We start from the raw sequence: 56,166 nt of genomic DNA, 5'->3' as shown, positions 1-56,166 counted from the left end.
CACGAACGACTCCAGCAATTGCGCATAGCCTTCCGCGCACAGCGCCCGCGCGATCTCGTCGCGGCTTGCGAAGTGAAGGTACAGCGTGGCCGGTGAATATTCGATGGCGTCGGCGATCTTGCGCATGGACAGCGCGGCGAAGCCTTCGCGCATGACGATGCGCCGCGCGGCATCGAGGATGCGTTCGCGCAGTGCCTGCTTCTGGCGGTTCTTTCGTTCAGCGATTCCCATGTCCTTCATTTTCGGGTTGACAAACTGAAAAGTCAAATTAAACTGAACACTGTTCACTGAACGGCGTTCATTAAATTTCAGTCAATCATTTTATTTGTCCGGGCGCGCTCGGGCCCCACGTCGAGGAGTCGTCATGCAAGCCACAGGGAAAGTAGGTTTATTCGGCGCCGCGGGCGCCGCGGGTCAAAGCATCGCCGCGGCGCTCAGCGCGGTGGGCCGCGCTTACCGGGTGGTCGGCGGCTCGCGCGCGCCGCTTGAGGCGGCCTTCGGCCACGATCCGCTGGCGGAAATCGTCACGTGGAATCCGGACGATCCCGCCTCGATCCGCGTCGCGGCTGACGGCTTGCAAACCGTGATCTATCTGGTCGGCGTGCCCTACGACCGGTTCGCCGAGCACCCGCCGCTCATGGAGCGCACCCTCGCGGGCGTGACGGCGGCCGGCGTCGAACGCTTCATTCTGATCGGCACGGTGTACCCGTACGGCCGCGCACGCGGCAATCCAATCGACGAAACCCAGCCGCGCGAGCCGCACACGTTCAAGGGCCGGATGCGGCTCGCCCAGGAAAATCTGGTGCTGGCCGCGCACGGCAGCAACGGCCTGTCGACGCTGGTGCTGCGCCTGCCGGACTTCTACGGCCCAGGTATCGAGCGCAGTCTGCTCAATGGCGTGTTCGAGGGCGCCGCCAATGCGAAGCGCGCGCAAGTGATCGGCCCCGTGGACGTGCCGCATGAATTCATCTACCTGCCCGATGCCGGGCCGGTGGTCGAGAAGCTCACGCGCACGCCCGAAGCCTATGGGCGCTGGTGGCACCTCGCCGGCGCTGGCACGATCACACAACGCGAAGTGGCGCGCCAGGCCTACGCCCTCGCGGGACGCGAACCCAGCCTGATGGTGGCCGGCAAAACCTTGCTGCGCCTCTTGGGCCTGTTCAATCCGATGATGCGGGAACTGGTGGAGATGAACTATCTGATGACGGAGCCGGTTGTGCTCGACGATTCAGCGTTGACGAAGCTGATTGGTCCGATCGCCAGAACGCCGTATGAGGAAGGTATCCGGCGCTCCTTCGATGCGGCGCGCGCAGCGGCAGCGGCGCGGGCTGTGGCGCACGGGAGCGCCGCCAGGGCGGCCTGAGCAAACCGGGACTGAACGGGAATCCGAACGCGGCTGACTCCGTGCCGGCGGCGTTCGCGGGTGCCACTGTTTGCGCCCTCGCCCGATCAGGCCGCCACATTGCCCGGCGGAAAGTGGCCGCTTCTGAGCAGCACGGGCGTGCCGTTGCTGATCTGCAAGTGCTCGCGCGCCACCGCTTCGATATGCGAACGCCCGGCGTCGAACGCTCGCATGCAGCCTTCCAGATCCTCGGAGTAAGCCCCGAAGTGGTCTTCGAGCGCTTCGACCGAGATCGCGCACGGCACCGGCTCGCCATCCACCAGCGCGGGAAACACAACAGTCAGATTTGAATCGCGGTAAGCGGGCGCGTCTGCGGGAAAGCGAATTTCCATGGTCGCCTCATCAGAGATATCCGGCAGAAGACGGACACCGGCCAGAACCGGCCGGCTCCAGACAACGTCGCTATGGTACTCGCGGGGCCGGACGGCGGTCCAGCCACCCGATCGGCAGAGTCGATCGCACTTGTTCGGCTCGCGCCGGTCGAACCGGATCACCGGCACGGTCCGTGCTGCCGAATCAGCGCCTTTTCGAGTTCAGCGAGCGCAATATGGGAAAATATTTTCTGCAGAACCACGAACTGCCCGAGCCTGACGCGGCAAACGCCTGGTTTGCTTACGCCGAAGAGCACGGCATCGACATTCCGAAAGCCATCAGCATCTGGGAAGACGCGGCCACCGAAAGCGGCACGGAAAGCCGCCGGCTGGTTAGTGCGGCGGGCATCATCATCGAAACGCCCTAGCCTGCGACAGGTGCCCCGGCCGCCGTGGCACGCCCGATTATCAATTTGAAAGGAAACATCACGATGCATTTCATGACGCCATTGCGCCGCGCCGGCCGCTTCCGAATCACCGCCGCCTCCGCTCTGGTCCGCCGGACATCGCAATGGGCTGCGCTTCCGGCAGCCGTGCTGCTAGTGGCGGGCCTCGCCGGCTGCGCATCGTCGAATACGACCTCGCTGATCAACCTGCCGAACGGCCAGACCGGCTTCGCGGTCAATTGCAGCGGCGCCGACGCCGGATCCAGTTGGGCCTCCTGCTACGTGCAGGCCGGCAAGGCATGCGGCGCGACGGGCTACGACATCATCTCGAAAGACAACGACGAAGGCGGCGCGGCGGGAGGCAGCATCACGAACGTCGTGTCGGCCAACGTGAAAAACCGTTCGATGATCGTGCGCTGCAAGTAAGCGAGCGCGCCGCGCCTAATCGCGAGTCAGTGCGCCTGCATTTTTGAAAACATATTCAGAACCGCAACGCCGGCAATGATCAGCCCGAGCCCGATGACGGCCGGCACATCGGGCACCTGCCGGTACAGCGCCACGGCCACCAGCGTAATCAGCACGATGCCCGCGCCCGACCACACGGCGTAGACGATGCCGACCGGGATGCTCTTGAGCGTCAGCGACAGGCAATAGAACGCAATGCCGTAGCCGAGCACGACCACCACCGAAGGCAGCAGGCGCGAGAATCCCTCCGACGCCCGCATCGCGGAGGTCGCAATCACTTCGGCCACGATGGCGATGGCGAGCAAGGCATAAGGAGGCAGCCGCATCGCTTCAGGCCTTTGCAAGCGCGAGCTTGCTGTAGTCGTGGCCCAGGTGCGCGCACAGTACTTCCACCACGAATTCGTGATCGGCGCGCTGCGGCAGGCCCGATACCGTGATTGAACCGATCACGCCGGCGCCTGCCACCGTCAGCGGGAACGCCCCGCCATGCGATGCATATTCGGTGGCCGGCAAGCCATGCTTGTCGGCGAGCGTGCTGCCCGCCTGCTGCATCTTCAGGCCGATCGCGTACGAGCTGCGCCGGAAATGCGCGACCGTATTGCCCTTGCGGCGCGCCCAGTCCACGTTGTCCGGCGTCGCGCCGTCGAGCAGAGAGAAGAACAGCGGCTTGCCGAACGTGCGTACGTCGATGGCCGCGGCAATGCCACGTGCGCTGGCCGTCTCGCGCAACAACGCGCCGACCTGCCATGCGCGGTCGGCATCGAATCGTGGAAACACCAGCGCCTGTTCCTGAGCGGTAATCACCTGCAGATCGTGAGCGATATCCATGGAGTTCCGTGCAACGTAAGAGTTGAGACGCTCGCCGTATGGCTGCATGGCGGCGCCGTGAAGAGAACCCGAATTCTAGCGCAGCGCCTTACGAAGGCCTTCCGGCACGCGACACCCTTCAAGCGCGCCGCGACCTGGCAAGCGCACCGCGGCGCGCCGTGATCCGCGGCTGACCTGATTTGAAGTCGATTCTTAAATAGCTATTGCGCCGCCAAATGCTTTGTTCTATAATCTTTTCTTCGACGGACGCGGGGTGGAGCAGTCTGGCAGCTCGTCGGGCTCATAACCCGAAGGTCGAAGGTTCAAATCCTTCCCCCGCAACCAATAGTCGAACATGGCGCATGAATTCGTACAGCGCCCACCAACAGACCCGCTTCGGCGGGTTTTTTGTTTTTCGGCCGTACGCACGTACATTCGCCTTCCACTCAAGGTTCGCGACAATTCAGCCCGAGACTTCCTTAGGTGTGGTCCGCCGTCTCGTCCGGCATCCCGGCAATACGGTCAATCAGTTTGCACAGCGCCGGATGACACGCCAATTCCCCTCCCGCGGTGTTCGAGCACGCGCCCGTGCATGGCGAGTCTGTCGCGTCACATGCCGCGGCCCCCTCTCCTCGCCGGCAATTTCTCTCGCAGCACTCAGCGATCGTGGCGGACAATGCGCGCGCACTCAGCGGATGCGCGTAATTTGCCGTCGGAAATTCGGCAAGCAGCCACAGTGGCGAACCATCCTTCATGTCCCTGCCTTCGTCGAGAAGCCGCTGCGCGATCCGCAGCACGACACGCTCGGTTTCCTGCAAGAGCGTTTCCGATACGTTGCTGTGCGGCGAATAACGGGCATACCAAAGGAGCGCCGACTCCCTGAACTGTGTAAACGAAAGCCACTTTTCGTCGACCTGCATCGCCTTCAGTTCGTGAACGACAAGGTCGCTCAGCAGAAAGATTTTCATTGCTTACCTGATTCCTGGCGCGCGGAGATGTCCGCGCCTTTTTGTTCAATCGGCTATGAGTATCACTGATGCCACCTGCGCTTTAAGTAAGATGATTCTCAATAGCATGTAAAAAATTATTGAAATCTCTCACCAAACAGAGAATCACAGAAAATTCTTAGCGCGCCGACGCTTTGATAGCAGTTTCCGACAGAAGATTCAGCGCCGAGGCTTGCCGTCATGCCTCGCGCGGCGATATACGTCGAGCGTTTCCGCCCCCGCGGTTCAAATACGACTTCCACGCGATCATTCAATTTGCACTCCGAACAGATATGCCTCCCCTCCCGGCAGGTCTCACCACCAGCGCCGGCACCAAAGGCGTGCACCGCGAAATCTCGTTTGCCGCCGTCGCCCGACGTCAGTAAACCTTCGCCCCAGTGATAAACTCCTATCACCCTTTCTCGTCCCCTTCCTATGAAATTCTGTTCTGTCTGCGGCCACGGCGTCAGCCTGAGCATTCCTCCGGGCGACAACCGCGAGCGTTTCGTATGCGGCAGTTGCGGCACGGTGCACTACCAGAATCCGCGCAACGTGGTCGGCACCGTCCCGGTGTGGGACGACAAGGTGCTGCTGTGCCGCCGCGCGATCGAACCGCGCTACGGCTACTGGACGCTGCCAGCGGGCTTCATGGAAATGGGTGAGACGACCGCCGAGGCGGCCGCGCGCGAAACGCTGGAGGAAGCCGGCGCGCGCGTCGAGGTGCAAAACCTGTTCTCGCTCCTGAACGTGCCGCACGTGCATCAGGTGCATCTGTTCTATATGGCGCGCCTGCTCGATCTCGACATTGCCGCCGGCGAAGAAAGTCTCGAAGTGAAACTCTTCGAGGAACGCGACATTCCCTGGGACGAGATCGCCTTCCCCACGGTCGGCCAGACCCTGCGCTTCTTTTTTGCCGACCGCTCCGCCGGCAGCTTTGGCCTGCACACTGGCGACATCTTCCGCTCGCTGCGCGAAGGTTGAGCGGCGCGCATGGTGCCCTGGCTCGGACCTGACGATCCGTTTCCGCCCGTCGAGCGCGCACTCGGCGCGACGAGCGGCGCACCGGGTCTGCTCGCCGCGAGCGGCGACCTGCTGCCGTCGCGTCTGATCGACGCCTACCGGCGCGGCATTTTCCCCTGGTATTCGGACGGCCAGCCCGTGTTGTGGTGGAGCCCCGATCCGCGCATGATCCTGCGCCCCGCCGAATTCAAACTGTCGCCGTCGCTGCGCAAGACACTCAAGCGCGTGCTGCGCGACGACGCGTGGGAAATCCGCGTCGATCATGATTTCGCCGCCGTGATGCGGGCCTGCGCCGAGGCGCCGCGACGCGGACAGCGAGGCACCTGGATCACCGCGGACGTGGTTGAAGCGTACTCGTCGCTGCATCGCGTGGGCGATGCGCACAGCATCGAAACCTGGTTCGAAGGCAAGCGCGTGGGCGGCTTGTACGGCGTGTCGTTCGGCAAAATGTTCTTCGGCGAATCCATGTTCGCGGAGGTCACGGATGCGTCGAAAATGGCGCTCGCCGCGCTGGTCGGACACTTGCGCCGTCACGAAATAGAAATGATAGACTGCCAGCAGAACACGTCGCATCTGGCGTCGCTGGGCGGTCGCGAGATAGCGCGCAAGGCGTTCATCGCGCATGTTCGCGCGTCGGTCGATGCCCCGCCCATTTCGTGGCGCTTCGACAAGGCCGTGTTGCTCGAGGTCGTCGCGCCAGCGGCGCAGTAAAAATCAGGCCGAATCCGGATCCGCCGCCCACCGAGCCGCGGGTTGTCGACCACAAGGCGCCGGGTTTGCATTACCAGAGAGACGCTTCGAGAGCTGCCACCGTGACTCATCCCAACGAGCTGCCTCTTTCGCCGCTTTCCGCGCTGCAATTTTATGCAACGGCGCCCTATCCCTGCAGTTATCTGGCGGGACGCATCGCGCGCTCGCAGGTCGCCACGCCCAGCCATCTGATCAACTCCGACGTCTACACCGATCTCGTCAAGGCGGGCTTCCGGCGCTCGGGCGTATTCACCTACCGCCCGTACTGCGACGGCTGTCGCGCGTGCGTGCCGGTGCGCGTGCCGGTCGACCAGTTCGAGCCGAACCGCACACAACGCCGCGTCTGGAAAAAACACGGCGAACTCATCGCCACGGTCGCGCCGCTCCATTACGACGAAGAGCACTATGCGCTGTACATGCGCTATCAGTCGGCACGGCATGCGGGCGGCGGCATGGACCGCGACAGCCGCGACCAGTACGAACAGTTCCTGCTGCAAAGCCGGATCAACTCGCGGCTGGTCGAATTTCGCGAGCCGCTGCCGGACCGGCCCAACGCGCCGGGCATCCTGCGCATGATCAGCATGATCGACATCCTCGGCGACGGGCTTTCGTCCGTGTACACGTTTTTCGAGCCGGGACTGCCGAACACCAGCTACGGCACCTACAACATCTATTGGCAAATCGAGCAGGCGCGCAGCCTGAAACTGCCGTACGTGTACCTCGGCTACTGGATTCGCGAGAGCCCGAAGATGGCGTACAAGGCGAACTTCCGGCCACTCGAAGGATTGATTGACGGCGTCTGGCGCGTGCTCGACCCCGCCGGCATCGACCTGCCGCCGGTCGATCAGGCGATTCACGGCAAGCGCGCACCGTTCAAGCCTTAACGTCGCCGGAGCCACCGCCGCGGCCGGCCGCGGCCCCAATCCCGCCCATCAGTCTCATTAACGTCCCAAAGCCGGTAAAATGGCGGGTTCCCATTTTTCGGCCGCCCGGCTTCGTCCCGTGTTCAGTTCCCTTTACCCGCTTATGCGCGCCCAACTCTTTCGCATGGACGCGGAAGACGCTCACCACCTGACCTTGCGCATGCTCGGCGCTGCCGGCCGCACCGGCCTTGCCGGCGTGCTCGCGCCGCGCGTGCCGGATGCGCCGCGCACCGTGATGGGGCTGACCTTTCGCAACCCGGTCGGGCTCGCCGCGGGTCTGGACAAGGACGGCGCCTGCGTCGACGGTCTGGCCGCGCTCGGCTTCGGCTTCATCGAGGTGGGCACGGTGACCCCGCGCGCGCAACCCGGCAATCCGCGGCCGCGCATTTTCCGCCTGCCGCAGGCGAACGCCGTGATCAACCGGATGGGCTTCAACAACGCGGGCGTCGACCAGTTCGTGAAGAACGTGCAGGCCGCGCGCTATCGCGGCATTCTCGGCCTGAACATCGGCAAGAACGCCGACACGCCGATCGAACGCGCCGCCGAAGACTACCTGTACTGCCTCGAACGCGTGTATCCGTTCGCCAGCTACGTGACGGTCAATATCTCGTCGCCGAACACGAAGAATCTGCGCCAGTTGCAAGGCGCGGGCGAACTCGACGCACTGCTCGCGGCGCTCAAGGACAAGCAGCAGCGTCTGGCCGACATGCACGGCAAGCTGGTGCCGCTCGCGCTGAAGATCGCGCCGGACCTCGACGACGAACAGATCAAGTCGATCGCCGACACGCTGCTGCGCCACCGCTTCGAAGGCGTGATCGCCACCAACACCACGCTCTCGCGCACCGCCGTGGCCGGCATGCAATACGGCGACGAAGCCGGTGGCCTGTCGGGCAAGCCGGTGTTCGACGCGTCGAACGAAGTGATCCGCAAGCTGCGCGCCGAAGTCGGCGAAACGGTGCCGATCATCGGCGTCGGCGGGATTTTTTCCGGCGAGGACGCGCGCGCGAAACTGGCGGCCGGCGCGTCGCTGGTGCAGCTCTATACCGGCTTCATCTATCGCGGCCCTGCGCTGGTGGGCGAATGCGTACAGGCGCTGCGCTAGGCGCGCGGTCCCGGAGCGCGCCGGTTATATAGACATAGACAAACGGTATTTAGGTTTCGATAGTCTGCTTTGTTAAGCTTTCGTCTGTTAAACCGCCGGACGAACAAAAAGGAACACGATGAAATTTGGCTTGCTGAAGAAGTTGCTGGTCGCCGGTCTGATCGGCGCGTCGTTCACCGCCGTCACCGCGCATGCGGACGACCTGCTCGATCAGGTCAAGCAGCGCGGCACGCTGCGCATTGGTCTGGAAGGCACTTTCCCGCCGTTCAACTCGAAAGCGCCGTCGGGCGAGCTGGTCGGCTATGACGTCGACATCGCCCGCGCGGTGGCGGCCAAACTCGGCGTGAAGCCGGAATTCGTCACGACCGAATGGAGCGGCATCATCGCCGGTCTGCAGGCGGGCAAGTTCGACGTGATCGTCAACCAGGTCGGCATTACCGACGCGCGCAAGCAGGCGCTCGACTTCTCGCCGGCCTACACGTATTCGGCCGCGCAACTGATCCAGCGTAAGGACGACACGCGCCAGTTCAAGTCGCTCGACGACCTGAAAGGCAAGAAGCTCGGCGTCGGTCTGGGCACGAACTACATGGACATGGCGAAGTCGGTGCCGGGCATCGACGTGAAGACCTATCCGGGCGCACCGGAATACCTGCGCGATCTGGCCGCCGGACGTCTGGACGCTGCCCTCAACGACCGCCTGATGCTCGCGTATCTGATGAAGAACTCGCAGCTGCCGCTGCGCACCGGCGCGAATGTCGGCGCGGGCAACCCGTCGGGCATTCCGTTCAAAAAGGGCAATCCGAAGTTCGCCAAGGCGATCGACGACGCGATGACCCAGCTCGAAGCAGACGGCACGTTCACGAAGATCTCGGACAAGTGGTTCGGCATCGACGTCAGCAAGCCGATCCAGTAATACGCGCTGAAGCAAAACGAAGGGCGGCATCGTCGGCGATGCCGCCCTTCGCGCTTATGCAGCAACGTTTATGATGTGCGCTCCGCGCGCCAACCCGCCCCTCGCTCATGTCCACCACCTCCCTGCTCGTCCAATCGCTTCCTGTGCTCGCGCAGGGCGCCGTCCTGACGGTCAAGTTCGCGGTTCTGTCGATGATCTTCGGCCTGCTCGCCGGCGCCGTGCTCGCGTTGATGGGCGTGAGCCACAACCGCGTGCTGAACTGGATCGCGCGCCTCTACGTGAGCGTGATGCGCGGCACGCCGCTGCTGGTGCAGATCTTCGTGATCTACTACGGCTTGCCGAGTTTCGGCATCTCCCTCGACCCCACGCCCGCCGGCGTGATCGCGCTGTCGGCGAATGTCGCCGCCTATCTGTCGGAGAGCATGCGCGGCGCGATTCTCGGGATTCACAAGGGCCAATGGCTGGCCGCGTACAGTCTCGGACTCTCGCGCCGCCAGACACTGCGCTATGTGATCGCGCCGCAGGCGCTGCGCATTGCCGTGCCGAGTCTGTCGAACAGCCTGATCAGCCTGATCAAGGACACCTCGCTGGTGTCGGTCATTACGGTGACCGAACTGTTGCGCAGCGCGCAGGAAATCATCGCGTCGACGTATCAGCCGCTGCCGCTGTATCTTGCGGCGGCCGCGGTGTACTGGGTGCTGTGCCAGGTGCTCGAATGGGTGCAGCGCTGGTATGAACGGCGGCTCGCGCTGCCGTCACGTCACTGAGCACTGGCTGAACGTCACTGAACGTCGCTGAACGCCGCCGGGAGCGAGGCGCGCCAGGCCTAGCGGCTCGCGACCTGCGGCGCCGCATCCAGCCGCGCGCCGAAACGCTCGAAGCGCGGCTTGTAGTAATGATCGGGGTCGAGCGAAAACGCCACATGACGCGCGCGGCCCATCAACTCCTTGCGCGGAAAAAAGCCGAAGTAACGCGAGTCGGCGCTGTTGTCGCGATTGTCGCCGAGCATCAGATACTCGCCTTGCGGCACGACCACCGGCCCGAACGAATTGCGCGGACTCGGCGCATACGGCGTGAGCCGCACCGTATGCGCGACACCGTCGAAGCGTTCGGTCAGATAGTCGCCGGGCGATGCGGCGTCGCCGGGCAGCGGTTTGATCCGGAGCGGCTGGTAATGGGCGCGCACACCGTTCACGTACAGCACGTTGTCGCGCAGCGCGACCCGGTCGCCGGGCAAACCGATCAGACGCTTGACGAGCAGCTCATGAGCCGCTGAAGAGTCGATCGTGACGATATCGCCGCGCTGCGGATCGTGCAGATGAGCAATCGCAATGTGCGTGAGCGGCACGCGCAGATCGTAGGCCATCTTGTCGACGAAAATCCGGTCGCCTTCGCGGATCGTCGGCAGCATCGAGCCGCTCGGCACGACGTTCCAGTCGGCCACGGCGCTGCGAAACAGCACCATCAAAAAGAGAAACGCGACGACGCTCTTGTTGTCGCGCCACAGGTTTCCGAGCGTGCGCATGAACAGGCGGCTCCATTGCAAGGGGTTCGAAAGCGGCGGCTTGCGGAGCGTTGTTGCCGCGCCGCGACCTGGCGCAAATCGTACCACTGCCGCGCCTAGACGCGCCTGAACGCGCGCCGCGACGCTCGCTCAGCCCGCCCTCACTCTCCCGCGAATTTCAGCCCGAGCGCGGCACGCGCCGCGTCCGTCATGGCGATCATCTGCACCGACTTGCCATGCGTCATCACCGGGCTTTCCACCTGCCCTGCCCGTATCAGCTCGCAGAAATGCGCGGTCTCGTAGTTCAGGCCGCCGCCTTCGAACGGCTCGTCGAGTTCGACCACGCGTCCGTCGGCATAACGAATCGTCGCGCGCGACGGGTTCCACCACGGTTCGTGAATCGTGACGTGGCCGCCCGGGGCCATCAGCAGCGCATCGCCCTTGCCGTGCAGATCGAGTCCGCAAAACAACTGGGCAATGCCGTGCTCGTGCTCGCTGTTCAGGCTCGCGAACGTATCGACACCGGTCGGCCCGAGCCGGCCGAGGGTCTGCACCTCGCGCGGCGCGCCCAGCCAGTCGACCGCGAGAAACATCTCATAGATGCCGATGTCGAGCAGCGCGCCACCCGCATGCTCGAACGACAGCGACGGGTGATCGTGCGGCACGCCCGGCACCGAACAGCCGGCGCGCACGAGTCCCACTTGCCCGATCGGTTCGGCGGCTAGATGCGCGCGCAACTTTCTGTAGAGCGGATAAAACGGCGGCTTCATGGCTTCCATGAAGAGCCGTTGCGACGCACGCGCGGCCTCGAGCACGCGCTCGAGTTGCGGCTGGTTGATGGTGGCCGGTTTTTCGCACAGCACGTGCAGACCGGCTTGCAATGCGGCGATCGCGTAACCGGCGTGACTGTCCTGGACAGTGGCGATATAAAGCGCGTCGATGCCGCTCGCGAGCAGCGCCTCGAAACTCGCGCACGCCTGGCCGCCGAACTCTTCGGCAAAAGCCGCTGCCGGCCCGGCGCGGCGCGACCACAGCGCGCTCAGTTGCGCCTGCGGCACATGTGCGAGGCTTTGCGCAAAACGGCGGGCGATGCGCCCCGTCCCAACGATACCCCAGCGAATCGTGCCGCCGGCCGGCACTCCCTGTGTTGCGATTGTCATCGTTCCTTCGAGTCCATGCAGTTCAGAACAGACGCTATTGTCGCGCATGCCGCACGCTCACGCGTGCGCACGCGTGCACACGATCGCGCGCCGTCCGGCCTGCGCCGTCTCGCAAGGAAAACAGAAGGGTCAATGCACCGCCAGGGCGGCGGTGCTCAAACGCGTGCCGGAGGTTCCGCCGAAAAGCGGCTGCCGATTTCTTCGGCGCTGAAGTCGATCATCGCGAGCGAAGCGATTTCCGCTTCCTTCGGATCGCGCCGTTCGATCGCTTCGACCACGCGCTGATGCGTGCTCACCGCCGTCTCCCACAACCCGTCCCGGTCGCTGACGATGGGATTGACGGTCGACAGCGCGCCGCGAATAATCGCCGCCATCTGCTTGAAGAACTGATTGCCGCTCGCCACCACGATGCGGGTATGAAACAGCTCGTCCGCTTCCTGATAAGCGGCCTCGCCCGGCCGGATCGCGCGAAACGCTTCAAACGCTTCGCGAATCGCGGCGACTTCCGCGGCGCTGCCGCGCGTGGCCGCCTGCGCCGAGGCGCGCGGTTCGATCAGAATGCGAAACTCGATCACGTCGCGTAGAAACAGCGGATCAGGCTTCGCGCGAAAGCGCCAGTTCACGACGTCCTCGTCGATCATGCGCCAATCGCTCATCGGCCGGATGCGCGTGCCGATCTTCGGCCGCACGTCCAGCATGTCGCGCGCGAGCAGCATCGACAGCGCCTCGCGCATGACGGTGCGGCTGACGTCGAACTCCTTCGACAGCACATCCTGCGGCGGCAGGATGGCGCCGTACTTCTCTTCGACGATGCCCGTGACGAGCCCATCCATCACTTTGCTCACGAGCGATCGATCCTTGTTTGCCTGTTCCATGACACTCTCCCCGAAGCGGTGTTGGTCCCCGCGTAGCCTGTTGATCAAGCGGTCCCCGCCTGCCGTTTTTTTACAGTGACTTCATTTTTTTACGATACGTTGCTAGCTTCGAAACCGTTGCGCCAGTTGGGAAACGTCCTGACAGGGTTATCCCTCTGAAGAATTGTTTCGTCCATGTAACGCCGCATACTTCGACGGGCCATGAGCTTGCGTCTCAAGCTTGCCTGCACTGCGAACTTTGCATAGTGCGAAGACGCACGTAGTGAGACGAATTGTCTGACCAGGTTGCGGTAACCGGAAAAGGCGAGACCCGGCGCCCCCACCATCACAGCATCTCGAAGGTATTGATGAGCGCCGCGCCGTCGCGCTCACGGCGGCGCGTGCCGAAGAGCGGCTGGGCGCCGCGCACCTGGCGCGTGAGGCCGATGAACGGCACGCCATGTTCGAGGTACGGACCTTCCGTCTTGCGAAAGCCAAATTGCTCGTAGAAGCCGCGCAAGCCGAGCGGCGCGCTCACCCGCGCGGCATGTCCCGGCCAGCGCTCGGCGATGGCCTGCAGCACGCGCTCGAGCAGCATTTCGGCGGTGCCGTCACCGCGCCGCAGCGGGCTGGTGAGCACCTTGTCGATGGTGATTTCCGGATCTTCCGCATCGCCGGGCTGCACACGTGCGTAGGCGAGGATCGGCATCGGCCGGGTGATGTCCTCCACTGCGAACACATGCAATGAGCCTTCGTCACGGCCGTCGGCGTCGAGGCAAACGTGCGACTGCTCGACCACAAACACCGCGCTGCGCGCCCGCAAGAGCAGATACAACTCGCGTGCCGAAAGCTGATCGAATTCCAGCGTTTTCCAGTTCATCACTTTCCTCAGCGGTCAATGAGTTCGACGAGTCCGGGCGCGAGCGCCGCCCTCGACGGCCCGGCTCCGCGCACCGGTCCGTTTTCATGGCTACACGGTACGTCCGCGAAACGCGTGTTTCCGTGCGGCATCGCACTGACGCTGGGCTTTGCTGATTCTTAAATACCGGACATCGGGACATCGCACGGCAGGAAAGATCCCGTAATCCACGTGAAAGCGCCGCGTCCGGCAGATGGACCCCGCCAGCCCGATCCGCGGCACGAGCCACGCAAGACCATGACGTGCGTTCGCTTGACGTCGACAACATTCAAGAAACTGCTGGACCATTGAGGACTCCCCGCCATGAAAACCGCACTGCGACGCATCCTTTCCGAATCGGCCCGCCTGGATGTCCATCCGGACTCCCTCGCGGACGACGCCGATTTGTACGCCGCGGGTCTGTCCTCGCTAGCGACCGTGCACCTGATGCTGGCCATCGAAGACGAATTCAACATTGAAATTCCGGACCGCCTGCTGACGCGCCGGCTCTTCTCCAGCATCAATTCGATGGCCGCCGCGGTCACCGAATTGCAGCAGGCACAGGCGGCAGCATGAACTCCCCGCTACCGGATGCAGCCGCCCCACTCGCCCAGGCGCCGGCACACGACGATGTCGCTGTCGTGCTGAGCGCGGTCGAAACCGAACCCGGCTGGCGTGCGGCGGCGCAACGCTGCGCGGCGGTGGCCGCGCAGTTCGCCGACGCAGTGGACCGCGATGCGCGTTTTCCAACGGAAGCGTTCGACGCGCTCAAACGCGAACGCTTGCTGTCGGCCATGGTGCCGGCCGCGTTCGGCGGCGCGGGACTGTCGCTTGCGGACATCGGCGCGATCTGCGAAACGCTCGCGCAAGGCTGCGCCTCCACCGCCATGGTGTATGCGATGCACCAGATCCAGGTGGCGTGCATCGAGGCCCATGGCAGCGACTCGGCGTGGCATCGGCAGTTGCTCGCGCAGCTGGTCGAGCATCGATGGCTGCTGGCTTCGGCGACTTCCGAAGAAAACATTGGCGGCAATCTGCGCACGAGCGCCTGCTCGGTCGAACTCGACGGCGCGCGCTTTCGCATTGAAAAGCTCGCACCCACAATTTCGTACGGCGCGCACGCCGACGGCATTCTCGTGACCGCACGCCGCACCGCCGAATCCCCGGCTGCCGACCAGGTGCTGATCGTCGCGCTGAACGCGGAAACACAGCTCGAAAAACGCGGCAGCTGGGACGCGATGGGCATGCGCGGCACCTGCAGCGAAGGCTTCCGGCTCGTCGCCACGGGTCAGGCCGAACAGATCCTGCCCGCGCCGTTTGCCGAGATCGCCGATCAAACCATGTTGCCGGTTTCGCACACGCTTTGGGCTTCGGTCTGGACGGGCGTGGCCGCCGACGCGGTGAATCGCGCCAAGACTTTCTTTCGCGCCCAGGCGCGCTCGACGCCCGGCTCGATTCCGCCGGCCGGCCTGCGCCTCGCCGAAGCGGTCGGCCTCCTGCAGATGATGCAGGCGCGCCTCGCGGTCGCACTCGAGGCGGCCCGCGCCGCGCACCAGGTTCGCCACGGCGGCTCGCAGGCCGATGCGCCGCTCTCGGCCATGCTCGGCTTCGCCTCCGACATGAACACGTTGAAGACCAGTATCTCCACCACCGCGCTGCAGGTCGTGCAGGAAGTGCTGATGATCTGCGGCATGGCGGGCTACAAGAACGGCACGCCGTACAGCGTCGGACGCCATCTGCGAGACCTGTACTCCGCGCCGCTGATGATCAACAACGATCGCATCGCGCAGAACACCGCGAGCCTGCTGCTCGCGCAGCGTCCTGCCGCCCCCGGGAGAGCCTGAGTGACTACGATGCCTGCTACCGCCGCGCTTGCCGCCGCTCAGGAAACCGGCTCGCCGGGCTTTCGCGATGAACTGCTGGCCGCGGGCCTGCTGATCGATACCGGCGAAGACGGCCTGTACGGCCGCAGCCAGATCTTCGAAGACGTGGTGGACCGCCTGAACGTGGCGATCACGCATCTGGGCGCGGACCAGCAGCCCGAAGTGCTGCGCTTTCCACCCGCCATGCGCCGCACCGACTTCGAAGACAGCGAATATCTGAAAAGCTTTCCGAATCTGGCCGGCACGATCCACTCGTTCTGCGGTAACGACATGGATCACCGGCGTCTGCTGCGCGCGCTCGACGACGCCATGATCGAGCGTGAGGACGACCGCGCCGACGACTGGATGGCGCAGCAAAAGCCGACTCGCGTGGTGCTCACGCCGGCCGCCTGCTATCCGATCTATCCGGTGATGGCGCGGCGCGGCCCGCTGCCGGCCGACGGCCGCACCATCGACGTGCTGTCCTATTGCTTCCGCCACGAACCGTCGCTCGACCCCGGCCGCATGCAGATGTTCCGCCAGCGCGAGTACGTGCGGCTCGGCAACGCCGCGCAGGTCATGGCGTTCCGGCAGATGTGGATCGAGCGCGGCTCGCTGCTCGTCGAGCTGCTGCAACTGCCGCTCGAAGTGGATCTGGCGAACGACCCGTTCTTTGGCCGCGGCGGCAAGATCGTCGCCGATAGCCAGCGAGCGCTCGCGCTCAAGTTCGAACTGCTGATTCCGCTGGCCGATCCGCGCGGCAAGACGGCTTGCCTGTCGTTCAACTATCACATGGAACACTTCGGCGCGATCTGGAAGATCACGTGCGACGACGGCAGCGTGGCGCATACGGGTTGTGTCGGTTTTGGCATGGAACGCATCACGCTCGCGCTGTTCCGTCATCACGGGCTCGACGTGAACGCCTGGCCAGACGACGTGCGCGAACTGCTCTGGGGCGACACCGGGACGCGCGTCGCCGACGGCCTCGTGGCTCTGCCGACGGCACCCGATGCGGCGCAGCAAGGCGCCGGGGAGCACGCATGAATCCATCGCCGAGACCTCTGCCGCATGGCACGCCCGCCGTTTTTCCGTTGAACCGGCGCGTCGATCCGCCCGCTTCCGGCAGCACCGCCATGCCCGCCGTGCGCCTGCGCGAGCACGCGTCGCATGCGCTGCATCAGGGCGATCGCGTGTGGCAGGAGACCAACTGCTACGTGGATCTGTGGATCGAGTTGCTGCACGGCTTCGGACTCGACCCGCGCGCGGCGTTCGGTTTTACCGTCACGCAGGATTTCGAAGGCGACCAGTTCACGTTCTTCAAGTTTCCGCTCGAGGACCTCGACCGGCTCTACGGCACGCAGGTGCAGGAACTGGCGATCTACGATTCGCTCGAAGCCCGCGTGCTCGCCCAGACCACGCGCGGCCATACCGTGCTGGTGGAAGTGGACGGCTATTACCTGCCGAACACGCGCGCCACGTCGTACCGGCGCGAGCATCCGAAGACCACGGTGGGCATCGACTTCATCGACCCGCCCGCGCGCCGCCTCGGCTATTTCCACAACACCGGCTATCACCTGCTCGACGGCGAAGACTACGACGGCGTGTTCCGCAAGCTGCCGCAATTCGCGGACCAGCCCGATCTGCTGTTCCCCTACGTGGAATTCGCCAAGCAGGCGCGGCCCGCGCTCGAAGGCACCGCGCTCGTGGAAGCCTCGGCGGAACTCCTGTGCGCGCATTTGAGCCGGCGGCCGCTCAGCAATCCGATTTCGCACTGGCGAGCCGCGTTTCCCGAGCACCTCGAAACGCTGCTCGAACGCGGCGAGAAGTTCTTCCACCCGTACTCGTTCAACCTGATGCGGCAGCTCGGCGCGAATTTCGAGTTTCTCTCGAAGTACTTGCAGTGGCTTGGCGCGCAAGGTTTCGACATGCCGCCGGCCATTCCGGACGCCGCGCAGAGCATCGCTTCGGAGTCCATGGTAATGCAGTTCCGGCTCGTGCGGGCCATCACCCGCGGGCGCCGCGATCTGTGCGAGGACTGCTTCGACGTGCTCGAAAGCGCTTACGAAAAGACCCTGCCGCCGCTAGCCGCGCTGGCGCTGTAACGCGCCCATCGCGAGCGCGCGAACAGTTGCCGCGCGTTTTGTCCGACTGTTGAGGAACTCGCCGTGGATGCACGGCCGATCGACCATGACGCCTGATGCCGATGATGAGAGCGGCCTGTCCACGGCTGCGCTCGATGAAGCCAACGGCAGCGCGCCCGCCGATGCCGATGCCGGTGCTGATGCTGTCGCCGCCGCTGATCCTGCGCAAACCTCCCGCACGCTCTGGCCCCAGCGCCTGGACACGGGCTGGCAGTGCGTGAGCACGCCGGCGGGCGCGTGCGAATCGCCTGCCGACTGGCCCACGCACGGCTGGCTCGCCGCGCAAGTGCCCGGCACGGTCGCCGGCGCGCGCCGTGCCGCGGGTCTATTCGATATCGCCAATCCCCCGCCGCTCGCCTTCGACGATCACTGGTATCGCCTCGCGCTCGGCGACAGCAGCGCCGCCAAACGTCGCTTGCGCCTGCACGGTCTCGCCACCATTGCCGAAGTATGGTTCGACGGCATCAAACTGCTCGATTCCGATTCGATGTTCGTGGCTCACGACCTCGACATCGACCTGCGCGGCAACGCGACGCTCGCGCTGTGCTTTCGCTCGCTCACACCGGCGCTTGCGGCCAAACGTTCGCGCGCGCGCTGGCGGCCGCGGCTCGTCACACCGCCGACCTTGCGCAACGTGCGCACCACCCTGCTCGGCCACATGCCGGGCTGGTGTCCGCCGGTGCAGGCGGTGGGACCCTGGCGGCCGATCGAACTGCTCAGCGACGCGCCCCACGCCATCGACACCGTCGATATATCGAGCCGCCTCGACGGCGACGACGGCGTTGTTTCGCTGACGCTACGTTTTGTTCATTCGCACGAGGCCGGCGCTTGCCGCGTCTCGCTCAAATGCGGGGCTGCTGTTTCGTCTATGCAATGGAGCGATGCCCATACATTGGTGGGCACGGTACGCGTGCCGCTTGCCGAACGCTGGTGGCCGCACACGCATGGCGAGCCCACTTTATATCCATTGACGTTGCAGCTTGATGACGGACACGTCACATCGCACGACCTGGGTCCGATCGGCTTTCGCAGCATCGAAACGGATTACGGCGAGGACGGCGCGGGCTTCGCGTTGCGCGTCAATGGACAGCCGGTGTTCTGCCGCGGCGCCTGCTGGACCAGCGCGGACCTCGTCACGCTCACAGGCAGCGAAGCGCAATTGCGCGATACCTTCCCGCTGGCCCGCGATGCAGGCATGAACATGCTGCGCGTGGGCGGCACGATGGTGTATGAGTCCGACACCTTCTACGCGCTCGCCGATGAATACGGCATGCTCGTCTGGCAAGATTTCGCGCTGGCGAATTTCGACTACCCGACCGATGCCGCATTCAACGCGTCGATCGAGCGCGAGGCCACCCAGTTTCTAACGCGCACCCGGCACTTTGCTTCGCTCGCGGTGCTGTGCGGCGGCAGCGAGGTGGACCAGCAGGCGGCCATGTTCGGCCTGCCGGTTTCGATGCGCGTGCAACCACTGTTTACCGAGCGGCTGCCCGCCATCGTCGCGCGCGAGCGCCCGGACGTGCCGTACGTCAGCAATTCGCCTTCAGGTGGAATATGGCCGTTTTCGACTAATGAGGGCATCACGCATTATTACGGCGTCGGCGCCTATCAGCGGCCGCTCGACGACGTGCGCCGCGCGCAGGTGCGCTTCGCGGCCGAATGCCTCGCGTTCGCCAACGTGCCCGACGACGCCACGCTGCAGGATGCGCTCGGCACGATTTATCCGCATGATCCGCGCTGGAAGGCCGCCGTACCGCGCGACCCCGGCGTCGGCTGGGATTTCGACGACGTGCGCGACCACTATCTGCAGGCCTTATCAGACGTCGAGCCCGCGCGCCTGCGCTATGAAGATCCGCAACGGTATCTGGATCTGTCTCGCGCGGTGGCCGCCGAAGTGATGAGCGAGACGTTCGCCGAATGGCGCCGCGCCGGCTCGACCTGCGGCGGCGCGCTGGTCTGGCAACTGCAGGACCTGCGTCCCGGCGCCGGCTGGGGCTTGATCGATGCCACAGGACGGCCTAAGAGCGCCCTGCACGGCCTCGCGAGAACACTGCAACCCGTCCAGGTGCTCATGACCGACGAGGGCCTCAACGGCCTCGATATTCATCTGCTCAACGAACGAGCGCAGCCCTTCAATGCACAGCTGGAACTGATCTGCCTGCGAGACGGCAACGTCAAGGTGGTCTCCGCAATCCGCGAACTCGAACTGCCGCCGCGCAGCGCGCAGCGGCTGAGCGCCGCCGAATGCCTTGGCCAGTTCTTCGATTTCACCCACGCCTACCGCTTCGGCCCGCGCGCGCATGACGTGACGATCGCGACACTGCGCGACGCGGCCAGTGGCCGGATCGTTTCGGAAGCGTTTCATTTTCCGGAGCGCAGTGCGGGCGAGCGTCACGACCTCGGCCTGACGGTCGCGGTCGAACGCGACGGCGACGGCTGGCAGCTCGTTATCGTTGCACAGCGCTTTGCGCGTTCCGTTCATATCGTCGACACAAACTATCGTGCCGCGCACGACGGCTTTCATCTTCCGCCGGGCCGCCAGCTTATCGTACCCCTCGTGCCGCTCATTGCGCGCACGCCGCCGGAAAGATTCGTTGCGTGCGCATCTAATGCGGTGTTTAAAGCAGATGCAACAAGCGCGGCACCCGCCGGCGAAGTGCGCGCGACCAATGCGTTATCCGCCACGTTCTACGGTTAACTGTCGTCACTGATCTAAGCACGCCCTTCGTAAGCCGCGCCAATCCTCGTTTTGCGGGCTTCCACCTGTCTGGTCTGGGGAATCGGTGTTGGGTTTTCTCAGACTTTTGCGTCACCTGGAAGGCGATCCGCACGGCACCGTACCAAGTGCATTGAACACATCTGAATCATTTCCGGCACATCCCGGACCGCGCGTTAAAACGTGCATGCAGCGGCAGGTTGAGCGCCTGGGGACTTGTCCCCATACTCCGTCCGCCAACCGCTAGGCCAATCCCACCAAGGCTTTGAGCCGAATATGACGACGCAGCGACGCTCCCGCCGGTTAAGCGGGTGTTGTACAGAATTGAAACAAAAAGCCACATCCGGCTTCGCGCGGCGGTACCGTCTGCCGCCTTGTGCCCCTTCGTTGCTCGTTTTCCCTACCGTTGGCACGCTCCTCGCTATGTGGTGAGGGCAACACCGCGTCACCGCAAACGAGATCGACAAGACCGGCGGCGGCGCATCAGGCCATTACGGGGCCGGTCCTGTTCATCCTTCGCTGCTCGCCACGCAGCACTACGTTCACCAAGGGATGCAGGCATCGGATCAAAAACAGAAAGTTTCGCAAAGCGCGGCTTTCATGCGAGGACCGATCATGTTGACGCTTCAATCCGATCTGCACGGTAACCATTTGCTCGGCGCATTGCCGTCCCACGAATGGCAGGCACTGGCTCCCCATCTCGAACTGGTTCATCTGCGCACCGAGCAGTTGCTGTGCGACTCCGGCCAGCGCATTCACCATGTCTACTTCCCGACCACCGCGATCATCTCGATGCTCTCGACGATGGAAGACGGCAGCTCCGTCGAAATCGCCGCGGTCGGTCGCGAAGGCATGACCGGCGTGCCGGTGCTCACCGGCGGCGAAACCATGCCGAATCGCGTGCAGGTGCAGTGCGCCGGCTTCGCTTACCGGATGAGCGCACAGGCACTCAAGCAACAGTTCGCCCGCTCCGATTTCCTGCGCCGCCTGATGCTGCTGTACATGCACGCCCTGCTGACGCAAGTCGCGCAAACCGCGGCCTGCAACCGCCACCATGCGCTGAGCAAGCAGCTGTGCCGTTGGCTGCTGATCGAAGTGGATCGTGTCGCCTCGAACGATCTGACCGTGACCCAGCAACTGATCGCCGACATGCTCGGGGTGCGCCGCGAGGGCATTACCGAAGCCGCCGGCAAGCTGCACGACGAAGGTCTGATCCATCATAGCCGCGGCCACATCAAGGTGCTCGATCGCAAGGGTCTGGAAGCACGTGCCTGCGAATGCTATGGCCTCGTCAAGCGCGAATTCGACCGCCTTCTGCCGCGTCTGCGCCAGGCGGAAACCGTCGAGTAAAACACGGGCTCGGCCGACTACCGGATAAAGTCACTTATGTTCAGGAATACTGCGCGATGTCTTGATGCACTCTTCGTGATTGCGGGTGGCCTGCTCGCTCACTGGATGCGGTTTTCGACGCCGATGTCGCTGTCGGATACGGAACGCCTTCTGATCGCGTTCAACTGCGTGCTCGTATTGCTGCTGTTTCCCGGCTTCGGCGTGTATGACACCTGGCGCGGCAAACCCTTGCCTGCCATGCTGGCGCGAGTGGCCGCCGCGTGGACCGTCGTGGTCGCCACCGCGCTCGTGCTGGCGTTCACGCTGCATCGCATGGATGCGGTGTCGCGCCTGTGGCTCGGTTATTCGACGCTGATCTCCGGCACGCTGATCATCGTCACCAAGTGCTTCGTGCATGTGGCGCTGCGCAGCGTGCGCCGCCGCGGGATGAATAGCCGCACCGTCGCGATCGTCGGCGCACCGGGCTTTTCGCGCTCGCTGCTCGCCCACCTCGAGCATGCGCCGCAAGCCGGCTTCAAGCCGGTCTGCGTATTCGACACCACCATTGAAGCCGCCGGCACATTCGGCGCGCGGCTTAACCGTCTGCCGGTCCTGACCAATCTCGACGCCTTCGCCGCCAAGGTGCGTCAGGAACGGGTGAACGAAGTCTGGCTCGCGTTGCCGCTTTCAGAAGAACATACGATCTACCGGTTCACGCGCATGTTCCGGCATGACTTCGTGAATCTGCGTTTCATTCCCGATGTGCGCAGCCTCTCGCTGTTCAATCACGCGCTGGTCGATGTCGTCGGTTTACCGACGCTCAATCTGAGCGCGACGCCCTGCTCGCCGCCGCAGATGTGGCCCAAGCTGATCTTCGACCGCCTGTTCGCGGCGGCCGCGCTGCTGGCGCTCGCGCCGGTCTTCGTCGTGCTGGCGATCGGCATCAAGCTCGGCTCGCCCGGTCCGGTGTTCTTTCGCCAGACCCGCAAGGGCGTGGACGGCCGGCCATTCGCGATCTACAAATTCCGCTCCATGACCGTGCACCACGAAGCGCACGGCCAGGTCACGCAGGCCACCCGCAACGACACACGCGTGACGAAGCTGGGCGGCTTCATGCGCCGCACCAGCCTTGACGAGCTGCCGCAGTTCCTCAACGTGCTGCTGGGTCAGATGTCGGTGGTAGGTCCCCGTCCGCATGCGGTCGAACACGACGATCTCTACAAGGATCAGGTGTACGGCTATATGGACCGCTACCGGATCAAGCCGGGCATTACCGGCTGGGCCCAGGTCAACGGCTATCGCGGTGCCACCACGAAGGTGGAGAAGATGGAAGCGCGCGTCAAGTTCGACCTCTTTTACATCCACAACTGGTCGTTCTGGTTCGACATGAAAATTGTGTTCATCACGATCTTCAAGGGATTTGTCGGACGCAACGCGTTCTGATCATGCCCGCACGGAGACGGTAAGCCCACGTCTTCGCTTCCCTGTCCGTGCCTGACCGAGCGCCACAATGCCGCCCCGGTTGCGCGCCGCGCGATGGCCCAGGCCTCCCGTCATCTATCAGGAAAGAGGAAAGCGCCTGGCACCGGGCCGGGCGCTGCCTGCCATTACAAAAACGCGCTGACGTCGGTATGAAAACGCACCGCCAGTGCCTTGGCGACCTTCTTGCTGATGGCGCGCCGGCCCGCGAGAATGTCGCTCACCACCGTGGGTGACGCGATACCGATCAGATCCTTCTGCCTGAGCCCATGCGTTTCCAGCAGATGCCGCAATACCTCGCGTGGCTCCGCTTTTGGAATCGTCACGTTGTGCTCTTCCCAGCTTTCGACCAGCCCGGTAACGATCGCGAACAGATCCGATAATGGATCCTCCACGCTGCCGTTCAGATGCTCGGCGAGCGAGTTGGCGAGCCGCACCATCGTCTGGTAGTCCTGCTCGTTGCGAATAGGCGTGATCGGCAACTGGGCTTGCAGCGCGGCCCAGGTTTGAGCGATATCGGGAAAGGCTCCCGGAAGGCGATCGGCATTCATGGGTTTAAATTCTTCCTCGTACAAAGGTCGTATTCCGCTCGCGTCAAATCATGACGCACGAATGACGACTGCCTGTTGTAGTGAATCGCTGCGACGATCCGGAACCGGTTGCCGCCCACATCGATACGAAACCGGTGCATGAAGGCGGCGCATAGTCCACGTCGGCGAACGTCTGTTTCAGGTCGTTATGGGCATGCGCGAGGCACGCCTGCGCCAGTGATTCCCACGCCAATAGCGCATTGCGCGCCCCCGAATGTCACTTTATGAAGCCTGGCCACGCTTGCTTCCAGGCTACCCGCACCGTATTTCCCCGCACGGATTCGAGCAGTGATCCTGCACGCTCTGCCCGTGTCGGCTAAGTGAAGCGAATCGACAGCGACAGCCATCCGGACGCCAAAGTCCGAGCGGCTGGTTACGACTTACTGCGGTACAGCAAAGCCCACTTCACCTGCATATCTCGACATTCGCAATAGGCGAATAGTCAGACAATCTGTCATTTCTGCGACCGGCCGCCGCGATCGTCCGCGTGACCTCCGCCATGAAGGCGCGCCGGAACACCGCCGGCGAAAAACGCTCGGCATTCGCGCGGCAAGCCATTGGCGTAATCCGATCGTGTAGACGCTCGAAACGGTTGATCGCGTCCAGCATCGACGCGACCGTTTGGTATGCGAAGTACACGCCGGTAGGATTCGGCTCGCCGACCGGCACCACCGTGTCGAGCGCGCTGCTCTGGCCGAGTGCGATCACCGGCGTGCCGCATGCCTGCGCCGCCAGCGCGACGGCGTTGGCATCTTCGTCGGCGGCGAGCACGAAGGCACGCGCACGCTGCAGATGCGCCTTGAGCACCTCGTACGGCTGATCACCGAGCATCGTTACGTTCGGGCCGGCCTTGGCGCGAATCGCGGCCATCTGCGACCCGTCGCCGATCATGATCAGCTTGCGATGCGGCGTGGCGTTGAACGCGTCGACGATCAGATCGATGCGCTGATAGGGCACCATCCGCGCGGCAGTCAGATAAAAATCTTCCTTGTGCACGCACAGTTCGAATTCGCGTACGTCCACGGGAGGCGGAATCACGGCGGCATCGCGCCGGCAGGTCTTCATCACATGACGCGCCGTGGAGCGCGAGCTCGCGATCAAACGGTCGACGCCATTCATGGACTGTGATTCCCGGCCGCGCAGATAGTGAAGCCACACGCGCGCGGCCCACGACTTTGGCCCGCGCGTCAGCCCCGCTTCGTGCAGAGTCTGATGCTGCAGGTCCCATGCATAGCGCGTGGACAAGTGCCGGTAACTCACATGAGTCTGATCCGGACCAGCCAGCACACCCGCGGCGGCCGCATGCGAGCTCGTAATAATCAGGTCGTAACCGGACAGATCGAATTGTCCGAAAGCAAGCGGCATTAACGGTAGATAGGCACGGCAACCGCGCCGCGCAAACGGCAGGCGCTGAATGAATGAGGTGGTAACCGGTTTTCCGCCGAGTGGTCTGCGGTCTTCGAGGAAATCGACAAGACTGAAAAGATCCGCGTCCGGGAAGCACTCGATGATCTGTTCGATCACCTTCTCTGCCCCGCCCGGCGCGATCAGCCAGTCGTGCACGATCGCCACATTCATGATCCCCTGCCTCTTGGTCAACGCCTCTTTGGCTTAGCAACGAGTGTATGTGGCGCATCGTTTGCCGTGCGTGCGCGTGCCCACATTCGACGTACGACAGCGCGCGAATAATGATCAATCGCCGTTCGCCTATTGCGAACCCGATAGTCCCATGCGTTTGCTGTTCGGGGCGCCTGGCGACCAGCGCCTGTCTTTTGGCGCGTAACGCTTGTTTCGGGCCAGCCTGTCGAACGCGCAATCGTTTGAGTGCCGTCAGATAGCCGAGCCGCTTCGCGGCCGATTTCATTGGGGTGAATTTGCAAGCATCAGCGCGATCGCTCACGGCGCTGGCTGATGCAACCGGCGCATTGCGCGCCGCTGTGGCAGAGGTATTTGACGCCGCGCGAGTCCTTCAAGCAGGTTCTTGCGCGGCGATGCAGCGCGATTCGATGCGATGCGGTGATCAGGCCTTGTCGTAGCCGATCTTTTCGACGCCCGTCTCCGTGCCGAGCAGGCACAAATTCGCGCCACGGCCCGCGAACAGGCCCACCGTCACGACGCCAGGCCATGCATTGATCTGCATTTCCAGCGCGCGCGGGTCGCTGATGCGCAAGCCCTTGACGTCGATGATTTCGTTGCCGTTGTCGGTAATGAACGGCACGCCCTCTTTGGTCACGCGCACCACCGGCACGCCGCCGAGCGCCGCGACGCGGCGGCCGATCGCGGTACGCGCCATCGGCACCACTTCGATCGGCAGCGGGAAGGTGCCAAGCGTCTCGACCAGCTTGCTCGCATCCGCGATGCAGACGAACACGTCCGACACCGACGCGACAATTTTCTCGCGCGTCAGCGCGCCGCCGCCGCCTTTGATCATCGCGCCGCTGTGGTCGATTTCATCGGCGCCGTCCACGTAGACCGGCAGTGACTCGATTTCGTTGAGATCGAGCACCTTGATGCCGTGCGATTGCAGCCGCGCCGTGGTGGCGAGCGAACTCGACACCGCGCCGCGATAGCGCGCCTTGTTGGCGGCCAGCGCGTCGATAAAACAGTTCGCGGTCGAGCCGGTGCCGACGCCGATCACCGAGCCTTCGGGCACGTTGGCGTTCACGTAGTCGGCGGCGGCCTGGCCGACCAGTTGCTTAAGTTCGTCTTGAGTCATGGAAAAGGCTGGCGAGCAGTAAAAACCGCTAGTTTACCGGAGTCGCACGCGCTCGCCGCCAGGATTACTTCTTCACCGCGCGCTGGCGCACTGCTTCGAAGAGGCAAACGCCGCTTGCGACCGAGACGTTCAGGCTTTCCACCGTGCCCGCCATCGGAATCTGCATGACCACGTCGCAGGTATCGCGCGTGAGGCGCCGCATGCCCTCGCCCTCGGCGCCCATCACGAGCGCCACCGGACCGTCGAGTTCCGTCTCATAGAGGCTCTTGGTGGCCTCGCCGGCCGTGCCGACGACCCACACGCCCGCGTCCTTCAATTCCCGCAGCGCGCGCGCCAGATTGGTCACCGTGATGTAGGGCACGGTGTCGGCCGCGCCGCTCGCCACCTTGGCCGCCGTGGCATTCAGGCCCACTGCGCGATCGCGCGGCGCGATCACCGCGTGCGCGCCGGCCGCATCGGCCACCCGCAGGCAGGCGCCGAGATTGTGCGGATCGGTCACGCCGTCGAGCACCAGAATCAGCGGTGAACCGTTGATGCCGTCCAGCAGCTCGGCGAGGTTCTGCGCGAGCGGCAGGTCGCCCGCGCGCGCCACCACGCCCTGGTGCCGCTCCGTGTGCGCGAGGCCCCACAGGCGCGTTTCGTCGGCCGCGATCAGACGCACGCCGGCTTCTTTCGCCGCGTGCAGAAACTCGGTCATGCGGCGATCCTTGCGCGTCGCGTCGTAATAGACATCTTCGACTGTCGAAGCGTCGTGCCGGATACGCGCGGTCACTGCGTGGAAACCGTATAAAACCTTGAGACGTGCCATGACTGATACAACCTTTGATTGAGCGCGCGCTCAACGCGCGCTGCTGAAATGAATATGAACCTGCGTGCTTCGTGTAAATGCCTGGCGGCGATGAAACGCAGACCGCGCGCATCGGGCACGTTGCTCCGTACCCGATGCGCGCGGTTCATGCGGTGCAGCCGCCTTAGCGCTTCTTGCGTGCCTGCGGCTTCCCGCCCGCCGACTTGCTCGCGGCGCCATGCTTCTTCGCCACGCCGCGCGCCGCGCGGGCTTCCTTGACCGCCGCGGATTGCGCGGGTGCCGCCTTCTTGCGGCGCGCGCCCGGCGCGGCCGCGCCGGTGTCCATCGGCGGCAGCACACGCACGCGCGCCCCGCCGCTTTCACCGGATGCCTTGTCGGCCAGCGCGCCACGCACCACCGGCGGCTTGATCGGCGTGTCGCGCACCAGGCGGAAATCGATCTTGCGTGCGTCCAGATCGACGCGGCTCACCTGCACGCGCACGCGATCCGACAGGCGGTAGCGAATGCCGGTGCGCTCGCCTCGCAACTCGTTCTTGATTTCGTCGTACTGGAAGTAGTCCGAGCCGAGTTCGGTCACGTGCACGAGGCCTTCGATAAAGAGCGAATCGAGCTGCACGAAAATGCCGAACGACGTGACGCCGTTCACCATGCCGCCGTACTCTTCGCCGAGCTTGTCGCGCATGAAGTAGCACTTCAGCCAGGCTTCGACGTCGCGCGAGGCTTCGTCGGCGCGGCGTTCGTTGGCCGAGCAATGCAGCCCGAGCTCTTCCCAGATCGCGACGTTGTTCGCGCGGGCGCGGCCGCGCTTTTCCTCATCGGCCTGCTGCATCGCGCGGGCGCGTGGCGAGAGCGCCGTATTCAGTTCGACGCCTTGCGGCGGCTCCGGCTGATACTTGCGGCCCTGCAGGATCGCGTAGATCGCGCGGTGCGTAAGCAGATCGGGGTAGCGGCGAATCGGGCTCGTGAAGTGCGCGTACGCCTCGTATGCGAGACCGAAGTGGCCGATATTGTCCGGGCTGTAGACGGCCTGTTGCATCGAGCGCAGCAGCATGGGCTGCAGCATCTGCGCGTCGGGCCGGTCGCGGATCTGCGCCATCAGCGCGGCGTAGTCGCTGGCGTGCGGTTTGTCGCCGCCGCTCAGCGTAAGCCCCATGCCGCGCAGGAACGAGCGCAGATTTTCGAGCTTTTCCGGGGTCGGCCCGGCGTGCACGCGGAACAGGCCCGGATGCTTGTTACGCTTGAGGAAGTCGGCCGCGCAGACGTTCGCGGCCAGCATGCACTCCTCGATCAGCTTGTGCGCGTCGTTGCGGGTGCGCGGCACGATCTGTTCGATCTTGCCCTGCGCGTTGCAGACGATGTAAGTCTCGGTCGTATCGAAGTCGATCGCGCCGCGCTTCTGACGCGCGGCGAACAGCGCCTTGTACACGCCGTACAGATTTTGCAGTTGCGGCAGCACGGCGGCGCGGCGCGCGGCCTCTGGCCCCTTGGTGTTCTTCAGCACCGCGGCGACTTCCGTATAGGTGAGCCGCGCGGCCGAGTGCATCACGCCGGGGTAGAACTGATACGCCTTCACTTCGCCGCGCGCGGTGACGATCATGTCGCACACCAGCACGCAACGGTCGACGTTCGGATTGAGCGAGCACAAGCCGTTCGACAGCTTCTCCGGCAGCATCGGAATCACGCGGCGCGGGAAATACACCGAGGTGCTGCGCTCGATCGCGTCGGCGTCGAGTCCGCTCTTCGGGTGCACGTAGTGCGAGACGTCCGCGATCGCGACGATCAGGCGGAAGCCTTCGCCACGGCCGACCTGCACCGGCTCGCAGTACACGGCGTCGTCGAAGTCGCGCGCGTCTTCGCCGTCGATGGTAACGAGCGGCACATCGCGCAGATCGATGCGGTGACGCGCGTCGGCCGGGCGCACTTCGTCCGGCAGGCGCGCGGCTTCGTCGAGCGCTGCTTCGCTGAATTCGTGCGGCACGCCGTACTTGCGCACCGCGATTTCGATTTCCATGCCGGGGTCGTCGATATCGCCGAGCACTTCCACCACGCGGCCGAGCGGCTGCGAATGACGGCTCGGGAAATCGGTCAGCTCGACCACCACCACCTGGCCTACCTTGGCCTTCTTGGTGTTCTGCGCGATCAGGATGTCATGGCCGATGCGCTTGTCTTCGGGCGCGACGATCAGCGCGCCGTTCTCGTTGAGCAGGCGGCCGATCACGCGCTTGTTGGCGCGGTCCGTGACCTCGACGATATGCCCTTCCGGACGGCCGCGCCGGTCATAGCCGACGATGCGCGCGAGCACGCGGTCGTTGTGCATGACCTTCTGCATTTCGCCGGTGGGCAGGAACAGATCGTCCTGACCGTCGTCGCGAATCAGGAAACCGTAGCCGTCGCGATGGCCTTGCACACGGCCCGCGACGAAGTTGGACGGATGAGTCAGCTGATAGAGATTGCGTTGATCGAGCCGGATCTGGCCGTCGCGCTCCATCGCGCCTAAGCGCTTGAAAAATCCTTCGCGCTCCTGGCGCTTGATCGACAAGGCTTCGGCGATGTCGTTCGCGGCAAGCGGCGCTTCACTCGTGCGCAGAACGCCCAGGATTTCTTCGCGGCTTGGAATCGGATACGGAAATTTGCTCAAGGGCTTGTCGATGATTTTTTCTCGTTGCATGGACGTCGGTCGGCGATGTGGCTCGGCTTGGGAAGCGTTTGCGTTGCGCTTGAGTTGCACCTGCAATTGCACAGAAAAGACTGCTCGGGTCCGGCTCGTTCAAAGCTGAGTCCGACGGGCGTGTGCACCGTGCCAACGAACTACTGCGAGGCATTCTAACACCCGGTTTGCGCGCCAAGCGGCCCCTCTGAAGCCGCTCCCGTCGTTGCGGCGACACGCTCGCGGCCGTGTCGCCGGAATGTTTAAGCAAGTTTTGAGAAACGCTTGACAGGCCCCAACCTGTCGCTATAATGGCGTTCTTTGCTGTTCATCACCTGCCCAGGTGGCGAAATTGGTAGACGCACTAGGTTCAGGTCCTAGCGGTGGCAACACTGTGGAGGTTCGAGTCCTCTCTTGGGCACCAGATTCAAAAGTAAAGCCGCTTACGAGCGGCTTTACTTTTTGTGTGAGGCTACGTGATCCGGTTCTGATTTATCTATCGGCTTGGATCAGGTAGTTGGCAGAACGGTTGTTGCGCAGTCGGTAGTGCTTCACTTCGGCTTCACTGCGTAACTTATCCGGGCGGTTGGTTGAAGCGACGTTAGTTTGCAGGTAGGGATTGACACGCTGCATCAGCCCGCTAAAATAGCGGTCTAGCTTGAAAACGTGCCCAGGTGGCGGAATTGGTAGACGCACTAGGTTCAGGTCCTAGCGGTGGCAACACCGTGGAGGTTCGAGTCCTCTCCTGGGCACCATCAGTTGTTCCGGCGTAGTTTCAACATAAGCCGAAGAAGTTCGAGAAACCCCGTAAGGTTAAAGTCTTACGGGGTTTTTTGTTTTTCGCGCTTCCCTTCGTTCCGCAGACTCGTGGCCCAGCGTTAGCTCGACTTCAGTGTCTCTGCAGCGCGGTTACCGTGCCACGCTTTTCATGGGCGGGTAAGTTTCTCCAAAAGAGCACGCATAGGGATGCGCCTGACACAGCCCTCCCCACGTAGCATCTAACCCCAATAAGCCTGACCGCCGTCGAGCGGCAGTGTCGCACCGGTCAGATAGGCCGCGTCCGTGCTCGCGAGAAACACGATCGCGCGCCCAATGTCGCGCTCGCAATCGCCGACCCGTCCCAGCGGAATCGTCTTGAAGAACGCCTCGGCCTCATGCGGATTCGCGTCGATCCAGCCTTTCAGGCCGGGCGACAGAGCGTGCGGCGCGACCGCATTGACGCGGATGCCGTCCGCGCCCCATTCGCACGCGGCAGCACGCGTCAATGCGCGAATCGCTTCCTTCGTCGCCGCGTATGCGCCATAGCCCGAGGCATCCCAGCGCACCGCTGCCGACGACGCAAAATTCACCACCACACCGTCGCCCTTCAGATACGGATAGCAAGCGCGCATCATGCGCAGCGTCGCGAGCGGCCCCGAGTCGAAGCCGTCGATAAAGGCGGCGTCAGTCACCTCGAGCAGGCGGCCGAGCGGCACGACCTGAGCGTTGTTGATGAGGATCTGCACGCCGCCAAGCCGCTCGACCACCGCTTCGACGCAGCGCCCGATCTGCTCGCCGTCCATCACGTCGCACACGAACGGTTCGGCCCGGCCGCCGCGCAGGCGGATCGTTTCGCAGGTGGAGAGCAGCTTGTCGAGCGTGCGGCCGACCACGGCGAGCACTGCGCCCTCCGCGGCCAGCGCGAAAGCGACGCCCTGGCCAACGCCCTGCCCCGCACCGGTGACGAGAGCGACCTTCTTGTCCAGTATTCCCACGAGGCCTCCTTACGCGACGATCGCCGGATGCGCCTGCGCTGGACCGCCCAGCAACTCGCGATAGGACGGCGGCTGCTTGCCGTCAAGATCGGCAATGCCGTAAGCCAGCGCCGCCTCCGCGCCGATCAGCACCTGTCCGGATTGCGTCATCCGGTTCGGGTCGCGGTACAGCGCGTGGATGACGTTGCCGGTGAACTCCGGGCTTTCCGCGACGAGCGAGAATTCCTTGTACAGATCCGGGTGGGCTTCCCACACGCGTGTCGTGCGCTCCGTGCGCAATGGGCCCATCCAGATGGACACCACGGCAACGTCGTACGGGCGAAGGTCGACGGCCATGTCCTTGGCGAACTTGTCGACACCGGCCTTCTGCGCGCCATAAGCGGCGCCGTGCATGTAGCAGCTCGAGCCGAATGACGATGTGAATGCGATCAGCCCGCCGCGGCGCCTCGCCATCAGCGGAGCGGCGTACCAGCTCGCTACATAGGCGGAGCGCAAGCCGACGTCGAGGATGCCGACGAGATCGAGCGACTTCTCCCAGAACGGGCCAGGCTGAATCAGCTGATCGTGCAGATAGGTCGCGTTATTGACGAGAATGTCGAGCCGCCCGCTTTCGCTTTCGACTCGTTCAAAGAGCGAGCGCACCTGCTCGTCATCGGCGTGATCACACGCGACTGCGATGCCTCTTCCGCCCAGCGCGTCGATTTCTAGCGCAGTCGCGTGGATCGTGCCGGGCAGCGGCGCATCGCCCTCGTTCTGCGAGCGGCCTGTCACGTACACGGTCGCGCCTGCTGCGCCGAGCGCGAGCGCAATGCCTTTGCCGGCACCCCGCGACGCACCCGTCACGACGGCGACCGGATTGCTGTTGTCGTTATTCATCTGCGAATGCCTCCTGTCATGCGGGGTAATCGGCCTATGCGTCGAGCGCCTGCACCGCCGCACCGGTACTGGGCTGACGCCCGGCGAAACGCACGCCGGGAGCGGTGTCGCCATAACTTGCGACCAGCGTTGACGTGACAACACAACGGGTCCCGGCAATCTTCCAGATCCCGTTGAGTTTCACGTACTCATCTTCGTAGTACGCACCGAGTTGCGTGATTGTCTGGTCCTGCGTGTTAGTCATCTGGTAGTGCAGTCCCCAGGTGCCGCGGGCATGCGTGTCGTCGAGCACGTCGATCTGCGGGTTGACTCCGTGATGCATCTCGACGATATGCGGATGGCAGCCAAGCTGTTCGAAAATCGCCACCAACTGGTCGCGGTCGTCGAACACGCCGATCCGGCCGTAGTCGATGCGCACCTGGCCTGGCGCGAAACAGTCGCGCATGCCCTGTGGATCCTTCATATCGCAGCACGCCAGATAGCGCGCTTTCAGGCGCCGGATCGCGTCGGCATCCTCGCGCCGGCGCAGGCGCGTCTCGAGTTGATCGATATTGGTCATGCCGTCTCCTTGAGTGCGAAGACACGCCGATTGGTGTGTCCGACCGTCACGATACTGGCGTGTCAGCGAGGATCAATCATCCGTTCAGACTAAACCGGACAACTCTGCTCCGCTGCGGCGGTTCGTCCGAACAGACGATGCGGCCTGGCAGTGCTTGTTCCTACCATCGATGGACACCACGAGGAGACTTGGCGATGGACGACGCAACCCGGACGCTCTTCGAGTTCGAGCAGATCCGGCAACTGAAATACCGCTACTTCCGCGCGGTCGATTGCCACGACTGGGCGCTGCTCGCGCAATGCCTGAGCGTGGACTGCCGCGCACGCCTGTATGGCGGCCGGTATTCGTATGACGGCGTCGATGCGTTCATCTCGAACCTCAAAGCGCTCATCGGCAAGCCGACCTTCCTCACGATGCATCACGGTCATCATCCGGAACTGCAGCTCGTTGCTGAGGATTGCGCGTACGGCACCTGGTATCTGGAAGACCATGCCATCAATCTCGAAGACGGTTATCTGCTGCATGGCACGGCCTTCTACGAGGATGAGTACGTGAAGCACGACGGCCGCTGGCTGATCCACTCGACGCGTCACGACAGGCTGTTCGAATCCGTGACGTCGCCGATCCCGGCATCGTTCTCATTGACCGCCAACCGATTTCAAACGGACGTGCCACCACCTGCCGCAGGGGAAGCCGCCGGCTGACGCAGGCTTAACCAGATTTAATGCAAGCAAGGCCGCGTTGCTCGCGGCTTCGCCACACTCTCACTTCAACCCGGAGCCGATTCGATGGAAAAAGTCATTTACGTGTTGTGGCGCGATCCGCAGATCCCGCCCTCGCAGTGGAGCCGCACGGTGCGCGCACAGCTCGGTGACAAGTTGCAGTCGCTCGGCGCGCACGGTGTGCAGATCAACGTCGCCGACGCGGATGTCGAGCCAGCGGACGCGCTGCGCCAGCAGAACACAAAGCCCGGCATCGACGGTATCGCGGCGGTGTGGATCGACAGTGCAGTGTCGATGTTTCGCCAGCCCTACGACGATGCGGTGCGCGCCGTCGTGCCGCATTGCGCGGCCTACCTCGTCACCGAATCGCAACCCATCCGCAATACGCGCTTTCCGGCGCAACCGGGTGAACGCACTGCCGGGTTTTCGCAGCTGGCCTTCCTCAAGCGTCCGCCGCGTCTCACACCCGAAGCATGGCTGGATGTATGGCATAACCACCATACGCGTGTTGCCATCGATACACAGGACAACTTTCTGTATGTACAGAATGTCGTGGTGCGCTCGCTGACTCACGCGGCGCCGGGGTACGACGCGATTGTCGAAGAATGCTTTCCCGCCGCGGCGATGACGGACCCCCATGCGTTCTTCGACGCGGTAGGCGATGAAGAAAAATTCCAGCGCAACGTCAACGAGATGATGGATAGCTGCGCGCGCTTCATCGACTTCGACAAGATCGACGTGGTACCGACCAGCCAGTATGTGGTGAGGGCGATCAACGGCTGATGTGACAGGCAAGGCGGGATCGGCCGCGCGCGGCAAGACGGACCGCTCTGGCGCGCAATGAAGTGCAGCCGCCTTGCCCTATGCGGATGAGGCGGCTCGACAACCCATCGAGACCCTCCATGACAACTCCCCTCTCCTCATCGCAGTCACTTTCCTCCAACGTATCACTCAACGTGCCGGCAACAGCCGTCGTGGTGACCGGCGGTGCGTCCGGAATCGGGGAGGCGTCGGCGGCGGCGCTTGCCGCCGTCGGTCGCCCAGTAGCCATCTGGGACATTCAGAGTGATAAGGCGCAAGCGGTCGCCACTCAGCTCGCGCAACGCTACGGCGTCGCCACATACGGGCATGGTGTCGACCTGCGCGACGCGAGCGCACTGGAGCCGGCGCTCGCGAAAACTCGTGCGGCGCTGCCCGCGCTCGGCGGCCTGGTTCACGCGGCGGGCGTAGTCGACCAAAGCGGGATCGAAGGACTCTCCGTCGAGCGCTGGGACGCCGTGCTCAACATCAATCTGCGCGCGCTGGCGCTGCTCGTTCAGGCGATGCTCCCCGATTTCCGCGCCAACCCGGGTTCGGCTGTCGTGGCCATCGCCTCGATCAACGCGACGCTCGGCAACGGGCTCATCCCATCGTATTCCGCTTCGAAAGGCGGCGTCCTCTCACTCATGCGCTCGCTCGCGGACAGCCTGGGCAACGATGGAATCCGGGTCAACTCAGTCTCGCCGGGCCAGATCCTCACGCCGATGATTCAACCGGTTGTCGACGCCCTCCCCACGGGCGCGTTCGAGCGCCGAATCATGCTGGGCCGTCTTGGGGAACCCGCCGAAGTCGGCCGCGTAGTCCGCTTCCTGCTGTCGAGCGAGGCCAGCTACATCACGGGTGCAGAGATCGTCGTCGACGGCGGCAACATTCCCTCTCAGCGCTGATCCGGCGCGCGCGCTCGACAGTTCGTTGAGCGCGCAACGCTGCATCGCTGCTGCCGCAGCGATGCACGCCTCATCCGCGCCTTTCCGACGCAGCCGCATGCCGCCCGGCCTGGCGCCCGAAAAACGTCGAATCGGCCAGAGACAGGCCGGAACTGTACCCGCCTCCCCAGCGCGGCAGCCCGCATGCGGTCCGTCCCGCAGCGAATAGCCGCGGGACCGGCTCGCGTTGCTCGGTCAGCACCTGGCCGGTCGGCAGCGTGTCGAGACCGCCCAGTGTGAAATGCGAATAAAAAGCGTAGTCGACCCGGCAATCGAGTGCGACGAACGGCGGCTCGTCGAGCGGCTTCAGCCACTTCGGCGCCTTGTTGAAGAGCGGATCGGCGCCGTCCCTCGCATGCCGGTTGTAGGTCTGGACCGTGGCGCTCAACGTTCCGGCCGGCAAGTTCAGATCGCGCTCGACTTCTTCCCAGGTCTCGCCGGCGGCGGCGATGCCGATTCTTGTGAACTCGGCCGGCTCCTGATACGTCGCCTGATCCACGAGCAGGAAAATCCGGTCGCCGAGCTGCTGGAGAGCGTGATAGCCCACGCGTCCATGGTAGCAGTCCTCATTGATGAAACGCTGGCCGCGCTCATTCACAAAAATGCCCTTGATGAGCGACTCGGGAGCGTAGAACGGCAGGGTCACAAAAGCCTCGTTCATGTGGATCGCCGATCCGCCGACGCTCATACCCATCAGGATGCCGGAGCCGTCGTCCCCGGGACTGCCTATCGGCTCACCCGAGCGCAACAACTGCGGGGCGTGCCGCTGAACCATGTCGCGATTCATCGCGAAGCCGCCAGCGCAGAGAATCACGGCTTGCCGCGCGCGAATGTAAGCGGTCTGCCCCAGCGACCTTACGACGGTGCCGCACACCGCCCCCTCCCCATCGACGATCAGGGCAAGGACGCGCGTGTCGTAACGCACGGCCGCTCCCAACGCAATCGCACGCTCGGCGAGCACCTTCATCAGCAGTTGCCCGCCTCCCCAACCGGTCCATTGCGGCGTGTGGCCGCGCGGGCAAGGTTTCGCCTCCGCGCTGAACGGCCAGGCTTCTTCGCTGCCCGACCAGATCAGGCAATCGTCGGTGACGGGTTCCACCATTCGCTCGGGCAAAAACGTGTTCTTGTACGTGACCCCTTGTGCGACCAGCCAGTCGTGATGCGCGAGACTCTCTTCGGCATACAGCTTCACCCTGGCTTCGTCGGCATCGCGCCCTCCCGCCATCATCAGATAGCGATACAGGTCGGCCGTCGAATCGGTGAACCCTGCCTGCCTCTGCGCTGGCGTGCCCCCGCTTCCGCCCAGATAGATTTCGCCGCCCGAGAGCGCGCTCGTCCCACCGTAGCCCGACGCGCGCTCGATCACGAGTGTATCGGCGCCGGCCTGCACGGCCTCGATCGCCGCGCACGCGCCCGCGGCACCGAAGCCGGCGATGACGACATCATGTTCGGCGTCCCAGTGGGGAACGTTTTCACTTGGCAGAGGACGAGTCACGGAATATTCGATTGACATAAGGGATGGAATGGAAAGAAGTAGAAATCGGTAGCGCCGGCAAAGCCGGCTTTTCGAGCCTGCCCGGCGTTTGCATCGTCTTGCGCTAGTGGCGCGACTGCACGAAAGACCCAACGACCCTTAACGGGAGGCTCAGACCGGCCGCAGCGAACTCAGGCAGTCCTCGGCCAGTTGTTGATAGATTCGTGTTCCTGTCGACTTCGCGGATATCTCGGTCTGGCTCAACGGCCTCACGATCCTGCCCGGCACACCGGCGAACAGCACGCCAGATGGAACCTCCAGGCCGGATTTGACGAAAGCGCACGCGGCGACGATCGACGACTCGCCGATTCTCGCGTCATCCATGACAACCGCATTCATACCGATCATCACGTTGCGTTCCAGCCAGGCTCCGTGGACGATCGCACCATGTCCGACATGGCTGTCGACGTCCAGCCAGCAAGTCTCGCCGACCCCGACGTGCAACACGCAACCATCCTGCACGTTGCTGCCGGAGCCAATCACAATCGTGCCAAAATCGCCGCGCAGACTCGCGTGCGGTCCGATATAGCAGCGCTCGCCGATCTTGACATCACCGATCACGACGGCTGTCGGATGCACATAGGCCGAAGTGGAGACGCTCGGTTGCGTCCCCTTGAACGCGTACAGTGGCATGAGGTTCTTTGGAGAAGGTTGGCAAGCCGGAGGATGTGGGCCGCGATGCGAAGTCAGAGCGCAGCCGAAAATTCGGGCACGAGCGCAAACAGATCGCCAACGAGGCCATAATCCGCGACGCTGAAGATCGGTGCTTCGGGGTCCTTGTTGATCGCCACGATCACCTTCGAATCCTTCATGCCCGCCAGATGCTGGATCGCACCCGAGATGCCGACCGCCACGTACAGTTGCGGCGCGACGATCTTGCCCGTCTGGCCGACCTGATAGTCGTTCGGCACGAAGCCCGCATCGACGGCCGCGCGCGATGCGCCCAGCGCCGCATTCAGCTTGTCGGCCAGCGGCTCCAGCACCTTGGTGTAGTTCTCGCCGTTGCCGAGACCCCGGCCACCCGAGACGATGATCTTCGCCGACGTCAGTTCCGGACGGTCCAGCTTCGTCACTTCACGGCTCACGAACTGCGACAGGCCGCTGTCCTCCGCCGCTTCGATCTTCTCGACGACTGCGCTGCCGCCTTCGGCCGCTACGGCATCGAAGCCGGTCGTGCGCACCGTGATGACCTTGATCGGGTCAGCCGATTGAACGGTTGCGATCGCGTTGCCCGCGTAGATCGGGCGCTCGAACGTGTCCGGCGAATCGACCGCGGTGATGTCGCTGATCTGTGCAACATCGAGCTTTGCCGCGATACGCGGCGTGACGTTCTTGCCCGAAGCGGTCGCCGGCGCGAGGATGTGCGTGTAGTTCTTCGCCGGGTCACGCACCAGCGCCAGCACCGTCGCTTCGACGTTCTCAGCGAGGCCCGCTTCGAGTTGCGGCGCGTCGGCGAGCAGCACCCTCGAAACACCTGCAATTTTCGCTGCCGCATCCGCAGCCGCTTGCGCGTTGTGACCCGCCACCAGCACGTGCACGTCGCCACCAATCTTCTGCGCCGCTGCAATCGTGTTCAGCGTCGCGGCCTTGATCGACGCGTTGTCGTGTTCTGCTACTACAAGACTAACCAGATTCGTCATTTGCTCTGTCTCCCTTACAGCACCTTGGCTTCGGTCTTCAGCTTCTCGACCAGCGTCTTCACGTCCGGCACCATCACACCGGCGGAGCGCTTGGGCGGCTCGGCGACTTTCAGCGTCTTCAGGCGCGGTGCGACGTCAACGCCGAGGTCTACCGGCTTGATGACTTCCAGCGGCTTCTTCTTCGCCTTCATGATGTTCGGCAACGTCACGTAGCGCGGCTCGTTCAGGCGCAGGTCAGTGGTGATCACAGCGGGCAAGCTCAGCGACAGCGTTTCGGCACCGCCGTCCACTTCACGCGACACGGTGGCCTTGCCATCTGCAACGACAACCTTCGAGGCAAACGTGGCCTGCGGCAGGTTCGCCAGCGCAGCCAGCATCTGGCCGGTCTGGTTCGAGTCGTCGTCGATGGCCTGCTTGCCCAGGATCACCAGTTGCGGCTGTTCCTTGTCGACCAGCGCCTTCAGCAGCTTGGCCACGGCCAGCGGCTGCAGGTCTTCGTTCGACTCGATCAGGATCGCGCGGTCCGCGCCGATTGCCAGCGCCGTGCGTAGCGTCTCCTGGCACTGCGCGACGCCCGCCGACACCGCTATCACCTTCGTCGCCACGCCCGCTTCCTTCAGGCGCACCGCCTCTTCCATCGCGATTTCGTCGAACGGGTTCATCGACATCTTCGTGTTCGCGATGTCGACGCCGGTCTTGTCCGCCTTTACCCCAACCTTCACATTCGCGTCGACCACTCTCTTAACCGGCACTACGATCTTCAATTGCAACTCCTATGTCTGGCACCGCCATTCATCCGGCGACGGCGCAATACGGCCTCACGTCTTTCTTACTGTGAATTCGCCGATTGTCGATTCCCCGCTTCAAAGTGGTGCAGCCGCAGTCCGCCGGGCGTGTCGGTGAAAAAAACCTTCGGAAACGCCGTCGGTGTGATCATCCTTGCTTGCCTCCGTCATCGCTCGTGCATGAAGCTCGAGTGCATCATCGCCCGCGTTCGCACATCGCGGCATCACCCTTTCGGACTACGATGAAAAAGCCCGCTGCGTCTACTATCGGCAGGTACAACAATGGAGACTGGCAATGACAACTCTGAACTTCTGCGGCAAGACGGTGTTGGTGAACAGGAAACATCCGTCATGAACAAGATCAAGTGCGCGCTGATCGGACCAGGTAACATCGGTACCGATCTACTCTACAAATTGCGCCGCTCGAGCGTGCTCGAGCCCGTGTGGATGGTCGGTGTGGACGCGGCCTCGGAGGGTCTCTCCCGCGCCCGGGAACTCGGCCTGAAGACCACGGACAAGGGTGTGGACGGCCTGTTGCCGTTCGTGTCCCAGGACCAGATCCGCATTGCGTTCGATGCAACTTCCGCCTATGTGCATCAGGCGAACTCCGACAAGCTGACCGCACTCGGCGTGCGCGTGATCGACCTGACGCCGGCCGCCATCGGGCCGTTCTGCGTGCCGCCCGTCAACCTCGCCGAACACCTCGGCCACAACGAGATGAACGTCAACATGGTCACCTGCGGCGGGCAGGCAACGATTCCGATGGTCTATGCGGTATCGCGCGTCCAGCCGGTCATCTACGGGGAAATTGTCGCGACGGTCTCTTCGCGGTCGGTCGGGCCCGGCACGCGCCGCAACATCGACGAGTTCACGCGTACCACTGCAAACGCCATTGAGCAGATCGGCGGTGCGCGAAAAGGCAAGGCCATCATCGTCATCAACCCAGCGGAGCCGCCGCTGATCATGCGCGACACGATTCACTGCCTGACCGAAGGTCCGCCCGATGTCGACGCCATCACGGCATCCGTGCACGCGATGGTGAACGAGGTGCGCCGCTACGTGCCGGGGTATGCGCTCAAGAACGGCCCCGTGTTCGACGGCAATCGCGTGTCCGTGTTCATGGAGGTGGAAGGCCTCGGCGACTATCTGCCGAAGTACGCCGGTAACCTGGACATCATGACCGCCGCTGCCGCACGCACCGCGGAAGTCTTTGCTGAACAAATGATCGCCGCCGCCCAGACGGCGACTGCCTAAGGAGCTAGCCCATGCCTCTCGCGGGGATTCCCATTACATTGCACGACATGACGCTGCGCGACGGTATGCACCCAAAGCGGCATCAAATTTCTCTAGACCAGATGCGTTCGATCGCGCAAGGGCTCGACGCCGCCGGCGTTCCGCTGATCGAGGTCACGCACGGCGACGGGCTGGGCGGCGCCTCCGTCAACTACGGCTTCCCTTCGCACACCGACGAGGCCTATCTGAGCTCGGTGATTCCGGAACTCAAGCGTGCGAAGGTCTCCGCCCTGCTGCTGCCGGGCATCGGCACGGTCGATCACCTTCACATGGCGCATGAACTCGGCGTGCATACGATCCGCGTCGCCACGCATTGCACGGAAGCCGATGTGTCCGAACAGCATATCGGGCTCGCGCGCAAGCTTGAACTGGATACCGTAGGCTTCCTGATGATGGCGCACATGTCGTCTCCCGAGCAGCTCGTCGGGCAGGCGAAGCTGATGGAATCGTATGGCGCCAATTGCATTTACATCACCGACTCGGCCGGCTACATGCTGCCCGAGGACGTGACAGCACGAATCTCGCTGGTTCGCCAGCAACTCAAGCCGGAAACGGAAGTCGGCTTTCACGGTCATCACAATCTTGCGATGGGTGTCGCCAACTCGGTGGCCGCCGTGGCGGCAGGCGCAAACCGCATCGACGCGGCCGCTGCCGGACTCGGCGCGGGCGCCGGCAACACGCCGCTGGAGGTTTTCGTCGCGGTCTGTCATCGCATGGGCATCGAGACCGGCATCGACCTGTTCTCCATCTCGGATGTGGCGGAAGACCTCGTCCTGCCGATCATGGACGCGCCGATCCGGATCGATCGCGACGCACTGACACTTGGCTACGCCGGCGTCTACTCTTCCTTCCTGCTGTTCGCGAAGCGCGCGGAAGCCAAATACGCGATTCCAGCGCGTGACATTCTTGTCGAACTGGGCAGGCAGCGTCTGGTCGGCGGACAGGAAGACATGATCGAGGACACTGCGCTGACGCTTGCCCGGGAACGCGGGATCACGGTTTGACCGGCACACGGGACGCGACGTCCCGATCGTAATGAAGCAGTGGCCGTGAGACACCACGACCACTGCTCTTTTTATTACAGCAACTGATCCGGCTCCGTTGTTGCTGCTCCGGCTGCCGCCGCGGCGTACCCGTGGACCGGCGCATCGTGCCCCGGCGAGTTCGCCCGTTTGCGCCGTTCCGAGCGTTCGACACCGAGCCATGCCGCGAGCGCAGGCAGCAGAAACACCGCGCCGAACAGGTTCACGAGGAACATGAACGCCAGCAGCACGCCCATGTCCACCTGGAATTTGAGCGCCGAGAACGCCCAGCTGCCCACGCCGATGAACATGGTCACCGCCGTGAAAAGCGCCGCTGTGCCGCGCTGCCGCATCGCTTCACCGAACGCCGTGGGCAGGCTCGCGCCCGCACGGACCTCGTGCTGCAGCCGCTCGTAGAGGTAGATGCCATAGTCCACGCCCACACCCACACCGAGCGTGATGACCGGCAGCGTGGCGACCTTCAGGCCGATGCCGAGCTTCGCCATCACCGCGTTGCAGAGGATGGAGACGAGCGTGAGCGGCACGATGATGCAGAGCACTGCGCGCCAGGAGCGGAACGTCACGAAGCACAGCAGCGCGATGGCCCCGAAGATCGAAAGCAGCATGGCGATCTCGGCGTCGGCCACCGCTTCGTTGGTCGCCGCCATCACGCCCACGTTGCCGCCCGCGAGACGGAACGCCACGCCTAGCGTGGCGTCCTCGGCGGCAAAGCGTTTGATTTCGTCCACGATATGCGCGACTGTCTGGCCCTCGTGGTTCTCCGTGTAGATCTGCACCTGGATCGCCTGGCAGTTCTCCGTGTTCATGCCGTTGTCGGGGTCGAAGGCGCTCGCGCCCTGCGTGAGGCCGTCGGCTGAACGTGGCAGCGCGGCCCAGCGCGGATTGCCTTCATTGAACGCGGCAATCGAGACCTTCGCGAGCGACGGCACGCTCACCACCGACTGCACGCCCGCCACGCCGCGCATTTGCATTTCGAAGCGTTCGATGGCGCTCATCACCGGGTAGTGCAGGCACGCGTCGTCGAAGCCGGTCGTTTCGACAATGACGGACAGCAGGTCGACGCCAATGTTGTACTGGCGCGTGACGGCAGCGTTGTCCGTGTTGTAGCGCGAATCGCTGCGCAGTTCCGGCGCCCCGGAACCGATGTCGCCGAACTGCAGCTTGCGCGACTCCTGCGCACCGAAACCGAGCAGCGCGAGCACGACGACGAAAATACCCAGCGCCGGACCTGGGCGCGCAAAGCTCGCGGTGATCTGCCACAGACGGCTGCCGCCCGCCGCCGCGCGGCACCGCGCGCGGGCGAGCGTGCGTGCTTCGAGCTGGGTGTACGACAACAGGATCGGCAGGAAGATCTTGTTGGTGACGATCATCAGCAGCACGCCGAGGCACGCGGTGATGCCCAGCTCGCGCACGATATCGATCTTGATCCGCATGATCACCATGAAACCGAGTGCGTTCGTGAGCAGCGCGACCGTGCCCGGCACGAACAGCTTGCGGAACGCGTCGCGCGCCGCCTCGACCGACGACATCCCGGCGACAAGAGCCTGCTTCCACGCATTGGTCATCTGCACGGCGTGCGAGACGCCGATGGAGAAGATCAGGAACGGCACGAGAATCGACATCGGGTCGATGCCCAACCCGAGGATCGGCAATGCGCCTAGCAGCCACACCACTGGGAACAACGCGATCAGGAGTGCGAGCAGCGTGGTCTTGGGGGACCGCGTGTAGGCAAGCAGCAACGCGCCCGTCACGAGAAACGCCAGCGTGAAGAAGCCGATCACCCCGCCGATTCCGTCCTCCACGTCGCCCACGAGCTTCGCGAAGCCAATAATGTTGACCTCGACATCCTGATTTGAATACCTGGCGCGGATCTGCTCCAGTTGACGGGCGACGGTGCCGTAGTCGAGGCGCTTGCCGGTGGCCGGATCGTCCTCGCGCAGCTCGGCGTGGATCAGCGCCGACTTCAGGTCGTTGCCGACGAGCTGCCCGATCTGGCCGGAGCGCGCCACGTTGCGGCGCACCTTGGCGAGGTCGTTCGGATTAGCGCTGCTGAACTGGCCTGGCACCACCATATCGCCGCGAAAGCCCGCTTCGGTCACCTCGGTATAGTGCACGTTCGGCGTGAACAGGGAGAACACGCGCGAGCGGTTCACGCCCGGGATGAAAAAGACGTCGTCGGTGGCGTGGCGCAACTCGTCCATGAACGGCTGGTTGTAAATGTCGCCTTTGCCCTTCCAGCGCAGGCTCACGAGAATCGTGTTCGCACCGGGGAACGCACTGGCGTAGCGGTTGAACACCTGCATGTACGGGTGCTGCATGGGGATCATCTTGTTGAACCCGGGGTCGAGCCGCAGGCGTGTCGCAGACCAGCCGAAGGCAAGCGTCACCGCGATGCACAGCGCGAGCAGATATCGCCGGTTCCGGATAATCGCATGCGCGCAACGATCGACTGCGCGTTCAAGACGGGAAGATCGCGCAGTGTCGCGGGGGTGGGAAAAGTCATTCATAGGCGTCTCACGTCGAAGAAACGAAAACGCGTCGTGCCGGCCGGACCGGCAGGCACGACGCTGGCAACAGGGAACAATCAGGAGCGCGGTCTTACCTGACGACGGTGCTGGAGGCCGTTGATGTCGGCCACGCCAGCGAGAAACGATCCACACCGGCGTCGCCGCCGAGCAGCAGCTGGCCGGACCCCATATCAAGCACCGCGTCGAGACTCTGCACGCCGCCGACCTGGCGCACCGCGTACGTTTCCCCGCCGTCTCCCGAGGTGACGATCGCGCCGCCCTGTCCGACCAATACGATGTCCTTGTTGTCGGGCCGTATCGCCGCAAAGTACGAAGTGCCCACGTGACTGTCGACGTGTTGCCATGTCGCCCCCTGATCCGTACTACGCAGCACGTTGCCGCGCATGCCGTAGGCGAGCCACGCGCCGTCGGCAAGCGGCAGCACGCCGAAGAGCGAACCTTCGTAGGGCGACGGGCGTTTCTCCCAGGTCGCGCCGGCGTCGCCGGAAACGAGCAGCGTGCCTGTCTCGCCAGCAATCACGAGATGCCCGTGACCGTCTCCCGCTATCGCGTTCAGATGGCGGTCCCCCACCGGCGTTTGCTGCTGCGCCCATGTCGCGCCCGCGTCGTGTGAAACGAGCAGTTGTCCGAAGCTTCCAGTCACGAACACGTTGCCGCCTTTCGTGCCCCAAACTGAGAGCAGCGGGTCGGAATGGCCGTGATCGAAATGCACTTCCTGCCAGTGATCGCCACCATCGGCCGTGCGCAGGATCCAGCCGTCGTGACCCACTGCGATGCCCACGCGCGGCGAGATAAAGAAGACCTGCGTGAGGGTCGAGGCTTCGTCGGGCGTGACCGCCGCACGCCGCCACGACATGCCCCTGTCGTCGCTCACGAGTATCACGCCGCGCTCGCCCACGGCCACCACGCGCGTGCCCGCGTGCGCGAGGCCATTGATCTGCACCTGGCTGGCCGCGATCGCACTGGCCGGGAATGCGGGCAGCGGGCGCGGCGAAAACGCGAACAGCGCCGCGCCCAGCACGGCCACCGACATCAGTAGCCCGGGTATGTTTTTTTTCATCAGTGTCTCCTGTCCCATCGAACCTGCTCCGGTCCCATGCTGTCCGTCATGGCTCGACGCCCAGGAATTCGCCGCCCGGGTGGCTCGCGTCGCTCGCGCCGGACTGGGTAGAGCGCCTCGCCACGTGATTGGAGGCGATGAAGCCGAACGTCATTGCCGGTCCTATGGTTGCGCCCGCGCCGGGATAGCTCGTGCCCATTCGACGTCACCGACATCCGCCCGCCGATCAAGGTCCCCGGCGATGGCGGACGCAATCTCGCGAACTCGCCACCGAGGCCTGCGCCATCGAACGGCATCGGGTCGAGCGAGCGATAGCCCTGCATCGCTCCCGCACCGGAGCCCACCACCACCACGTCGAAACAATGGTCCACCGTGTGTAGAACATTCATGACGGACTCGTCAGATAAAAAAATCGGCGTTTTCGCGCCCGAGCATCACGGCGCCCAGATTTTGGCCAAAACGATCGACGTTGTTCGCGTAGTGCGCCCGCGCCGCATGCAGATCGAGGAAGCGGCGCACTAGCGGGTTGCGATGATAGATGCCGTTGCCGCCCGCATAGCGCAACAGCGCGTTGGCGGCTTGTGCACAGCGTTCGGCGACCTGCGCCGATTGATAGCGAAAATGAACCCGCCGCTCGATCGAGACGGCCGTTCCACCGTTTGCCGCGGCGAGCAGTTCGTCGAAATTGCGCCTGAGGAGCACTCTCATCTCGTCAATGGCCACCGCGGCATTTGCGCAGGCCACTTGTGCGCCGGTGTCGTCGACCGTCTTTGCGCCGCTGTTCGCGCTGATGCGCGTGGCCGCGTATCCGGAAAAGTCATCCAGCGCGCCCTGCAACGCCCCGATGCAGGCCGTACACACCGCGCGCACGAAGATCTGCGCGAATGGCAGGCGAAACAGGGGCGCGTCGTTGAGGGCCAGACCCGGGCTCGTGCCCATCATCCCGTCGACCGACCTGTGGGTCCGGTAGTCGGGCACAAACACGTCGTCCACGACGATGTCATGGCTGCCGGTCGCGCGCAGCCCCAACACGTCCCAGTCCTGCGCGATCGTGTAGTCGCTGCGAGGCAGCAGGAAGGTGCGGTATTCGGGGGCGCCGCCGGTGCTCGCGGGCGGCACCAATGCACCGAGGAAGACCCATTCGCAAACCTCGCTTCCGCTCGAGAACTTCCAGTGGCCGGACAGCCGGAATCCCCCCTCGACAACTGTGACCCGGCCGACCGGCATATAGGTCGACGCGATCAGGGTCGCGGGACTCCCACCCCAGACGTCCTGTTGCGCGCGCTCATCGAACAGCGCGAGCTGCCAGTTATGCACGCCCACCACGCCATAGACCCACGCCGTCGACATACAGCCACGCGCGAGCGCCATCTGAATGTCGAAAAAAGTCTGCGGATCGAGTTCGTAGCCGCCATAGCGCTTCGGTTGCAGGACCTTGAAGAAGCCTGCGGCCTGCAGGTCGGCGAGCGTGTCGGCGGAAATCCGTCCGATTGCATTCGCTTCCCCGGCGCGCGCGTCGAGTACGGGTGCCAGTTCTTCGGCACGGGCGATCAGTCCGGCCGCAAGGGCGTTCGTTTCGTTGTCGCGATGCACGGTTGTCTCCTGTGTGGCGCGCAATCGGCGCCACACTTCTTTTGTGTGTGACTCTTGTGGTCGCGACCAGTGAAAGCAACGCGAATATCCATGAACTTCAGTATCAGGATTGCGATGGAAAATTGCATCATCCGTTTGGAGTACGGATTTATTTTGTGACGCCGCATGAGGTACCTGTCGATGAACTGGAGAGGCGGGCGTCTCGATACGCGATCCGGTACCTGCTCACCCCATCGGCATGACACTGCCGAGCACGATGCCGACGAGCGTTGCCTGCCGGGTGACGCCGGTCTTCGAAAAGATCGCTCGCAGATGAGTGCGAGCCGTGTTCTTGCTGATGCCCGACTCGTCGGCTGCCTCGTCGAGCGTCATGCCATTCGCAAGCAGCATCGCGAGCGAAGTTTCGGCCGGGGTGAGGTCGAACAGTTTGCGCAAGGTCGCCTGCGCGCCTTGAGGCTTGCGATCCGGGTCGCGCAGAAACAGCGCGACCGCAGCCCGGTGCTTGCTGTCATCCGACCATTCCGACAACGGAATCGTGCGTATCAATACGCCGAGGCGAGGCTTGTGCCCGCTGCGCGTAATGGGCATCGCCTCGACAATCGGCGAGGCCGTGCCGAGGTGACCCATCACGGCTTGCCGCACTGCCCGGTTGAGGGTGCGGTTTTCCTGTGCATCCGTGGCCTCGATCATTCCACGTGTGATGCACACGCCATTGCCCTGGGCAAGGATCTCGTCAGCTGCGCGGTTCTTGGCGACAATCACACCGTTAGCGTCAAGCATGACTGTGCCGACCTGCATGCGATCGACGGTGTTCGCGTACATTGACCGCTCGACCTCCACGGTATCCAGGCGGGAGTGCACTTCAACGGCGCGCCGGAGATGCGGCAGCATCAGCGTACAGAATGCCTTGTCGCGCGCACTGAATTCCTTCGATGCATGATTGCGGGAGATGCGAAAGCGGCACTCTACTCCCGACTCCGTGCGTAAATCGGCGCCCAGCACGTACCGAACGTCGGCAGGTTGCAGAAACTGCTTGTATAGCTCGGACGAAAGCCAGCCGGTTTCGCCGAACACCTCGTCGACAGTGACGACGCGATCACCTGGCAGGCCGACGAACGGATCGAGCGCGTAGTAGTAGCTGTTATATGCGGCTTCGTCCGGCACCAGACCGGACTCGGACGCATTCATCATCAACCCACGCCGGTCCCGGGAGGCAGCACGCAAGATGAGCGTGACGTAGCTTGAGTCGAGAAAGCGACGAATCCACTCCAGTGCGTCTGCCCACGGCGTCGCCTCCAGGGGTCCCTGATATATCCGCGCCATGAGCTCACTGAACTGCGAAACATCAACCCCCGCCAGTTCGCTCAACGCCTGCCCCGCTTCGGGTCCCCATTTTGTCCTCATCAAAACGCTCCATTCTCCATGCGTATTTCCATGGGGCTCGACCGCAGAGCGAAAGCCTACTGTCGCATCCCGCAGATGCCATCGGGCGAATTCCCAAGGACAGGCTCGCATGAACGTGTCATTCGGCCATAGTCCGTCTGTGCGATGGCGAGGCAGCGAAATCGCATTGTCACGGTTCGCATACGGGGAAGGCCCCGTGCCCGCAGTGAGCGGCTTCCCGGCCCGCACGCGAGTGCGCGCCAATTCATGCCGGTCCGTGCATTCCTTTCGTCTGCAGATTGACGGTTGGTTTCCGAGCCACGCTTGTCTGCCGACGCGAGCGACACGGGCACATGCATAAATGCAAGCGTTTCCGATGTCGGGTCGTCGTCCTGCTCGTAGTCACGGCATGTTGGTGCGCGGCGGATCGATGCCATGCGACTTCCCATAGCCGCATGGCTGCGGCTCGAGATTCATGCAGGCCCTCATGGAACACGATGGCTGCGGGTGCAGGTATGAACGGCCGTTCTCATGCATTGGTTTCCTTGCCAGCCAGCCGCGCCTAAAACACGCGTGAAAGCATGACGAACAGCACTACCGCCCAACATACGGCGATGACGAATGTGAACGCCTCTTCGTCCGCGCCGCACCGTCGCGCCACCACGACGCTCACGAGCGATGCGGCGCCGATCACGCTGAGGAATTGCGCAAAAGACGAACCTGCCGCGCAGATCAAGCTCGGAAACTCACCGCTCCACTCGCATGTACGAGTCCCCTGCACAACGAACCCGACTACGCCGAGCAGCAGGAGTGCCGCAACTGTCAACCGACTCCTCCGCGTTTTCCCCGTCATCTCCGTGTTCTCCCTGTGGTCCTCGCAAGCGGGCAATCTGCCTTGTCTGTCGATGCGTCATTGGCCACCCGACATCGTCCGGACTCCTGCTCGCTGCGGTGCCGGATTGCCTCATCCCGCCCAGGACGTCATTGACTGCGATTTGCAACGCCGATGCATCACCCGCGTGGATTAGGGAAATCTCCTGATGATGCGAATGAGGGCTTGTTCCGCAAAATAGTCCCGAACCACTGCCTGTCCGCCTCTCACGACCTTCACCAGCATGGACACCTCCAAATCCCAGACCGCATTCACCCCTCTTGGCGTCGGCCCGCTGACCTTGCGTAACCGATTCATCAAATCGGCCACCAACGAGGGCATGGCGCCCCAGGGCGTGCCTTCGAAGATGCTCGTCAAGCTTCACGAAGCGATCGCCGCAGGCGGCACGGCCATGACGACGGTCGCCTATTGCGCGGTCGCACCTGATGGGCGCACGTTTGTCGATCAGGCTCAGATGAATGCCTCCACGCTCGCGCCATTCCGGGTCCTGACCGACGCCGTCCATCGGCACGGTGCGGCGGCCTGCGCCCAGATCACGCATGGGGGATGCTTCACGTTCCTGCCAGAACTGTCGACCCGGCGCCCCGTGAGCGCTTCGGGTGGATTCAACAAAGTCGGCATGCTGAATGGACGGTTCTTCAAACAGGCAATGACGCAAGCCGAGATGGACCAGTGCGCCGGGCAATTTGCGCAAGCCGCGCGGGCCGCGCGCAATGCCGGTTTCGACGCTGTCGAGATCCACATGGGGCATGGCTACCTGTTGAGCCAATTTCTTTCGCCGCTCTATAACAAGCGCAGCGACGTGTATGGTGGCTCCGTGGAAAAGCGTGCGCGGTTCCCCGCACAGGTTTTGCGGCGGGTGCTCGACGCTGTCGGGCGCGATCTTGCCGTAGTCTGCAAAATCGGTGTCACGGAAGGTGTCAAGGCTGGCGGCACACCGGAAGACGCCGCAGCCATTGCTCGCGTTCTCGAGGCAGAGGGTGCGCATCTGCTCGTATTGAGTGGCGGCATGAACGTTGAATCGCCGTGGCAATTATTCGGCAGCGCACTGCCGGCCGAAGCAACCGCCAACGCCTACAATCCGATCATCCGCACGGCGATGAAGCTGCAAAAACTTACCGAACCCAAGTTCGGCGAGTTCAGCGAGATGTATCTCCTCGAGCATTCGAAAAAGGTACGGCAAGCCGTCAAGATGCCGCTTGCGTACCTCGGGGGCGTGAAGTCGAACGCCAATGTCCAGACGGCCATGCAAGAGGGATTCGACGCGGTTGCCATGGCACGTGCGCTGGTATTCGATCCGGAGTTCGTCAATCGCCTGCGCACAGGCAACGCGCAGCAGTCCGGCTGTACCTCATGCAATCGCTGCGTGGTGATGATGTACACGCCCGGCGGTACGTCTTGCGTTCTCCATCCGCCCAATGATGCAACTCTCAATCGAACCCCGGCGAATTGGTGACGGGATTGCGCCGCCAAGGCGGCCTAATCTGAGCGGGACTATCGAAACGTCCGGTTCGCGCCGGCGCTCGTAAATTCCTGACCAGCCACACTCGTCGTGCTGGCTATCGTGGGCACCCCTCCGAACGCGACGCACGCACGCGCACCGTCGTACACCTCGCGCTACACATTTAGTTAGGAATACATATGTAATGAAAGAATGCGATAGACGTCACCTAGGTTGCACCCTGGTTTGCAATGGATTAGTGAACAACTCAGCGGCGCCGCAAACGAAACACGTGTCGCATTAGGGAATACCGCTAATCCAATCCGGTGATTCGGCGGTTATGCGCGAGACCTACTCTAAGTCACCAATACGGCAGTACACACTCCATGGGGGAAACGGATGCACATGCAGCAACTTCGGCTGAACACGTCACGAGCGCCGTGGCGAAAAACGCTCCTCGCCGCGGCGGTCGCCACTGCCGCCACGCAAGCGTGGGCCAGCAACACCATCGATTTCGGCAACAATACGACGCTCGATTACACGGCGACCATCGGCTACGGAATCGGCATGCGCACCAACTCGCCGAACCCCGCCCTGCTCACGCCGGACAACATTAACGGCGATGACGGCGACCGAAATTTCAAGAAGTACTCACTGATCGAAAATCAGATCAACCTGCTCGCAGAAGCCGACCTGAGGCACAACGACCTCGGCTTTTTCCTCCGCTTCAGTTCCTTCTACGATCAGGCCTATCATCGTCCGAACTACAACGATGCACCGTTCACGGTCAACTCCAACGGACCGTACAACGAATTCACCTCGGACGCACGCCGTTATCTCGGCGGCCGCACGCAACTGCTCGCCGCATACGGATACGACACCCTCAAGATCGGGCCCACGACGCTGGACGTGAAAATTGGCGATCAGGTCGTCGCGTGGGGCGAAAGCCTGTTCTTCGCCAACATTGCCGCAGCACAAGGTCCGGTCAGCGCCTCGAAGGGCTACGTGGCTGGCGCGGAAGTGAAGGACATCCTCCTGCCTACCCCGCAGGCGTCGCTCCAGTGGCAGCTCACCTCGAACTTCAGCCTGCTTGGCTACTATCAGTTCGAGTTCGTTCCCAATGAGCTGGTGGCGCCCGGCGGATTCTTCAGCTACTCGGACGTCACGGGCCCCGGCTCTCAATTCATCATCGGACCGGGCGGCATGCACATTCCGCGTGGTCCGGATATCAACCCTGGGGGCGGCAACCAGTGGGGTATCGGGGGCCGGTGGCGGGCGCCTCAGGGCACCGAATTCTCCCTTTATTACCTGCACTACAACGACACGAACCCGAGCGTCGTCACGAGCTTCTTTCCGGCACTGCAGTATCAACAGCAGTACTACGAGAACATCAAGCTGACGGGCGCGAGCTTTTCGACCGATCTGGGCGGCGTCAACGTCGCGGGCGAAACCTCGTATCGCGCGGGAGCGTCGATTCTCGTCAACACGCCGAATGGCCCGACCGCGTCGCGCGGCCAGGTCTGGCAAAACAACTTGTCTGCGATCTATACGCTAGGACCGACATTTCTGGCCGCGTCGCAATCGCTCGTAGCCGAACTCTCGTGGGTCCATCTGACAGGCGTCACGCCCGTGCAGGGCTCGCAAGATCTGACGAATACGAAGGACGCCGCTGCTTTCGAGATCGGTTGGACGCTCAGCTACAAGAACGTCTTTAACGGCTGGGACCTGGATGTGCCGCTGACGTATTCGCAGCAGTTCTTCGGCAACTCGCCGCTCGCCGGCGCGCTCGGCTCGCTGAGCGGCAACGGCGACCATCAACTGACGGCGGGCCTGAACTTCACTTACCTGAACAACCTGAAGCTCGGCATCGTGTACGCGATGTTCATGGGACCCGCGAATCCCGTTACCCGTCCGCTTGCCGACCGCGACTATGTGCTCGGCACCGCGACGTACTCGTTCTAATCATCGCCGATCGGCCTTTACGGCGTATCAACCCGCATGAGGATCTCAACTATGAAACGCATACTCCCCACGGCGCTGCGCGCCCATGCGCTCGTCTTCGGCGCCACCATTGCCGTCGCGGCGTCGGCGACAATGACCCCCGCCGAAGTCAAGCAACTCGATGGCCCCCTGACGCCGGTCGGCGCCGAACGCGCAGGCAACGCAGACGGCACGATCCCGGCGTGGACAGGAAAGTGGCTTGGCGTTCCCTCCGGCGTCTCCTACACGCAGGGCGAGCGCTATCCCGACCCCTACGCGAGCGAAAAACCGCTGGCCGTGATCACCCCGCAGAACATGCAGCAATACGAATCGAAGCTGACGGAAGGCGAAAAAGCCCTGTTCAAGAAGTATCCGAACACCTTCAAGATGCTGGTCTACCCGAGTCACCGGGACTTCCGTATCTCCGAAGGCAAATACAAGGCGATCCGCGAGTGGGCAGCACGCACGACGACGACTTCGGATTACAACGGGCTGCACAATTTCCCGCCCCTTGCGCCGTTTCCGATTCCCAAGACCGGCATCGAGTTGATGTGGAATCTGCGCTTCGCGTCCGACATCGTCGCCGAAAACGCGACGTATGACCAGGCCGTCATCTATCCGAACGGCAACATCGCGTGGGGAAAGACGGCGTATGTCATCTATGCGCCGGTGGGAGCCGACGTATTCGATCCCAAGAACCCGCTGAACAGCAAGAGTTTCTATCGGCAAACCACGCTGCTCCCGCTTTCGGACCGCGGAACGATCATCACCGGATACGAGATGTGGGACCAGGAAGGCACCGACACCCGTCGCACATGGGTTTACAACCCGGGCACGCGGCGAGTGCGCCAGGCGCCGGAGTTCGGCTTCGACCAGCCGGACGGTGCGGGAGGCTTCCGCACTGTCGACGACGACCGGCTTTTCAATGGGTCCGGCCAGCGCTACGACTGGAAGATTGTCGGCAAGCGGGAAGTCTATATCCCCTACGACAACTACAAGTTGATGGACCCGAAGATCAAGTATTCGTCCATCTTGACGCCCGGTCACGAGAACATGGACTACATGCGCTTCGAGTTGCACCGCGTGTGGGTGCTGGAAGCCACGCTGAAGACAGGGTTCCGCCACCAGTACGCCAAGCGCGTGCTCTACCTCGACGAGGACACATGGAACGCGGTTGCCGCCGACAACTACGACGCACGCGGCACGCTCTGGCGCACCAACTTCGCGCCAACGCTCTATGCCTACGATGCGAAGGACTTCTACCCTCCGTCATGCTTCTATCATGACCTGATTTCGGGCGCCTATCTTGCCGATCGTCTCAGCAATGAGGAAACCATGCCGTCGCTGATCGCGGACGAAAAGAGCAACGAATCGTACTACTCGCCGGACGCTATCCGCGGCGCAGGCAAGTAGCCGCCTTTGCGACGCCCGTCGCACTTCCGGAATCGACCCTTCTCCAGCGCATGGGGCTCAAGCCTCATGCGCGGTTTTCGCATCCACGTCTTGCGCCCTGCGCAAATCTTTCTCATGCGAAATGTCCTTCATTCCACATCGAAAACATGAAGAGCTCTATCCATTCCACCTCCAGCGAAGGCTGGCTCATCGTCACAGGATTGGCAGCCGTGCTGTGCGTGAGTTTCGGCACCACGCTCAACTCTCTTGGCGTTTTCACACTCCCGCTCACGAGCACGTTTCATTGCTCCAATGAGGAAGCGGCGCGAATCGCCACCGTGTTTCTGCTCGCCATGACGATCGCGATGCCCGTCGCCGGCTGGTTGCTCGACTGGGTTTCGCCGCGTCCGGTGATGACGAGCGGCGCCATCCTGATCGCCGCCGGCTTCCTTGTCGCGGCCCAGAGCCCCGACATCAACGTCCTCACGCTGGCGATCGGGCTGAGCGGGGTGGGCGTGGGCGCGTCGACGTATGTGCCGGCCATAACGCTCGCCTCGCGCTGGGTCCCCGCCGAACGCCAGGGGCTGGCATTCGGCATCCTGCTGGCCGGCGCCGCCGTCGGTGCGGTCATCTTTCCGATGCTGGTGACATTCATCACGGAACGTTTCGGCTGGCGCATGGCGATGCAGGCAATCGCCGCCACCGTGATCCTGACCTGCGTGCCCCTGCTGATCTGGCTCGCGCGCATGCCGCAAGGGGCTCCGGCGGAAAGCGGCGGTTCGCGGGAAGACGAGGCCGCTGCCGGGCATCGGGTCGGAGAGGCGCTGCGCATGCCGCGCTACTGGCTGTGGATCGTCATGCTCACGCTCATCACGCTGAGCACCCTTGGGGTCTACATCGCGCTCGTTCCGTACCTGGTATCGTCCGGGTACTCGGCGAGCGATGCCGCGTCGGTCTATGCCTTCATCGGCGCGGCCACGTTCGCCGGCAACTTCCTGTTCGGCTCGCTCAGCAACCGATGGGGTGCGAAAGCCATCCTGCTGCTCGGGACAGCCCTCAGCGCGGTGGGGATCGTTTGCCTGTTGTGGGCACATGATCCGGTGCACGGTTTTGTGGCCGTCGCGCTGTTCTCACTGATCTGGGGAAGCACGTTCAACCTCGCGAACCAGCTTTCACCGTTGCTGCTCTCGCAAGCGATGGGGCAGCGCAATTTCGGGAGCCTGCTCGGAATCGGCAACCTCATCTCCGGTCTCGGCTCCGCGTTCAGCCCGGACGCGCTCGGCTATCTGGTAGATACGACGCACACCTACCGGCTCGCACTCATTCTGTGCGCCGCCTTGCTGGCTGTCGCGCTTCTCCCCATCGCGATGCTGCGGCACGCACCGGCATGGGAGCACGCCAAGTGAAGCATTCCGCAGCCAACGAGAGCCAGTCTGCGTATGAAAAAGGCATAGTGGACATCCAGCGGAGCGGGTGGCCTCCGGAGCATACGCTGGCGCGCTATGCGGCGCTCGACGCGAGCATCGAGGCGGACGTCGTCGTGATCGGTGCGGGACTGGCCGGATCGTCGCTTACGCTGCATCTCGCCGAGCGCGGCGTCGACGTCGTGAATCTCGAGGCGAAGCAGCCCGGCAACGGCGCATCGGGCCGCAACGCCGGACACGTGCAGACGTTTCTCGACAATCTCGCGCCGCTCGACGCATGGCCCGGACACGGCAAGCGCTTCCTCGAATACTTCGTCGCGAATCGGGACATCGTCTTCGATCTTTGCCGCAAGCACGGCATCGACGGCGACGCATCGAGGTCGGGCATGGTCGAGGCCGCGTACAAGCGAAGCGCTGCGCTCGATCAAAAGGCCGCGCTCTGGAAGAGCTTCGGCTACGACGTCGACATCGTGACCCAGCCACAATTGACAGCGCTCCTCGGCACCGACAAGTACCACTACGGCCTTCACTGGCGTGAAGGGGGACGGGTCAATCCTTACCTGTTCACCAACGGAATGATCACCGCCGCAGTGGGCCTCGGCGCACGCACGTATGGCGACTCGCCCGTTATCGCCTGCGAGCGGCATGGCGAGCGCTGGCGCGTGAGCACACCGCGCGGCAGCGTACTTGCCG

At 63.5% G+C, this 56,166-nt stretch carries 54 protein-coding genes and 3 tRNA genes (2 of these 57 only partly in view); 29 read left to right on the top strand and 28 right to left on the bottom strand.

Going from position 1 to position 56,166, the window contains the following annotated elements; genetic code table 11:
- Positions 1-231, bottom strand: the beginning of a protein-coding gene (locus tag A6V37_RS31075; protein ID WP_064286686.1) for a TetR/AcrR family transcriptional regulator. The gene continues 693 nt to the left of window position 1, outside the view; 231 of the gene's 924 nt are visible here — the first part of the coding sequence; the start codon lies at positions 229-231; the stop codon falls past the left edge of the window.
- Positions 232-364: 133 nt separating this feature from the next.
- On the opposite strand from A6V37_RS31075, the gene A6V37_RS31070 reads away from it, so the two are divergent.
- Positions 365-1,363: an NAD-dependent epimerase/dehydratase family protein gene (locus A6V37_RS31070; protein ID WP_064286685.1), complete on the top strand. Its 999-nt coding sequence runs from the start codon at positions 365-367 to the stop codon at positions 1,361-1,363.
- A gap of 86 nt (positions 1,364-1,449) precedes the next feature.
- On the opposite strand, the gene A6V37_RS31065 is transcribed toward A6V37_RS31070, so the two are convergent.
- The gene (locus tag A6V37_RS31065; protein WP_064269843.1) at positions 1,450-1,734 is read right to left on the bottom strand and encodes a DUF1488 family protein; all 285 of its coding nucleotides are present in this window, start codon (positions 1,732-1,734) and stop codon (positions 1,450-1,452) included.
- A gap of 215 nt (positions 1,735-1,949) precedes the next feature.
- Here A6V37_RS31065 and A6V37_RS31060 point away from each other — a divergent pair, with 215 nt between their 5' ends.
- The gene (locus A6V37_RS31060) at positions 1,950-2,141 is read left to right on the top strand and encodes a hypothetical protein (RefSeq protein ID WP_064269969.1); all 192 of its coding nucleotides are present in this window, start codon (positions 1,950-1,952) and stop codon (positions 2,139-2,141) included.
- Between the two features lie 63 nt (positions 2,142-2,204).
- Positions 2,205-2,585 carry a hypothetical protein gene (locus A6V37_RS31055; RefSeq protein WP_064269842.1) on the top strand — a complete coding sequence of 127 codons (381 nt, stop codon included), beginning with the start codon at positions 2,205-2,207 and terminating at the stop codon, positions 2,583-2,585.
- Between the two features lie 26 nt (positions 2,586-2,611).
- Here the strand turns inward: A6V37_RS31055 and A6V37_RS31050 are convergent, their stop codons facing one another.
- Positions 2,612-2,944, bottom strand: coding sequence for a DMT family transporter (locus A6V37_RS31050; RefSeq protein ID WP_423213147.1), 333 nt, complete (start codon positions 2,942-2,944; stop codon positions 2,612-2,614).
- A 10-nt stretch (positions 2,945-2,954) separates the two neighbouring features.
- Positions 2,955-3,452 carry a heme-degrading domain-containing protein gene (locus A6V37_RS31045; protein ID WP_064269840.1) on the bottom strand — a complete coding sequence of 166 codons (498 nt, stop codon included), beginning with the start codon at positions 3,450-3,452 and terminating at the stop codon, positions 2,955-2,957.
- A gap of 247 nt (positions 3,453-3,699) precedes the next feature.
- Here A6V37_RS31045 and A6V37_RS31040 point away from each other — a divergent pair.
- A tRNA-Met gene (locus A6V37_RS31040) sits at positions 3,700-3,776 on the top strand.
- A gap of 134 nt (positions 3,777-3,910) precedes the next feature.
- Here A6V37_RS31040 and A6V37_RS31035 read toward each other — a convergent pair.
- The gene (locus A6V37_RS31035) at positions 3,911-4,399 is read right to left on the bottom strand and encodes a hypothetical protein (RefSeq protein ID WP_064269839.1); all 489 of its coding nucleotides are present in this window, start codon (positions 4,397-4,399) and stop codon (positions 3,911-3,913) included.
- Positions 4,400-4,852: 453 nt separating this feature from the next.
- Between A6V37_RS31035 and A6V37_RS31030 the strand changes: the two genes are divergently transcribed.
- From A6V37_RS31030 to A6V37_RS31005, 6 genes are all read left to right on the top strand, one after another.
- A complete protein-coding gene (locus A6V37_RS31030) occupies positions 4,853-5,398 on the top strand; it encodes an NUDIX hydrolase (protein WP_064269838.1) in 546 nt (181 codons plus the stop codon).
- Between the two features lie 9 nt (positions 5,399-5,407).
- A complete protein-coding gene (gene aat / locus A6V37_RS31025) occupies positions 5,408-6,148 on the top strand; it encodes a leucyl/phenylalanyl-tRNA--protein transferase (protein WP_064269837.1) in 741 nt (246 codons plus the stop codon).
- Between the two features lie 101 nt (positions 6,149-6,249).
- A complete protein-coding gene (locus A6V37_RS31020) occupies positions 6,250-7,071 on the top strand; it encodes an arginyltransferase (RefSeq protein WP_064286684.1) in 822 nt (273 codons plus the stop codon).
- 79 nt (positions 7,072-7,150) lie between these two features.
- Positions 7,151-8,212, top strand: a complete 1,062-nt coding sequence (locus A6V37_RS31015; protein ID WP_207547652.1) for a quinone-dependent dihydroorotate dehydrogenase — start codon at positions 7,151-7,153, stop codon at positions 8,210-8,212.
- A 118-nt stretch (positions 8,213-8,330) separates the two neighbouring features.
- Complete coding sequence (locus tag A6V37_RS31010) at positions 8,331-9,125, top strand: cystine ABC transporter substrate-binding protein (RefSeq protein WP_064269835.1); 795 nt, start codon at positions 8,331-8,333, stop codon at positions 9,123-9,125.
- A 107-nt stretch (positions 9,126-9,232) separates the two neighbouring features.
- Positions 9,233-9,892 (top strand): amino acid ABC transporter permease, encoded by a 660-nt coding sequence (locus A6V37_RS31005; RefSeq protein WP_064286683.1) that lies wholly within the window; start codon positions 9,233-9,235, stop codon positions 9,890-9,892.
- A gap of 59 nt (positions 9,893-9,951) precedes the next feature.
- Here the strand turns inward: A6V37_RS31005 and lepB are convergent, their stop codons facing one another.
- The 4 genes from lepB to A6V37_RS30985 all read right to left on the bottom strand — a co-directional run bounded on the left by lepB (position 9,952) and on the right by A6V37_RS30985 (position 13,523).
- Complete coding sequence (lepB, locus tag A6V37_RS31000; protein ID WP_064269833.1) at positions 9,952-10,650, bottom strand: signal peptidase I; 699 nt, start codon at positions 10,648-10,650, stop codon at positions 9,952-9,954.
- Positions 10,651-10,790: 140 nt separating this feature from the next.
- On the bottom strand, positions 10,791-11,789 hold the full coding sequence (locus A6V37_RS30995; protein WP_064286682.1) for a Gfo/Idh/MocA family protein: 999 nt from the start codon (positions 11,787-11,789) through the stop codon (positions 10,791-10,793).
- A gap of 155 nt (positions 11,790-11,944) precedes the next feature.
- Positions 11,945-12,664: a FadR/GntR family transcriptional regulator gene (locus A6V37_RS30990; RefSeq protein ID WP_064269831.1), complete on the bottom strand. Its 720-nt coding sequence runs from the start codon at positions 12,662-12,664 to the stop codon at positions 11,945-11,947.
- A 325-nt stretch (positions 12,665-12,989) separates the two neighbouring features.
- The gene (locus tag A6V37_RS30985; RefSeq protein ID WP_064269830.1) at positions 12,990-13,523 is read right to left on the bottom strand and encodes a GNAT family N-acetyltransferase; all 534 of its coding nucleotides are present in this window, start codon (positions 13,521-13,523) and stop codon (positions 12,990-12,992) included.
- 342 nt (positions 13,524-13,865) lie between these two features.
- On the opposite strand from A6V37_RS30985, the gene A6V37_RS30980 reads away from it, so the two are divergent.
- From A6V37_RS30980 to A6V37_RS30950, 7 genes are all read left to right on the top strand, one after another.
- Complete coding sequence (locus A6V37_RS30980) at positions 13,866-14,117, top strand: acyl carrier protein (RefSeq protein ID WP_064269829.1); 252 nt, start codon at positions 13,866-13,868, stop codon at positions 14,115-14,117.
- Positions 14,114-15,385 carry an acyl-CoA dehydrogenase family protein gene (locus tag A6V37_RS30975; RefSeq protein WP_064286681.1) on the top strand — a complete coding sequence of 424 codons (1,272 nt, stop codon included), beginning with the start codon at positions 14,114-14,116 and terminating at the stop codon, positions 15,383-15,385. Before A6V37_RS30980 ends, A6V37_RS30975 begins: the two co-directional genes overlap by 4 nt.
- Positions 15,386-16,447, top strand: a complete 1,062-nt coding sequence (locus A6V37_RS30970) for an amino acid--[acyl-carrier-protein] ligase (protein WP_064269827.1) — start codon at positions 15,386-15,388, stop codon at positions 16,445-16,447.
- Positions 16,444-17,505 (top strand): DUF1839 family protein, encoded by a 1,062-nt coding sequence (locus A6V37_RS30965; RefSeq protein WP_064286680.1) that lies wholly within the window; start codon positions 16,444-16,446, stop codon positions 17,503-17,505. Before A6V37_RS30970 ends, A6V37_RS30965 begins: the two co-directional genes overlap by 4 nt.
- A gap of 67 nt (positions 17,506-17,572) precedes the next feature.
- Positions 17,573-20,242, top strand: a complete 2,670-nt coding sequence (locus A6V37_RS30960) for a glycoside hydrolase family 2 protein (protein ID WP_167361452.1) — start codon at positions 17,573-17,575, stop codon at positions 20,240-20,242.
- Between the two features lie 633 nt (positions 20,243-20,875).
- On the top strand, positions 20,876-21,610 hold the full coding sequence (locus A6V37_RS30955) for a Crp/Fnr family transcriptional regulator (protein WP_064269966.1): 735 nt from the start codon (positions 20,876-20,878) through the stop codon (positions 21,608-21,610).
- A gap of 36 nt (positions 21,611-21,646) precedes the next feature.
- Positions 21,647-23,032, top strand: a complete 1,386-nt coding sequence (locus A6V37_RS30950; RefSeq protein WP_064269825.1) for an undecaprenyl-phosphate glucose phosphotransferase — start codon at positions 21,647-21,649, stop codon at positions 23,030-23,032.
- A 164-nt stretch (positions 23,033-23,196) separates the two neighbouring features.
- Here the strand turns inward: A6V37_RS30950 and A6V37_RS30945 are convergent, their stop codons facing one another.
- The 6 genes from A6V37_RS30945 to rnr all read right to left on the bottom strand — a co-directional run bounded on the left by A6V37_RS30945 (position 23,197) and on the right by rnr (position 29,850).
- Entirely contained in the window at positions 23,197-23,619 is a 423-nt protein-coding gene (locus A6V37_RS30945; RefSeq protein WP_064269824.1) for a helix-turn-helix domain-containing protein, read from the bottom strand.
- Positions 23,616-23,759, bottom strand: a complete 144-nt coding sequence (locus A6V37_RS42635) for a type II toxin-antitoxin system HigB family toxin (RefSeq protein WP_242665866.1) — start codon at positions 23,757-23,759, stop codon at positions 23,616-23,618. Before A6V37_RS42635 ends, A6V37_RS30945 begins: the two co-directional genes overlap by 4 nt.
- Positions 23,760-24,063: 304 nt before the next feature.
- Positions 24,064-25,236 (bottom strand): glycosyltransferase, encoded by a 1,173-nt coding sequence (locus tag A6V37_RS30940; protein WP_064269823.1) that lies wholly within the window; start codon positions 25,234-25,236, stop codon positions 24,064-24,066.
- Positions 25,237-25,678: 442 nt separating this feature from the next.
- A complete protein-coding gene (gene rpiA, locus A6V37_RS30935; protein ID WP_064269822.1) occupies positions 25,679-26,374 on the bottom strand; it encodes a ribose-5-phosphate isomerase RpiA in 696 nt (231 codons plus the stop codon).
- 64 nt (positions 26,375-26,438) lie between these two features.
- Positions 26,439-27,182, bottom strand: a complete 744-nt coding sequence (rlmB, locus tag A6V37_RS30930; protein ID WP_064269821.1) for a 23S rRNA (guanosine(2251)-2'-O)-methyltransferase RlmB — start codon at positions 27,180-27,182, stop codon at positions 26,439-26,441.
- A gap of 163 nt (positions 27,183-27,345) precedes the next feature.
- Entirely contained in the window at positions 27,346-29,850 is a 2,505-nt protein-coding gene (rnr, locus tag A6V37_RS30925) for a ribonuclease R (RefSeq protein WP_064286702.1), read from the bottom strand.
- A gap of 316 nt (positions 29,851-30,166) precedes the next feature.
- Between rnr and A6V37_RS30920 the strand changes: the two genes are divergently transcribed.
- Together A6V37_RS30920 and A6V37_RS30915 are read left to right on the top strand one after the other, a co-directional pair.
- Positions 30,167-30,253: transfer RNA gene (locus A6V37_RS30920), tRNA-Leu, on the top strand.
- Positions 30,254-30,497: 244 nt separating this feature from the next.
- Positions 30,498-30,584: transfer RNA gene (locus tag A6V37_RS30915), tRNA-Leu, on the top strand.
- 243 nt (positions 30,585-30,827) lie between these two features.
- On the opposite strand, the gene A6V37_RS30910 is transcribed toward A6V37_RS30915, so the two are convergent.
- Genes A6V37_RS30910 through A6V37_RS30900 form a run of 3 tightly spaced genes read right to left on the bottom strand, consistent with a single transcriptional unit; the run spans position 30,828 to position 33,018 of the window.
- A complete protein-coding gene (locus tag A6V37_RS30910) occupies positions 30,828-31,583 on the bottom strand; it encodes an SDR family NAD(P)-dependent oxidoreductase (RefSeq protein ID WP_064269820.1) in 756 nt (251 codons plus the stop codon).
- Between the two features lie 9 nt (positions 31,584-31,592).
- A complete protein-coding gene (locus A6V37_RS30905; RefSeq protein WP_064269819.1) occupies positions 31,593-32,459 on the bottom strand; it encodes an SDR family NAD(P)-dependent oxidoreductase in 867 nt (288 codons plus the stop codon).
- A gap of 34 nt (positions 32,460-32,493) precedes the next feature.
- Positions 32,494-33,018 (bottom strand): nuclear transport factor 2 family protein, encoded by a 525-nt coding sequence (locus A6V37_RS30900; protein ID WP_064286679.1) that lies wholly within the window; start codon positions 33,016-33,018, stop codon positions 32,494-32,496.
- Positions 33,019-33,212: 194 nt separating this feature from the next.
- Between A6V37_RS30900 and A6V37_RS30895 the strand changes: the two genes are divergently transcribed.
- The 3 genes from A6V37_RS30895 to A6V37_RS30885 all read left to right on the top strand — a co-directional run bounded on the left by A6V37_RS30895 (position 33,213) and on the right by A6V37_RS30885 (position 35,446).
- Entirely contained in the window at positions 33,213-33,722 is a 510-nt protein-coding gene (locus A6V37_RS30895; protein ID WP_064269817.1) for a nuclear transport factor 2 family protein, read from the top strand.
- 84 nt (positions 33,723-33,806) lie between these two features.
- On the top strand, positions 33,807-34,523 hold the full coding sequence (locus tag A6V37_RS30890) for an EthD domain-containing protein (protein ID WP_064269816.1): 717 nt from the start codon (positions 33,807-33,809) through the stop codon (positions 34,521-34,523).
- Between the two features lie 119 nt (positions 34,524-34,642).
- Positions 34,643-35,446 carry an SDR family NAD(P)-dependent oxidoreductase gene (locus tag A6V37_RS30885; RefSeq protein ID WP_064269815.1) on the top strand — a complete coding sequence of 268 codons (804 nt, stop codon included), beginning with the start codon at positions 34,643-34,645 and terminating at the stop codon, positions 35,444-35,446.
- Between the two features lie 70 nt (positions 35,447-35,516).
- Here the strand turns inward: A6V37_RS30885 and A6V37_RS30880 are convergent, their stop codons facing one another.
- From A6V37_RS30880 to A6V37_RS30865, 4 genes are all read right to left on the bottom strand, one after another.
- On the bottom strand, positions 35,517-36,998 hold the full coding sequence (locus A6V37_RS30880; RefSeq protein WP_064286678.1) for an FAD-dependent oxidoreductase: 1,482 nt from the start codon (positions 36,996-36,998) through the stop codon (positions 35,517-35,519).
- 132 nt (positions 36,999-37,130) lie between these two features.
- Positions 37,131-37,652: an acyltransferase gene (locus tag A6V37_RS30875; protein ID WP_064269812.1), complete on the bottom strand. Its 522-nt coding sequence runs from the start codon at positions 37,650-37,652 to the stop codon at positions 37,131-37,133.
- Between the two features lie 53 nt (positions 37,653-37,705).
- Positions 37,706-38,650 (bottom strand): electron transfer flavoprotein subunit alpha/FixB family protein, encoded by a 945-nt coding sequence (locus A6V37_RS30870; RefSeq protein WP_064269964.1) that lies wholly within the window; start codon positions 38,648-38,650, stop codon positions 37,706-37,708.
- A gap of 23 nt (positions 38,651-38,673) precedes the next feature.
- On the bottom strand, positions 38,674-39,423 hold the full coding sequence (locus tag A6V37_RS30865; RefSeq protein WP_064286677.1) for an electron transfer flavoprotein subunit beta/FixA family protein: 750 nt from the start codon (positions 39,421-39,423) through the stop codon (positions 38,674-38,676).
- Positions 39,424-39,795: 372 nt separating this feature from the next.
- Here A6V37_RS30865 and A6V37_RS30860 point away from each other — a divergent pair, with 372 nt between their 5' ends.
- Positions 39,796-40,698, top strand: a complete 903-nt coding sequence (locus A6V37_RS30860) for an acetaldehyde dehydrogenase (acetylating) (protein WP_064269808.1) — start codon at positions 39,796-39,798, stop codon at positions 40,696-40,698.
- Between the two features lie 11 nt (positions 40,699-40,709).
- The gene (gene dmpG, locus A6V37_RS30855) at positions 40,710-41,741 is read left to right on the top strand and encodes a 4-hydroxy-2-oxovalerate aldolase (protein WP_064269806.1); all 1,032 of its coding nucleotides are present in this window, start codon (positions 40,710-40,712) and stop codon (positions 41,739-41,741) included.
- 74 nt (positions 41,742-41,815) lie between these two features.
- On the opposite strand, the gene A6V37_RS30850 is transcribed toward dmpG, so the two are convergent.
- The 6 genes from A6V37_RS30850 to A6V37_RS41020 all read right to left on the bottom strand — a co-directional run bounded on the left by A6V37_RS30850 (position 41,816) and on the right by A6V37_RS41020 (position 49,170).
- Positions 41,816-44,287: an efflux RND transporter permease subunit gene (locus A6V37_RS30850; RefSeq protein WP_082904885.1), complete on the bottom strand. Its 2,472-nt coding sequence runs from the start codon at positions 44,285-44,287 to the stop codon at positions 41,816-41,818.
- 91 nt (positions 44,288-44,378) lie between these two features.
- On the bottom strand, positions 44,379-45,368 hold the full coding sequence (locus tag A6V37_RS30845; RefSeq protein WP_064286676.1) for a WD40/YVTN/BNR-like repeat-containing protein: 990 nt from the start codon (positions 45,366-45,368) through the stop codon (positions 44,379-44,381).
- A 46-nt stretch (positions 45,369-45,414) separates the two neighbouring features.
- The gene (locus A6V37_RS41580; RefSeq protein ID WP_207547651.1) at positions 45,415-45,567 is read right to left on the bottom strand and encodes a hypothetical protein; all 153 of its coding nucleotides are present in this window, start codon (positions 45,565-45,567) and stop codon (positions 45,415-45,417) included.
- 200 nt (positions 45,568-45,767) lie between these two features.
- Entirely contained in the window at positions 45,768-46,961 is a 1,194-nt protein-coding gene (locus A6V37_RS30840; protein WP_064269802.1) for an acyl-CoA dehydrogenase family protein, read from the bottom strand.
- Positions 46,962-47,186: 225 nt separating this feature from the next.
- Positions 47,187-48,365, bottom strand: coding sequence for a helix-turn-helix transcriptional regulator (locus A6V37_RS30835; protein ID WP_064269800.1), 1,179 nt, complete (start codon positions 48,363-48,365; stop codon positions 47,187-47,189).
- Positions 48,366-48,906: 541 nt separating this feature from the next.
- Positions 48,907-49,170 (bottom strand): hypothetical protein, encoded by a 264-nt coding sequence (locus A6V37_RS41020; protein ID WP_131799903.1) that lies wholly within the window; start codon positions 49,168-49,170, stop codon positions 48,907-48,909.
- A gap of 289 nt (positions 49,171-49,459) precedes the next feature.
- Between A6V37_RS41020 and A6V37_RS30830 the strand changes: the two genes are divergently transcribed.
- From A6V37_RS30830 to A6V37_RS30810, 5 genes are all read left to right on the top strand, one after another.
- Positions 49,460-50,692: an NADH:flavin oxidoreductase gene (locus A6V37_RS30830; RefSeq protein ID WP_064269798.1), complete on the top strand. Its 1,233-nt coding sequence runs from the start codon at positions 49,460-49,462 to the stop codon at positions 50,690-50,692.
- Positions 50,693-51,076: 384 nt separating this feature from the next.
- Positions 51,077-52,639 (top strand): DUF1302 domain-containing protein, encoded by a 1,563-nt coding sequence (locus A6V37_RS30825; protein ID WP_064269796.1) that lies wholly within the window; start codon positions 51,077-51,079, stop codon positions 52,637-52,639.
- Positions 52,640-52,690: 51 nt separating this feature from the next.
- Positions 52,691-54,070: a DUF1329 domain-containing protein gene (locus tag A6V37_RS30820; RefSeq protein ID WP_064269795.1), complete on the top strand. Its 1,380-nt coding sequence runs from the start codon at positions 52,691-52,693 to the stop codon at positions 54,068-54,070.
- A 146-nt stretch (positions 54,071-54,216) separates the two neighbouring features.
- A complete protein-coding gene (locus A6V37_RS30815) occupies positions 54,217-55,455 on the top strand; it encodes an MFS transporter (protein ID WP_064269793.1) in 1,239 nt (412 codons plus the stop codon).
- Positions 55,452-56,166: the 5' portion of an NAD(P)/FAD-dependent oxidoreductase gene (locus A6V37_RS30810; protein WP_242665864.1), read on the top strand. 623 nt of this gene lie beyond the right edge of the window; 715 of the gene's 1,338 nt are visible here — the first part of the coding sequence; it begins with the start codon at positions 55,452-55,454; the stop codon falls past the right edge of the window. Before A6V37_RS30815 ends, A6V37_RS30810 begins: the two co-directional genes overlap by 4 nt.

Origin of the sequence: Paraburkholderia ginsengiterrae (genome assembly GCF_001645125.1) — a bacterium.
Taxonomy (GTDB): Bacteria; Pseudomonadota; Gammaproteobacteria; order Burkholderiales; family Burkholderiaceae; genus Paraburkholderia; species Paraburkholderia ginsengiterrae.
This window is presented reverse-complemented; position numbering and strand designations above follow the sequence as displayed.

What these genes read in the sequence shown, in the direction of transcription:
- A6V37_RS30950 (WP_064269825.1), top strand. Translation starts at nt 21,647, where the DNA reads ATGTTCAGGAATACTGCGCGATGTCTTGATGCACTCTTCGTGATTGCG.
- A6V37_RS31055 (WP_064269842.1), top strand. Translation starts at nt 2,205, where the DNA reads ATGCATTTCATGACGCCATTGCGCCGCGCCGGCCGCTTCCGAATCACC.
- A6V37_RS30940 (WP_064269823.1), bottom strand. Translation starts at nt 25,236, where the DNA reads ATGAATGTGGCGATCGTGCACGACTGGCTGATCGCGCCGGGCGGGGCA.
- A6V37_RS31035 (WP_064269839.1), bottom strand. Translation starts at nt 4,399, where the DNA reads ATGAAAATCTTTCTGCTGAGCGACCTTGTCGTTCACGAACTGAAGGCG.
- A6V37_RS30830 (WP_064269798.1), top strand. Translation starts at nt 49,460, where the DNA reads ATGGACACCTCCAAATCCCAGACCGCATTCACCCCTCTTGGCGTCGGC.
- A6V37_RS30945 (WP_064269824.1), bottom strand. Translation starts at nt 23,619, where the DNA reads ATGAATGCCGATCGCCTTCCGGGAGCCTTTCCCGATATCGCTCAAACC.
- A6V37_RS30880 (WP_064286678.1), bottom strand. Translation starts at nt 36,998, where the DNA reads ATGTCAATCGAATATTCCGTGACTCGTCCTCTGCCAAGTGAAAACGTT.
- rpiA (WP_064269822.1), bottom strand. Translation starts at nt 26,374, where the DNA reads ATGACTCAAGACGAACTTAAGCAACTGGTCGGCCAGGCCGCCGCCGAC.
- A6V37_RS31015 (WP_207547652.1), top strand. Translation starts at nt 7,151, where the DNA reads ATGGCGGGTTCCCATTTTTCGGCCGCCCGGCTTCGTCCCGTGTTCAGT.
- A6V37_RS31005 (WP_064286683.1), top strand. Translation starts at nt 9,233, where the DNA reads ATGTCCACCACCTCCCTGCTCGTCCAATCGCTTCCTGTGCTCGCGCAG.
- A6V37_RS30820 (WP_064269795.1), top strand. Translation starts at nt 52,691, where the DNA reads ATGAAACGCATACTCCCCACGGCGCTGCGCGCCCATGCGCTCGTCTTC.
- A6V37_RS31045 (WP_064269840.1), bottom strand. Translation starts at nt 3,452, where the DNA reads ATGGATATCGCTCACGATCTGCAGGTGATTACCGCTCAGGAACAGGCG.
- A6V37_RS30845 (WP_064286676.1), bottom strand. Translation starts at nt 45,368, where the DNA reads ATGAAAAAAAACATACCCGGGCTACTGATGTCGGTGGCCGTGCTGGGC.
- A6V37_RS41580 (WP_207547651.1), bottom strand. Translation starts at nt 45,567, where the DNA reads ATGGGCACGAGCTATCCCGGCGCGGGCGCAACCATAGGACCGGCAATG.
- lepB (WP_064269833.1), bottom strand. Translation starts at nt 10,650, where the DNA reads ATGCGCACGCTCGGAAACCTGTGGCGCGACAACAAGAGCGTCGTCGCG.
- A6V37_RS30815 (WP_064269793.1), top strand. Translation starts at nt 54,217, where the DNA reads ATGAAGAGCTCTATCCATTCCACCTCCAGCGAAGGCTGGCTCATCGTC.
- A6V37_RS30990 (WP_064269831.1), bottom strand. Translation starts at nt 12,664, where the DNA reads ATGGAACAGGCAAACAAGGATCGATCGCTCGTGAGCAAAGTGATGGAT.
- A6V37_RS42635 (WP_242665866.1), bottom strand. Translation starts at nt 23,759, where the DNA reads ATGCACCGGTTTCGTATCGATGTGGGCGGCAACCGGTTCCGGATCGTC.
- A6V37_RS30835 (WP_064269800.1), bottom strand. Translation starts at nt 48,365, where the DNA reads ATGAGGACAAAATGGGGACCCGAAGCGGGGCAGGCGTTGAGCGAACTG.
- A6V37_RS30860 (WP_064269808.1), top strand. Translation starts at nt 39,796, where the DNA reads ATGAACAAGATCAAGTGCGCGCTGATCGGACCAGGTAACATCGGTACC.
- rlmB (WP_064269821.1), bottom strand. Translation starts at nt 27,182, where the DNA reads ATGGCACGTCTCAAGGTTTTATACGGTTTCCACGCAGTGACCGCGCGT.
- A6V37_RS30895 (WP_064269817.1), top strand. Translation starts at nt 33,213, where the DNA reads ATGGACGACGCAACCCGGACGCTCTTCGAGTTCGAGCAGATCCGGCAA.
- A6V37_RS30850 (WP_082904885.1), bottom strand. Translation starts at nt 44,287, where the DNA reads ATGAATGACTTTTCCCACCCCCGCGACACTGCGCGATCTTCCCGTCTT.
- A6V37_RS31060 (WP_064269969.1), top strand. Translation starts at nt 1,950, where the DNA reads ATGGGAAAATATTTTCTGCAGAACCACGAACTGCCCGAGCCTGACGCG.
- A6V37_RS30885 (WP_064269815.1), top strand. Translation starts at nt 34,643, where the DNA reads ATGACAACTCCCCTCTCCTCATCGCAGTCACTTTCCTCCAACGTATCA.
- A6V37_RS30980 (WP_064269829.1), top strand. Translation starts at nt 13,866, where the DNA reads ATGAAAACCGCACTGCGACGCATCCTTTCCGAATCGGCCCGCCTGGAT.
- A6V37_RS31010 (WP_064269835.1), top strand. Translation starts at nt 8,331, where the DNA reads ATGAAATTTGGCTTGCTGAAGAAGTTGCTGGTCGCCGGTCTGATCGGC.
- dmpG (WP_064269806.1), top strand. Translation starts at nt 40,710, where the DNA reads ATGCCTCTCGCGGGGATTCCCATTACATTGCACGACATGACGCTGCGC.
- A6V37_RS30995 (WP_064286682.1), bottom strand. Translation starts at nt 11,789, where the DNA reads ATGACAATCGCAACACAGGGAGTGCCGGCCGGCGGCACGATTCGCTGG.
- A6V37_RS30825 (WP_064269796.1), top strand. Translation starts at nt 51,077, where the DNA reads ATGCACATGCAGCAACTTCGGCTGAACACGTCACGAGCGCCGTGGCGA.
- A6V37_RS30875 (WP_064269812.1), bottom strand. Translation starts at nt 37,652, where the DNA reads ATGCCACTGTACGCGTTCAAGGGGACGCAACCGAGCGTCTCCACTTCG.
- A6V37_RS30960 (WP_167361452.1), top strand. Translation starts at nt 17,573, where the DNA reads ATGCACGGCCGATCGACCATGACGCCTGATGCCGATGATGAGAGCGGC.
- aat (WP_064269837.1), top strand. Translation starts at nt 5,408, where the DNA reads ATGGTGCCCTGGCTCGGACCTGACGATCCGTTTCCGCCCGTCGAGCGC.
- A6V37_RS30975 (WP_064286681.1), top strand. Translation starts at nt 14,114, where the DNA reads ATGAACTCCCCGCTACCGGATGCAGCCGCCCCACTCGCCCAGGCGCCG.
- rnr (WP_064286702.1), bottom strand. Translation starts at nt 29,850, where the DNA reads ATGCAACGAGAAAAAATCATCGACAAGCCCTTGAGCAAATTTCCGTAT.
- A6V37_RS30985 (WP_064269830.1), bottom strand. Translation starts at nt 13,523, where the DNA reads ATGAACTGGAAAACGCTGGAATTCGATCAGCTTTCGGCACGCGAGTTG.
- A6V37_RS30905 (WP_064269819.1), bottom strand. Translation starts at nt 32,459, where the DNA reads ATGAATAACGACAACAGCAATCCGGTCGCCGTCGTGACGGGTGCGTCG.
- A6V37_RS30900 (WP_064286679.1), bottom strand. Translation starts at nt 33,018, where the DNA reads ATGACCAATATCGATCAACTCGAGACGCGCCTGCGCCGGCGCGAGGAT.
- A6V37_RS31030 (WP_064269838.1), top strand. Translation starts at nt 4,853, where the DNA reads ATGAAATTCTGTTCTGTCTGCGGCCACGGCGTCAGCCTGAGCATTCCT.
- A6V37_RS31065 (WP_064269843.1), bottom strand. Translation starts at nt 1,734, where the DNA reads ATGGAAATTCGCTTTCCCGCAGACGCGCCCGCTTACCGCGATTCAAAT.
- A6V37_RS30955 (WP_064269966.1), top strand. Translation starts at nt 20,876, where the DNA reads ATGTTGACGCTTCAATCCGATCTGCACGGTAACCATTTGCTCGGCGCA.
- A6V37_RS30965 (WP_064286680.1), top strand. Translation starts at nt 16,444, where the DNA reads ATGAATCCATCGCCGAGACCTCTGCCGCATGGCACGCCCGCCGTTTTT.
- A6V37_RS31070 (WP_064286685.1), top strand. Translation starts at nt 365, where the DNA reads ATGCAAGCCACAGGGAAAGTAGGTTTATTCGGCGCCGCGGGCGCCGCG.
- A6V37_RS30890 (WP_064269816.1), top strand. Translation starts at nt 33,807, where the DNA reads ATGGAAAAAGTCATTTACGTGTTGTGGCGCGATCCGCAGATCCCGCCC.